The sequence below is a fragment of the Aeromonas popoffii genome, assembly GCF_000820025.1.
GTDB lineage: Bacteria > Pseudomonadota > Gammaproteobacteria > Enterobacterales > Aeromonadaceae > Aeromonas > Aeromonas popoffii.
Genome location: NZ_CDBI01000048.1, coordinates 1 through 57,210, shown reverse-complemented (window position 1 = coordinate 57,210; position 57,210 = coordinate 1). Strand labels below are relative to the sequence as shown.

The following is a 57,210-nucleotide window of genomic DNA, read 5'->3' as shown; positions in this document are numbered from 1 at the left end:
AGCTATGACAACGTCAAGCATGTGGATGTGGTGGTCGAAGCCGTGGTCGAGAACCCCAAGGTGAAGGCCGCCGTGCTGGGCGAAGTGGAAGGGATCATTGGCGAAGACGCCGTGCTCGCCAGCAACACCTCCACCATTCCCATCTCCCTGCTGGCCAAGGGGCTGAAGCGCCCGCAGAACTTCTGCGGCATGCACTTCTTCAACCCGGTGCACCGCATGCCTCTGGTGGAGATCATCCGCGGCGAGCAGACTTCAGATGAAACCATCAACCGCGTGGTGGCGTATGCCGCCGCCATGGGCAAGTCCCCGGTCGTGGTCAACGACTGCCCGGGCTTCTTCGTCAACCGGGTGCTGTTCCCCTACTTCTTCGGCTTCAACAAGCTGGTTGCCGATGGCGCCGACTTCGCCGCCGTCGACAAGGTGATGGAGAAGGAGTTCGGCTGGCCCATGGGCCCCGCCTACCTGCTGGACGTGGTCGGCATCGACACCGGTCACCATGCCGGTGACGTCATGGCGCAAGGCTTCCCGGCGCGCATGAGCAAGGCTGGCCGCACCGCCATCGACGTGATGTATGACGCCAGCCGCTTCGGCCAGAAGAATGGCAAGGGCTTCTACGCCTACGAGCAGGACAAGAAGGGCAAGCCGAAGAAGGTGGCCGATGTGGCCGCTTACGAGCTGCTGGCACCGATTGCCAAGCCGAAGCAGGACTTTGACAAGGAAGCCATCATAGCCCGCATGATGATCCCGATGATCAACGAGGTGGTGCTCTGTCTGGAAGAGGGCATTGTCGCCACGCCAGCCGAAGCCGACATCGCGCTGGTCTACGGTCTGGGCTTCCCTCCCTTCCGTGGTGGCGTGTTCCGCTATCTGGACACCATTGGTCTGGATCGCTACGTGGCCATGGCCGACCAGTATGCCGATTTGGGCCCGCTCTACCGCGTCAGCGACAAGCTGCGTGACATGGCCGCCCTGGGCAAAACCTTCTACTGATTGCGGAAAGGAGATCCATTCATGAAAGACGTAGTCATTGTCGACTGTATCCGGACCCCCATGGGCCGATCCAAGGGCGGCGCCTTCCGCAACGTGCGTGCAGAAGATCTGTCCGCGCACCTGATGAGCTCCATCCTGCTGCGCAACCCCAACCTCGACCCAAACGAGATCGAGGATATCTACTGGGGCTGCGTGCAGCAGACTCTGGAGCAGGGCTTCAACATCGCCCGCAACGCGGCCCTGCTGGCTGGCATTCCGAAACAGGTGGGGGCCGTCACCGTCAACCGCCTGTGCGGCTCAAGCATGCAGGCGCTGCATGACGCCTCCCGCGCCATTCAGGTAGGTGATGGGGATATCTTCATCATCGGCGGCGTCGAGCACATGGGCCACGTGCCCATGAGCCACGGCGTCGACTTCCACCCGGGCATGGCCAAGTCGGTGGCGAAAGCCTCCGGCATGATGGGGCTGACCGCCGAGATGCTGGGCAAGCTGCACGGCATCAGCCGTCAGCAGCAGGACGAGTTTGCCGCCCGCTCCCACCGCCGCGCCTATGCCGCGACCGTGGAAGGGCGCTTCGCCAGAGAGATCGTCGGTCTGGAAGGGCATGACGCCAGCGGCGCCCGCTTCTTCTACGACTACGACGAAGTGATCCGCCCGGAGACCACGGTCGACACCCTGAGCCAGCTGCGCCCGGTGTTCGACCCGGTCAACGGCACAGTGACCGCCGGTACCTCCTCGGCCCTGTCCGACGGCGCCGCCGCCATGCTGGTGATGAGTGCGGATCGCGCCAAGGCCCTCGGCCTCACGCCCCGCGCCAAGGTGCGCGCCATGGCCATCGCCGGCTGCGATGCCGCCATCATGGGTTACGGCCCGGTGCCGGCCACCCAGAAAGCACTCAAACGTGCCGGTCTGACCGTTGGTGATATCGATCTGTTCGAGCTGAACGAGGCCTTTGCCGCCCAGTCACTGCCTTGCGTCAAGGACCTGGGGCTGCTGGACGTAGCGGAAGAGAAGGTAAACCTGAACGGCGGCGCCATTGCGCTGGGCCACCCGCTCGGCTGCTCCGGTGCGCGCATCTCCACGACTCTCATCAATCTGATGGAGGAGAAAGATGCCACCCTGGGGGTTGCCACCATGTGTATCGGTCTGGGTCAGGGCATCGCCACCGTATTCGAACGGGTGTGATGTAAACGGCTCGCCCTCACCGCGACAGTGAGGGCGAGCCAGAATGCTCTCTTTTGGGGCCGACCTTGCCGGCCCGTCATTGAGTCTGTTGAGATCGCCACACGGGGTGATCTCCTGTCGTCGGAATCTGCGTGTTGGCCGTCCCGTTTGGGTCGGCCTTTTTTATTTAAATGGCGCTATATGGGCGGATAATGCCCATAACCTCACATTAGATGGGGGGCTTGCTTGCTTTTTGCTCCCCCGACAGGTTCAATCTGCACAAAAAAATGGGTGGATGCACATACATATGTCAACGAGCAAACAACTGCTGATCGTCGACGACGACCAAGAGATCCGCGAGCTGCTCAATGAATACCTGACCAGGGCGGGTTTCCAGGTATTAACAGCGGCGGAAGGAAACGAAATGCGCCAGCAGCTCGCCCTGCACAGCCCGGACCTGATTATTCTCGATATCATGATGCCAGGTGACGACGGCTTTACCCTCTGCCAACAGATACGTCGCGATTCCCAGGTCCCCATCATCATGCTGACCGCTGCCTCCGATGAGGCGGACAGGGTGATCGGCCTCGAACTCGGCGCCGACGACTATATCGCCAAGCCATTCAGCCCGCGCGAACTGCAGGCTCGCATCAAGGCGCTGCTGCGCCGCGCCGAATTCCGCCAGCCGGAAAAAGAGAAAGAACCGAGCCGCCGGCTGCGTTTTGCCGAGTGGACCCTGGACACCCTGAGCCACCAGCTGACCCACGACGATGGCAGCCTGCTGGATCTCTCCGGCAGCGATGCCCTGCTGCTCGGCATGTTCCTGCAACAGCCGGGTGTGGTACTGGATCGCGATACCATCTCCGATGCCACCCGCGGCCGCGAAAGCCTGCCGATGGAGCGCGGCATAGACGTGCAGATCAGCCGTCTGCGTCAGAAGCTGGGTGACAACGGCAAGAGTCCGCGCATCATCAAAACCATCCGCGGCAGTGGCTACATGCTGATCGCAGAAGTGCACGAGATCCCATGAAAGGCAAAAAGGTAGCAACAGCATGCTGATCGGCACAAGGCGCGAGATCCCATGAGCAGCGGTTGGTTCTGGCGGACACTGGTCCCCCGCTCCCTGTTGTCGCGAATGCTGCTGCTGTTGCTGCTCGCCATCCTGCTCTCCCAGACCATTCTGACCGGCATCTGGATGCAACAGATCCAGAAGCGGGAGCTGGAGGGGATGATCAGCACCACCCGCAACCTGGCGCTGTCGGCCGCCTCTACCGTCAACTTCTTCAAGTCGCTGCCGCTGCAGTACCGCCACATCGCACTGGATCAGCTGCGCAACATGGGTGGCAGTCGCTTCTTCGTGTCACTCAACGAGGAAGAGATCCACATCAGCGCCATCCCCGACAGTGAGCGCAAAACGCTGGTGCTGAAAGAGGTGCAGGGGGTGCTGACCCGCAAGCTCTCCGATGCCATGGCCATCAAGGTGGACTTCTCCCGCCCGGAAGAGCTGCACGTCTTCAACAACGACACCCTGCTGGCGGATCTGCCCTCCTCCTGGGCCCGCTATACGCTGTCGCTGGAGCCGCTCAACCCGCCCGTGCTGGTGACCCAGATCGAGATAGAGCCCGGTGAGTGGCTCTATCTGGCGGCTCTGCTGCCCGCCCCCTACATGACCCTCGACGATACCGTCATGCCGAGCAATCAGGTGCGTTTCATCGCCCTGATGACGGTGTTCCTCTGTTTCTTCACCTTCATGCTGGTGCGCTGGCAGACCCGCCCGCTGCGCCGCCTCGCCAAGGCCGCCGTTAATCTCGGCAAGGATATCGACCAGCCCTCCCTCAAGGAGGAGGGCGCCTCCGAAATCGTGGCGGCCACTCGCGCCTTCAACATCATGCAACACCGCATCCGCCGCTATATCGATGATCGGGAGCGGCTGTTCAGCTCCATCTCCCACGATCTCAAGACCCCCATCACCCGGCTGCGGCTGCGGGTCGAACTGCTCGATGACGAGGTGCAGATCAGCAAGTTCAACAAGGATCTCGACGAGCTGGAGCTGATGGTAAAAGGGGCGCTGCAGACGGTAAAAGAGACAGATATCCACGAGAACATCGAAGAGATCGATATCAATGCCCTGCTGGAGCAGATGGCCGAGTCGATGAACCTGCACGACGAGCGACTGACTATCGAGGGGCACTGCAAGTGGCCCTATCGCGGCAAGTTGCTGGCCCTCAAGCGCTGTATCGGCAATCTGGTGGACAACGGCATCAAGTACGGCCAAAAGGTGCGCATCATCCTCATGGACGACGAAGAGATGCTGATCCTGTTCATCATGGATGAGGGGCCAGGCCTGCCGGACGATCAGTTCGAGCGCATCTTCGAGCCTTATTACCGGCTCAGCACGGATCTGGCCGGTTCCGGCCTTGGTCTGGGCATAGCCCGCAACATAGCCCACGCCCACGGTGGCGATCTGGTGCTGGAAAATCGCCCGCAGGGTGGCCTGCAGGCCACGCTATCTCTACCAAGGCAGTAACCTTATGAAGTGGTTGTCTTTTTCTGTCATCGCCCTGTTATCACTACCGGTGAGCGCCTCCCAAGTGGAGGTGCTGCACTGGTGGACATCCGGCGGCGAAGCCAACGCGGTGGAAGTGCTCAAATCGGAGTGGACCGAGCAAGGCAACCAGTGGAACGACTTCGCAGTGCAGGGCGGCGGCGGCAAGAGCGCCATGACGGTATTGAAAAGCCGGGCGCTGGCAGCCAATCCGCCGGAGGCGGCACACCTCAAGGGCTATGAGCTGAGGGAGTGGGCCGGGCTCGGCTTCCTGCGCGACCTCAGCCCCATGGCTGAACACCTCGGCTGGTACACCAAAATGCCCGCCATGGTGCGGGAAACCCTCAGCCAGAATGGCGCCCTGATGGCGGTGCCCACCGGTATCCACCGGGTCAACTGGCTGTGGCTCAACCGCAAGTTGTTCGACGAGCAGGGGCTGACGCCGCCCACCGACTGGAACCAGTTCGTGGCCGTGGCCGAACGGCTCAAGGCGCACAACATCACACCGCTCGCCATCGGTAACGAGCCCTGGCAACTGGCGGTATTGTTCGAAACGGTGGCGCTGGGCGAGGGCGGCAAAGAGTTCTATCGCAAGGCGTTTCTCGAACAAGACAGCGCGACCCTGACCGGTCCCGACATGGTGCGAGTGCTGACTCGCTTCCAGCAACTGCGCGCCTACGTGCCGCAAAAATACGCCGGTTTGAAATGGCATCAGGCCACCAATCTGCTGGAGAGCGGCGGCGCTGCCATGCAGGTGATGGGCGACTGGGTGAAGGGAGAGCTGAGCGCAGGCAACTACCGGCCGGGTGAGGTTATCGCCTGCCTGCCGAGCCCGGGCAGTGCCGGGCTGTTTAGCTATAACCTGGACTCCATCGCCATGTTCAAACAGCGGGATCCCGCCCAGCTACAGGCGCAGGGCGATCTGGCTCAGCTGCTGATGACGCCGAAATTTCAGGAGGCGTTCAACCGGGTGAAAGGCTCGATCCCGGCGCTGACCAACCCTGATATGAGCAAGTTCGACCGCTGCGCCGTTCACTCTTATCAGGATTTCCTGCTCGCGGAAAAACAGGGCAACCTGCTGCCCAGCATGGCGGAAGGAATGGCAACGCCGACCAATATGCGCCAGGCAATCCTCGATGTGCTGAGCAACTTCTTCAACGACCCCAACGCCAATCCGGAGCAGACGGCGCTGCGTCTGGAGCGGGCCATGCGCTCGACCCGCTAGTCCCTTTCCCTACGGCCAGAAACGACAAAGGCGGATGATGCATCCGCCTTTGTCGTTGTGGGAGAAATCCGGGAGCTAAGTGTTGTCGTTCTCGTCCTCATCTTCGTCGTAGTAATCGCTGAGCTCGATCCAGAGCCCCAGTCCGATCATCACCATGGAACCGAACCAGGTACCAGTGTTACCGATCGGGCTGCCCATCACTATCATGGCGAAAGCCAAGAACCCCATGCCTGCGTAGGCTTGCAATCTGCCGTAGGAGACCTGCATATTCACACCTCCTTGTCGAATATGGTTCAATTTTTATATTACTCACAAGACGGGGACTAGATAGGGCCAGATAACACTTTGGTTACATATGCTGCTTCCTGACCCGGTTATTTGATTATTTTTTCGCCGTGAGTATCATTGGCAGCTGAATTGGTTGAAGGTTAATTATTGATGAGTGCTTTATTCTGCGACGCAACTCACGAGTTGGACGCAATCGGGCTTCGTTGCCCCGAGCCCGTGACGATAGCGCGCAAGAAAGTGCGGCTGAAGGTTGATTATTAATGACTACTTTATTCTGCGATGCGACTCATGAGTTGGACGCAATCGGGCTTCGTTGCCCCGAGCCTGTGATGATGGTGCGTAAAAAAGTGCGGCTGATGGCCCAAGGGGAAACCCTGCTGGTCAGCGCCGACGATCCCTCAACCACCCGCGACATCCCCAGTTTCTGCCGCTTCATGGATCACACCCTGATCGCCAGCGAGACAGAGCAGACCCCCTACCGCTATCTGATCCGCAAGGGTCAATAAGCCCAGTTTCGGAGCAAACATGACAGCCATTACCCGAGTCGGCACCACCCAGCGTTGGTCAGACGTGGTCATTCACAACGGCACCCTCTATGTGGTGGAAGTCCCCGTGAGCGAAGAGGCCGACATTCACCAGCAGACCCGCGAAGTGCTGACCAGCCTGCAGCGCCTGCTGGAAACCAATGGCTCCGGGGTCGACAAGATCCTGATGGCCAACATCTATCTCAAGGACATTGCGGACATCACCGCCTTCAACGAGCAGTGGGATACCTGGATCCCGGCGGGTACCGCACCGGTCCGCGCCTGCGTACAGGCCCGCCTCGCCCACGAAGGCTACAAGGTCGAAGTGCAGCTGACTGCGGCCGTCTAAACCGCGCGATGCTATACCGTGGCCGATGGCTGAGGGAGTTGCGAGATCCGGGTCTGTTCCTTCTCCCGCAAGGGGAGAAGGGAGCAAAGAACAGGGCGCCACTGCTCGCAACGGCATCAATAAAAAGGCCCCGCCATCACTGGCGGGGCCTTTTCGTTACCAAAACCTGGACGACTTAAGCAGTCGGGGTCAGGGTAATGGTCACGCGACGGTTCTGGGCCTTGCCAGCAGCAGTGCTGTTGGTGGCAACCGGCTGATCCGGGCCCACACCTGTGGTGGTGAGACGGCTGCCGCTCACACCCTGACCAATCAGCTGCGCAGCAACGGCGTCGGCGCGCTGGGCGGAGAGCCTCATGTTCAGATCACGGGAGCCTGTGCTGTCGGTGTGACCAACCACGTTCAGGCGGGTCTTGTTGAACTCGGCAACCACCATGGCCACGCCGGACAGAGTATTGGCACCAGCCGCTTTCAGCTGGGCGCTGGAGCTGTCGAAGGTGACGTTGTTCGGCATGTTGAGGATCAACTCGTCGCCATTGCGGGTCACGCTGACGCCAGTGCCCTGCAGCTTCTCGCGCAGCTTGGCTTCCTGCACATCCATGTAGTAACCGATACCGCCACCCAGGGCGGCACCGGCGGCCACACCAGTCAGAATCCCCTTCTTGCGATCACCCTTGCTGGAGGAGAGCGCCCCCACGGCGGCGCCCGTCGCAGCGCCAGCCAGCGCCCCCCAGGCACCCTTGGAGGTCTGGGATTCACCGGTATAGGGATTGGTAGTACAACCGGTCAGGGCAAGGGTCAAGGCGACAGCGGGAACCAGAGTCTTGAAATGCATGAAAAAAACCTCAAAAACAACGCGATAAATTAAAGGGCGGCATTCTACCCCAGAGGTGTGCCAAGGTGTGACGTCAGGAGCAAGAGAGTCACCCAAGGCAGAAAAAAGCAGTATCGACCATTGAACTGGATCTCCCCTGAACCAGCGGGAAAAACCCGATAAAGACACCGGAGTTGTGATGAAAGGCAGGCCGTAGTGTGGCTCCATTGACTACTATTGAACCCACTATCAATAAGGCATCAGAGGGTTCCATGTCTTCACTGCTTCGAAATCTTTCGATCCGGCATCTGCTGCTGGGAGCGAGTCTCATCATCTTGCTGACCATGGTGCTGAGCAACATCTGGCGCAGTACCCTGACCAGCCAGCTCGGCCTGTTACCGGGGGAAGTCATCAAGATCACCAATGTGCAGATAGCGCTGCAGGAGCTGCGCTACCACACCACCCAGGTACAACAATTCCTCACCGATGCGGCCGTGTCCGGGGAGCAGGACTCCATCAGTGAAGCAGAACAGCATGCACAAGCAGCTCGTCAGCAGCTCGACACCCTGCCCCAGCTGCAAAGCATTCTGTCACCCCAGCTGGCGCGCCAGCTGGAAGTGGGCAAGCGGATGGTCGATGCCTACCTCAAAGAGGGACGCGAAGCGGGCAACCACCTGATGAAGGAACCGGATCAGGGGTTCGATGCCTTGACCGGCAACATCGCCAGCACGGTCGAACAGGCGCTCGAGCAGCAGCGGCAACAACTACAGCAGCAGGAGCTGGCTATCGAAAACCAGAACCATGCCCTGCAGAGTCAGGACATGACACTGCTGGCCGTCAGCCTGGCCGTTATCCTGCTGATGCTGCTGCTGATCCACCTCAAAACCGTCAAGCCACTGCAGCAGTTGATGACACAGCTGGTCGAGCTGGCCAATCGCAGCCACAACCTCACCTTCCGGTTGCACATTCAGGGGCAGGACGAATTTGCCTATCTGGCCAGGGTGTTCAACCGCTTCCTCGATAATATCGACGGCCTGATTGGCTCGGTGCAGCAGGTTTCCCACAAGACCCATGAAAAGATGGCACTGCTGATGGATCACTCCGGCAGCACCTTCAACAGCATGCAGCAAGCCCAGCAAAACACCGACATGCTGGCGACGGCCATCAACGAAATGACCGCAACCGTCCACAACATCGAGCACAACACCGAGCAGGCCAGTCAGGATACCCTGCTCACCCAACAGCAAGCCCACGATGGCCAGCAACAGGTGAGCCAGACCATCGCCCTCATCCGTCAGGTCGCCGACCATATCGAGCAATCCGCCGGTGAAGTAACCCTGCTGGATCAGGAGAGCACCCAGATAGGCAACATACTGCAGGTCATTCGCACCATCTCGGAACAGACCAACCTGCTGGCACTCAACGCCGCCATCGAGGCTGCCCGTGCCGGCGAGCAGGGGCGCGGCTTTGCGGTGGTGGCTGATGAGGTACGCCAGCTGGCTATCCGTACCCAGGCGGCTACCGTCGATATCCAGCAGCGGATCGAAGCGCTGCAGAACAATACCCGCCACGCGGTCAACACCATGCATACCACCCGCAATGTGAGCGAACAGGCGGTCAATCAGGCGGCCGGCACCGGTGAGACGCTGAACGCCATCGTCGAGGCAATCACCCGGGTTGCCGATATGAACGGCCAGATCGCCACCGCAGCAGAGCAACAGGCCAAGGTGACCGAAGAGACCAACCGCAACGTCATGCTGGTCGCCAACATCGCCCGCGAATGTCTGGACCTCTCGCACGAGAGCCGCACCCATACCCGGGATCTCAACCAAGCGAACGAGGAGATTCGTCTTGTCAGCGATCAGTTCGAGGTCAGCTCGAGCCCCCTCAATGGTCGCGAGCACGACCCGCAGCACTGGAACGACTCCTTCATGGTCAACGTACCGAGCGTGGATCGCCAACATCAGGGGCTGTTCGAGGCAATGAACCGCTTCTACCACGCCATCCGTGACAACAGCTCACCCCAGCAGTGCAAACAGCGGCTGGACGAACTGCTCAAGCTGGCAACCCAGCACGTTGCCGAGGAGCAGAAAAGCATGGAGCAGGCCTGCTATCCCGAGCTGCAACGCCACAAGCAGTAGCCAGTAGCATGTCAGGCTGTTGGCCACGCGGGGAGCCCGGATCCGCCGCCAAGGTGGCGACGAACAGGAGTGCAACATGGAGCTGATCATCTTCCTCAAGAACGGGCTGCTCGATCGCATCTTCAGGGTGGGCAAGCAGGACAGCGCCTGCATGATCAAGGCGGGGGTGGCGTAAGCGCCCCCTCACCACGCTAGCGGCGTCAGCCAATGCCAGTCAGCAATGGACTGGCATTTTTGTTGGCGGGATTAATGGGGGGAGTGCTGGCACTCGACATGGCAAGGACAGCTGACCAGATGATCGTTCACCATCCCCACTGCCTGCATAAAGGCGTAACAGATGGTGCTGCCGACGAAGTTGAAGCCGAGCTTCTTGAGCGCCTTGGACATGGCATCCGACTCCTTTGATGTAGCCGGAATATCGCCGTTGCCCTGACGCTGGTTGACCATGGGAGCACCACCGACAAAGCCCCACAGGTAATCGGCAAAGTCCACGCCTTCGGCCTCCAGCGCCAGATAGGCGCGGGCATTTCTGATGATCGACTGCACCTTGAGCCGATTGCGGATAATGCCGGTGTCCTGCATCAATCTCTCCACATCCTGCTCGTCGAACCGGGCGATCAGCACAGGATCAAAGTCGGCATAGGCGCGGTAGTAGCTCGCGGTGCGCTTGAGGATGGTGATCCACGACAGCCCCGCCTGCTGGCCATCGAGGCAAAGCTTGGCAAACAGCTCGCGGGCGTCATACACCGGCCTGCCCCACTGTTTGTCATGATATTCAATGTATTCCGGGTCTTTGGTCACCCAGGCGCAGCGCAGTTCCATTTCCTCTCCCTCGTGATTTCAGCGGTTTCCCTGACCCTGCCCACTCAGCAGGCGGCACTGCTCACATCATATACCGGACGTCCCGCCCGGCCAGCCCGGGCGCAGCGCAATCCCTGAATCCCCTGTAATTTCGCCTATTATCCGACCATGCCAGACGGTATACTCCCTCGGTTCACATTCAGCAAATCTTGCTCTGATTTTCATTTCGCGCGAAAAAAATTATGCAAAAATTCGATGTCAAAACCTTTCAGGGCCTGATCCTGCAGCTGCAGGACTACTGGTCCCGCCAGGGCTGTACCATTATTCAGCCGCTGGACATGGAAGTGGGTGCCGGTACTTCCCACCCCATGACCTGTCTGCGCGCTCTGGGCCCGGAGCCCATCGCCTGCGCTTACGTGCAACCGTCCCGCCGTCCGACCGACGGCCGCTACGGTGAAAACCCGAACCGCCTGCAGCACTACTACCAGTTCCAGGTGATCATCAAGCCTTCCCCCGACAACATTCAGGAACTCTATCTGGGCTCCCTGAAAGAGCTGGGTATGGACCCTGAAATCCACGACATCCGCTTCGTGGAAGACAACTGGGAAAACCCGACCCTGGGTGCCTGGGGTCTGGGTTGGGAAGTGTGGCTCAACGGCATGGAAGTGACCCAGTTCACCTACTTCCAGCAAGTGGGCGGCCTCGAGTGCAAGCCGGTCACCGGCGAGATCACCTACGGTCTCGAGCGTCTTGCCATGTACATTCAGGGCGTAGACAGCGTCTACGATCTGGTCTGGTCTGATGGCCCGCTGGGCAAGACCACCTACGGCGACGTGTTCCACCAGAACGAAGTGGAGCAATCCACCTACAACTTCGAACACGCAGATGTAGATTTCCTGTTCCACTGCTTCGAGCAGTACGAGAAGGAAGCCCAGCACCTGCTGGCACTGGAAAAACCGCTGCCGCTGCCTGCCTACGAGCGCATCCTCAAGGCCGCTCACTCCTTCAACCTGCTGGATGCCCGCAAGGCCATCTCGGTCACCGAGCGTCAGCGCTACATATTGCGCATTCGCACCCTGACCAAGGCCGTGGCCGAGGCATACTACGCCTCCCGCGAAGCGCTGGGCTTCCCTATGTGTCAGCGCAGTGAGAACAAGCAAGGTTAAGGAACGGACATGGCACAACATACATTTCTGGTAGAAATCGGTACGGCTGAGCTGCCACCCAAAGCCCTGCGCTCCCTGGCCGAAGCCTTTGAAGGCAACCTCAAAAGCGAACTGACCAAGGCCGATCTGGCCTTCGCCGGTGTCGAGTGGTTTGCCTCACCGCGCCGTCTGGCACTCAAGGTGAGCAAGCTGGCTGGCGAACAGCCGAGCAAGAGCGTCGAGAAGCGCGGCCCGGCCGTCTCTCAGGCGTTCGATGCCGAAGGCAAACCAACCAAGGCTGCCGAAGGCTGGGCCCGTGGCAACGGCATCACAGTTGCTCAGGCCGAGCGTCTGGTCACCGACAAGGGTGAGTGGCTGGTTCACACCGCCAAGGTCGAAGGCCGTCCGGCTAAAGAGTTGCTGGGTGAGCTGGTTGCTGCTGCACTGGCCAAGCTACCCATCCCGAAAATGATGCGCTGGGGCGACAAGACCATCCAGTTCGTGCGTCCGGTGTTCACCGTGACCCTGCTGCTGGATGGGGATCTGGTTCCCGCTCATATTCTGGGTATCGACTCTGCCCGCACCCTTCGCGGTCACCGCTTTATGGGCGAGCCCGAGTTCACCATCGACAACGCCAGCCAGTACCCGCAGATCCTGCTGGAAAAAGGCAAAGTGGTTGCCGACTTTATGGTGCGCAAGGCCAAGATCAAGGCTGACGCCGAAGCGGCCGCTGCCGCCTTCGGTGGCGTTGCCGATCTGGATGACGCCCTGCTGGAAGAGGTCACCGCACTGGTCGAGTGGCCGGTGGTGCTGACCGCCAACTTTGAAGAGAAGTTCCTGGCCGTTCCGGCTGAAGCGCTGGTTCACACCATGAAGGGTGACCAGAAGTACTTCCCGGTCTACGACAAGAACGGCAAGCTGCTGCCGAAGTTCATCTTCGTCACCAACATCGAGTCCAAAGACCCGAGCCAGATCATCAGCGGCAACGAAAAGGTGGTGCGCCCCCGTCTCTCTGACGCCGAGTTCTTCTTCAAGACCGACCTCAAGCAAACTCTGGCCTCCCGCCTGCCGCGCCTTGAAACCGTGCTGTTCCAGCAACAGCTCGGCACAGTCAAGGCCAAGGTCGAGCGCATCGAGACCGTCGCTGGCTTTATCGCCGAGCGTATCGGCGCCAACGTGGCTCAGGCCAAGCGTGCCGGTCTGCTCTCCAAGTGTGATCTGATGACCAACATGGTCGGCGAGTTCGCCAGCACCCAGGGTGTCATGGGGATGCACTACGCCCGTCACGATGGCGAAGACGAAGTGGTGGCCGTGGCCCTCAACGAGCAGTACATGCCGCGCTTCGCCGGTGATGCCCTGCCGTCCGCCCTGGAAGCCTGTGCCGTCGCGCTGGCCGACAAGCTCGACACCCTGGCCGGTATCTTCGGCATCGGCATGCTGCCCAAAGGTGACAAAGATCCGTTCGCCCTGCGCCGCGCCGCCATCGGTGCCCTGCGCATCATGACCGAGAAGCAGCTGGATCTGGATCTGGTTGAACTGGTTGAAGAAGCGGTACGCGTCTACGGCGACAAGCTGACCAACCAAACCGTCGTCACCGACGTGGTCGACTTTATGCTGGGGCGCTTCCGCGCCGCCTATCAGGACGAAGGCATAGGTGCCGACGTGGTGCTGGCCGTACTGGCCCGCCGCCCGACCCGTCCGCTCGACTTCGATCGCCGCGTCAAAGCCGTCAGCCACTTCCGCAGCCTGGATGCCGCACTGGCACTGGCTGCTGCCAACAAGCGCGTCAGCAACATTCTGGCCAAGGTTGAAGGCGAACTGCCGACTACCGTCAAACCGGAACTGCTGGTCGATGCCGCCGAGAAGGCGCTGGCCACCCAGGTTGCTGCCTTGCAAGGCGAACTGGCCCCGCTGTTCGCTGCCGGTGACTATCAGGCGGCCCTCACCCGTCTGGCCGCCCTGCGCGAGCCGGTCGACACCTTCTTCAACGAAGTCATGGTGATGGCCGACGACGAAGCCCTCAAGGCCAACCGTCTGGCACTGCTGAACAACCTGCGCAACCTGTTCCTGCAAGTCGCGGATATCTCCCTGCTGCAGTGATTTTGGTTGGGTTGAGTGATAGTAAAAACGGCGCCGTAAGGCGCCGCTTTATGAAACCAACCTTTATTTTTTGTTTTCAAAATTTACATGCGCCCATATTGGATGCATCAATTTATTTAACCTTGCATAAAAAACAAAATAGCTAAATATTATGAACGCGATTAATAAAAATGAGAAAATCATGGGATTCATGATGCCACCACAGGTCCATGAATAAATTGAAAAGGCAGTAAAAACACAGATAATAACTAAAGGCTTTATAGGGGGAAAAACAGAGATATATAGATTTTTATTACTGATATAAATCGTCTTTTTTGCAGCACGGTTATTAATCGCCACTAGTGTATCGTTGCATTCACATAAATGCACTCTCTGTTTATTACAGATTTCTAAATCATGATTTGTGATATGATATCTTTTTTCAAGATTTTCACTTCTTACCCAAAACTCAACATGAAGAATTGAACCTCTTTCATGCCATTTACGGAAAGAGACTATATCGCCTACAATGTAGTTATATTTTAGCTTCGCAATTTTCTTTTTTCCTAGCCACTTAGACGGTCTGGCAAGTAAATAGAATAAATAAATTATAGAAATCAATATAAAAATAACAAAAAAATAGAATACCATGTATATCCCCTTTCTTATTTTTCTATAAAGCAACGTAATTCCATTCCCGATCGCGCTTGAATGTAACATGGCATGTAAATACAAGCAACATTATGAAAACACTATATTGCCGAGTATGTAACGGTGTTCTGGGACACCCACCTCTTTGCAACTCGAAAAGCTGGGACACCCATCTATTTACTGCTCGACGTTGAACACCCTGATTGCCGCCCTGTTCAAGCCGGTCTATGCCTTCTTCAATAAGGTAATAGTGATGACGACGAAGCCCTCAAGACTCACGTCTGGCCCAGTTTAACAACCTGAGCCACCGGTTCCTGCAAGTAGCGTATATCTGCCTGCTGCTGTTCCCAGGGTGTTTATTAAGCGTTCAAAATAATGGCTTCTCGCGCTATCTGACATAAAGATAAATAAATGAACACCCCCCCTCTATTTGAGGTCGAACCTTTAAGGGTACACCTTTCAACCAATTTGTTCGGGCAGTTCAAAACATAACTTCCGTTTTACATCACCCTCTCCCCCCTGCTTGGATAGAGAAAGCTAATTTTTCCATTAAAAAATAATCCATTAAATATCAACAACTTAAGAACATAATCACCTTTAATCACCTTTAATCACCTCAATAAATCCTTTAAATTGAATTTTTAACAACCCTAACCACTTTATTAAAATTTAAATAAATGTGGAGTTTTTCTCTCACATCCGTATTTTGATTTTGACACCCACAACATGGAGACGTGTTAAATGAAATTGAAATTCGTCACACTAGCAGCCTTATCAGTATCAGCGATTATCTTCTCTACTAGTGCATTGGCCGCTTATAAATTCGATGTAAAATGTCTTGATGAAGTCACCTTAACAGATGTTCATGCTGGTTATATTTTATCGGCCAGTGGTGGCCCCGACATAGGGAATGCGGTCGTCATTTCATGGGAAAAAAATTATGAAAATGGCAAGACGAGCTTCCATGTCTTGAAAAATCTGAATGACTACCCCGGAAAGGGCATGTTTGATATGGCACTGATGGCGCTTGATCGTGGCCTTCCAATCAGTGCATGGGGTAATGACGCTCAATGTTCCACTGGGATTCACCAGTTGAAAATTACTCGCAGTCGCTACCCTTAACCATCCCCTTATATGAGATCAACGATCAAAGCAAAGCTGGCAAAGCTGGGACACCCACCTGTACCCAGCTTTGACAACTCACTCCCCCTCAACTTTCCTTAAACCGGGAGCCCTGAGGAGAGAGCCGCCATGACCATCGCCCGTTCACGCCAGATCAGCCTCGCAGATACGCCTTACTACCACGTGGTCAGCCGCTGCGTTCGGCGTGCTTTTCTCTGTGGCCAGGATGATCATTCCGGCCAAAGCTACGAGCACAGACGCCAATGGGTGGCCGACAAACTGGGCCAGCTGTCGCAGGTCTTTGCCATCGGTGTCTGCGCCTATGCAGTGATGAACAATCACTATCATCTGGTGCTCAAGGTGCAGGCCCATATTGCCCATGAGTGGAGTGAACGAGAGGTGGCTGAACGCTGGTTCCGTCTGTTTCAGTGGCCCTTGCTGGTGCGTCGTTGGTATCAGGGAGATGAACTGATAGAACCCGAGCTGGACGTTGTGCATCAGCTGATAGCTCAGTGGCGGGAACGCCTCTATTCCATCAGCTGGCTGGTGCGCTTGCTGAACGAGTCGCTGGCCCGCCAGGCCAATCAGGAAGATGGCTGCAAGGGCCACTTCTGGGAAGGACGCTTCAAAAGCCAGGCCTTGCTCACCGAGTCGGCGCTGCTGGCCTGCATGACCTATGTTGACCTCAATCCCATCCGGGCTGGCATCGCCACCACACCGGAGGAGAGCGATTTCACCAGCATCCAGCGACGGATTGAACAGACAGCTGATTTATCCGCACCAGCCTCCTTGCTGTTGCCTTTTGCAAGAGAAGGCAAGCCCGAAGAACTCCCCTGCAGTTTTGCCGATTATCTGGCACTGGTGGATTGGACAGGACGCGTAATTCGTCTGGATAAGCGTGGCCATATCCCGCACCATCTCGCACCTGTGCTGCAGCGCCTGGGCATAGAAGAGGGGCAATGGTTGGGGCAAGTCACCCTGTTTCGGCGTCACGGTATCCGGGCGATTGGCGACAAGATTTGCTGCCAGCGCTACGCCGCGCATTGTGGCCAGACGCGATGTTATCAGCCCAATCCTTGATACCTGAAAGCCTCGTGAGTTCACCACCAATCAGCAATCCTCGTTGACGCTGTACAGGCACTGAGTGCCAACTGGCAGCCACTGACGCTCGCTCAAGCTCACAGCTTGTACTCCCATTGCTGTTTCATGCCTTCCAACCCCTAAACCAGCCTGCGTACGAATGGAGCCTCCCAAGCTATTCGTCATTTCCCATCAGGTGGGTGTCCAAATTTAATCCCTGTACAGGCACTGAGTGCCAACTGGCAGCCACTGACGTTCGCTCAAGCTCACAGCTTGTACTCCCATTGCTGTTTCATGCCTTCCAACCCCTAAACCAACCTGCGTACGAATGGAGCCTCCCAAGCTATTCGTCATTTGCCATCAGGTGGGTGTCCAAATTTAATCTATCAGGTGGGTGTCCACATTTAATCCCCACATTTAATCCCCTTGCACAACTTGGGCTGGATGGGGGTGATATGTGAAAACCACTCCACAGCAAAACGGCGCCCCAAGGCGCCGTTTTGCTACATACCACCGGTGACGGCGGGCGGGCTGTTTTTTATATAACTCAGCCGGTATAGACAGGCAGCAGACCCGCCATGTTGAGCAGATGGAAGAGCGCGGTCAGCACCCCGAACAGCAAGACGCCCACTATCATCGGCAGGCCGCCCGGCGTACGGAAGCCATCGCCCTTACCACTTTGAGCACGCTTGCCAGCGCGTACCTTCCAGGCCAGCAGCGCGGGTATGATGCAGGTCCAGAGGGTCGCCACGGCACCGGCGTAACCGATGGCCATCAGGAAGCCGAACGGGAACAGCAGGGAGAGCAGCAGCGGTGGCAGGAAGGTGACGGCCCACGACTTGGCGCGGCCCTGATGGCTGTTGTCAAACTTGAACAAATCCGCCAGATAGTCGAACACCCCCAGACCGACCCCGATAAAGGAGGAGAGGATGGCGGCCATGGAGAAGAGGTTGAGGGCATTGGCAACGGCCTCTGACTCTATCACCGAGGCCAGCGCCTTGAGCAGCACGTCAACGTTGCCGCCCTGCGCCACCACAGGCCCGAACTCGCTGCGCGGCAGGTTGCCAAACACGCTCACCAGCCAGATGAGGTAGAACAGCAGCGCGATGGCAGTACCACCGAGGATGGCGTAACGAGCGCGGCGCTCCTCACCGTAGTAGGCGCGCATGGACGACACCGAGTGGTGATAACCGAACGAGGTGAGCGCCACCGGCAGCATGGCCAGCGCATAGGGTGCATAGCTGGCATGCTGGCTCAGGGTATCGAACAGCAAGGTCGGCTTGATGTTGAGCGACAACCCCGAGATGCCGAACACGAAGCTCAGCCCCATGGCGATGACCAGCACGACCGAAATTCGATCCACCGCTCGGGTCGAGTGCCACACCAGTCCGGAGAAACCCAGAGTGAACAGGATGGAGCCCCAGTGACTGCCGATGCCGGTCATGCCATCTATGATGAGGCCAGCCGAGGTGATGTAGGCGTAGAGCAGTATGCCGCCGACGAAGTAGACGGTAAGGTTGTTGAGGGCGTTGACCTTCTCTCCCAGCAGCTCCCGGGTCACGGTATCGAACGACACGCGCAGCGGGTAGCCCTGATAAGACTCCAGCAGCATCCAGCCGGAGACCGTCATCACCACCATGGTCAGGGTGATGGCCAGGATGGACCAGATGGTCCAGGCACCCGCCCCGGCACTCGGCAAGCCCAGCATGCCGGCCCCCACACAGACGCCGGCAATGATACATGCCCCGCCCACCAACGATGGCTTATGCCCCATATTCCACTTCTCCTACCCTGTTCTCACTGCAAAAAAATGGCGCAGCCACGGCTGCGCCCTGACGTTCGCCCTGCCCATGACAGGCGACGATTTGTTGTTCTCGCGAAGGGAATGAACCCGATACCCGGCGGCATATCAGGGTGCTGACGCCCCCTGTCCACCGTTTCGCCGTGGCGACTTTACCCTCCAGCCCGCCCGGTATCAAATCCGCTTGCCGGTTTGGGTCACCCACACGACCCGAAACGGGGCGATCCGGGCGGCTTGCCCCCACCTTGCCAGACCCGTGAGGGCACGAACTCGCGGGTGAGGGTGGCCGGATCAATGGGTGAGTGATGGCGACAGCCTGCACCGGCTCGCCAGACTGCTTGAACTCAAGCCCTGAGCCGCACCGGGCCCACAAACACCCCCTCGGTGACGGGGGGTCGTGCTGCCTGTGCGATGGCCGGGACAGCGGCATGGTCCACCAGCGGCGGGGTCAGTCGCGGGCACGGCGCAGATGGTAGTCAACGTGATAGTCGTTGGCGTTGCGAAACATGATGGAGTAGTTGAGAAACTCCCCGTTCTCGCCATAAGAGAGGGAGGTCAGCCGCAGGATGGGCGCCCCCTGCTCGATATGCAGCAACTCGGCCATCTGCCGGTCGGCCAGCACGGCGCTAAAGCTCTCGTAGTTGCCAGCGATGGGAAGCTGACACTCATTCTCGATATAGGCAAACTTGGAGCCCTCCAGATGAGCCACCGACAGGGTGCGAAACAGTCGCACCGGCATGTAGCTCTCCTCCAGCAGCAGGGCCCGGCCATCCACAGACCGCACCCGGCTTGAGTAGTAGACGGGCTCGTTAACCTTGACCCTGAGCTGGCTGGCAATCGCAGGCGGAGCCGGCATGGTACGAAACTCCAGCACCTGACTGGTGAGTACCCGGCCCTGATCGCGCATCAGCTCGGTAAAGCCGCTCAGCCCCTTGGTTTCATGCTGGACATCCTTCTTGGTCACATAGGTGCCGCTGCCGTGGCGCCGCGCCACCAGCCCCCATTCGATCAGCATGTCCACCGCCTTGCGCACCGTCATCCGTGACACGCCAAACTGGCTCGCCAGCATCTTCTCGCTCGGCAATACGTCTCCCACCCGGCAATCCGCGCCATTGACCCGTATACGCAGCCGATCCGCCACCGATTTATAGATCACTGCTAGACCTCTCTCAACCTGCACCTGCGACCCCACCGTTGAGGCTCATCAGGCCCAAGCAATTGAAAATAAATAAGTTTAAATTCAAATAAAACAACAAGAACGTCACAAAAACAAGAGGTACAACAATATCTCAAAATTTAGATCTCTTTGTCTAAATAAGAGCATGCGCCGGATCACATAACCACCATCTATTTCATGAGGGCTTGACGCATTGTTGTTAGGTTCAATTCAGCAACACCAACGACACCCTATCAAAAACGCTTTTAATAAAGGGACAATATATGCTCAGTCAAATTCAACGCTTTGGCGGAGCAATGTTTACTCCTGTACTACTGTTTCCATTTGCAGGTATGGTAGTGGGCATTGCAATCATGCTGAAAAACCCCATGTTCGTGGGAGAGTCGCTGGCCAACCCGCAAGGGTTGTTCTTTCAAATAGTCCATATTATTGAAGAGGGTGGCTGGACCGTATTCAGAAACATGCCACTTATATTTGCCATTGGCTTGCCCATAGGACTGGCAAATAAGGCGCAGGCACGAGCCTGTCTCTCCGTCTTGGTCAGCTTCATGACCTGGAACTATTTCATCAACGCCATGGGGATCACCTGGGGCAATTATTTCGGAGTCGACTTCAGTCAGGATGTGGGGGGTGAAAGTGGCCTCGCCATGGTGGCCGGGATCAAGACGCTGGATACCAGCATCATAGGTGCCATCTTCATCTCAGGCATAGTGACGGCGTTGCACAACCGCCTGTTTGACCGCCAGCTGCCGGTCTTCCTCGGCATCTTTCAGGGCAGCTCGTTTGTCACCATCGTCGCCTTCTTCGTGATGATCCCCTGCGCCTGGCTGACCCTGCAGGGGTGGCCCAAGGTACAGATGGGCATCGCCTCCCTGCAGGAGTTCATGCTGATCTCGGGCCCGCTCGGTGTCTGGGTCTACACCTTCCTCGAGCGAATTTTGATCCCGACCGGCCTGCATCACTTTATCTATGGCCCCTTTATCTTCGGCCCTGCGGCAGTGGAAGGTGGCATCCAGCTCTACTGGGCCCAGCATCTGCAGGAGTTCAGCCAGAGCACTCGCCCGCTGATTGAGCAGTTCCCTCAGGGTGGCTTTGCCCTGCATGGCAACTCGAAGATTTTCGGTGCCATGGGGATTGCCTTGGCCATCTACGCAACGGCAGCCAAAGAGAACAAGGCCAAGGTGGCAGGCCTGCTGATCCCGGCCACTCTGACCGCCATGCTGGTCGGCATCACAGAGCCGCTGGAGTTCACCTTCCTCTTCATCTCGCCGCTGCTGTTTGCCATCCACGCCCTGCTGGCCGCCACCATGGCCACCGTCATGTACCTGTTCGGTGTCGTCGGCAACATGGGCGGCGGCCTGCTCGACCAGTTCCTGCCGCAGAACTGGATCCCCATGTTCCACAACCATGCCAGCATGATGTTTACCCAGATAGCCATAGGCCTGGCGTTCACCGGGCTCTGGTTCCTGATATTCAAAAGCCTGATCCTGAAATTTAATTTGAAAACCCCGGGGCGGGAAGACAGCGAAATAAAGCTGTATTCCAAAGCGGACTATCAGGCAGCCAAACAACAACGAGGCAGTGATATTGCGACTCAAATTATCGAGGCACTCGGCGGCAGCAACAATATAAGGAGCCTGAATAATTGTGCCACCCGCTTAAGAATATCGCTGATACATGCCAGCCAGGCGGCGGCAGATGACATTTTCAAACAACTGGGCGCCCATGGTGTGGTTCGCCATGGCGACAGCATCCAAATCATTATCGGTCTGCATGTGCCTCAGGTACGTGAAAATATGGAATCGATAATGAACAACCCCACTCAATCCTCTTCTTTCGTAACGGAGTCATGATCATGAAAAAATTCTCTGTAGTCATCGCCGGCGGCGGCAGCACCTTTACTCCTGGTATCGTTCTGATGTTGCTGGAGAACCAGCATCGTTTCCCGCTCAAGGAGATCAAGTTCTACGACAACGACGGTGCCCGCCAGGAAGTCATCGCCGAGGCATGCCGGATCCTGCTCAAGGAGAAGGCACCCGAGATTGCCTTCAGCTACGGCACTGACCCCAAGGCAGCCTTCAGCGAGGTGGATTTTGTCATGGCCCACATCCGGGTCGGTAAATACCCGATGCGCGAGCTGGACGAGAAGATCCCCCTGCGTCACGGCGTGGTCGGTCAGGAGACCTGCGGCCCGGGCGGCATCGCTTACGGCATGCGCTCCATCGGCGGCGTGCTGGAGCTGGTCGATTACATGGAGCAGTACTCCCCCAACGCCTGGATGCTGAACTACTCCAACCCGGCAGCCATAGTGGCGGAGGCGACCCGCCGCCTGCGTCCCAACGCCAAGATCCTGAACATCTGCGACATGCCGATCGGGATCGAGGGGCGCATGGCCCAGATCGCCGGCCTCAAGTCACGCAAGGAGATGCGGGTACGCTATTACGGCCTCAACCACTTCGGCTGGTGGACCCGTATCGAGGATCTGGCAGGCAACGACCTGATGCCGCAGATCAAGGAGCATGTCGCCCGCCACGGCTATGTGCCCGATCACGCCAGTCATGCCGAGGCAAGCTGGAACGATACCTTCGCCAAGGCCAGGGATGTGTGGGCGCTCGATCCGGATACCCTGCCCAACACCTACCTGAAGTACTACCTCTACCCGGACTATGTGGTCGCCCATGCCAACCCGGAGCATACCCGCGCCAATGAGGTGATGGAGCATCGCGAGAAACAGGTGTTCAGCGCCTGCCGTGCCATCGTCAAGGCGGGTCACTCAGCAGCGGGCGAGCTGGAGATAGACGAACACGCCTCTTATATAGTGGATCTGGCCACCGCCATCGCCTTCAACACCCAGGAGCGAATGCTGCTGATAGTCCCGAACCGGGGCGCCATCAGCAACTTCGACCCCGAAGCCATGGTCGAGATCCCCTGCCTGGTGGGCAGCAGCGGGCCGGAGCCCTTGCGGGTCGGCACTATCCCCCTGTTCCAGCAGGGCTTGATGGGCCAGCAGGTGGCGGTCGAGAAGCTGGTGGTGGAAGCCTGGGTCGAACGCTCCTACCAGAAGCTGTGGCAGGCGATCACCCTGTCCAAAACGGTGCCGAGCGCCTCGGTGGCGAAGGCCATCCTGGATGACCTGGTGGCCGCCAACAAGGATTACTGGCCGCCGCTGCAATAAATCGCCCATAAACAAAAACCCCCTCGGTGAACGAGGGGGTTTTTCGTGGTGCCAACGACTGCTGTTCGGTCAGCGCAGGGATTTGACCGAGCGACGAACGATCAGTTCGGGCTCTACCGTCATGGACTCGACTTCCAGCGCCTTGTTGCGGATCCGGCTCACCAGGTGCTTCACCGCCAGCAGGCCAAGCTCGGCCTTGGGATGACGAATGGTGGTGAGCGGCGGGCTGGAGAAGCGCGCCATTTCCACGTCGTCATAGCCGATGATGGAGATGTCGTCCGGCACCTTGACCCCGGCTTCCCAGGCGGCGCAGATGGCACCGATGGCCATGGGGTCGTCGAAGGCAAACACAGCCGTCGGGCGAGGCGTGAGGGCCAGGATGCGCTGCATGGCATCGAAGCCGCTCTGGCTCTCGTAATCCCCTTCGAAGATCTGCGCGTCTTTCAGGGTCAGGCCATGTTCGCCCAAGGCGTCGCGTACCCCATCCAGTCGCTGCTGGGTGGTCGGCTTGGCGATCTGGCCCGTGATGCAGACGATGTCCGTGTGCCCCTGCTCCAGCAGATGGCGCACGGCCAGACGCGCACCTATACGGGCGTTGTCGTTGATCACGTTGGCGAAATCGCACTCGGTTCCCCAATCCAGCACCACCTGCGGCACATTCTTGTGAATGCGCAGCATGTCACGCAGCGGGGTGTCGATATCGGTTCCCAGCACCAGCAGGCCGTCGACCCGCTTCTCCATCAGCATTCTCAGGTAATGCTGCTGGCGGGGCGGCTGGTTTTCGGTGTTGCACAGGATCAGGCTGTAACCCTGTTCGAAACAGTACGCTTCCACCCCCTGCACCACTTCAGCAAAGAAGGGGTTGGCACTGGTGGTGACCAGCATGCCTATGGTTTTGGTTGAGTTTATCTTGAGGCTGCGCGCTACCGAGTTGGGCGCGTAGTTGAGTTCTGCCACCGCCTCAAGCACTTTTTGGGTTGCATCTTCGCTGACCCGACGGGTGTGATTGAGTACATGTGAGACGGTGGAGATGGATACGCCTGCCCGTGAGGCGACATCCTTGATAGTGGCCATCTCTGTCTCCTGAATATCAAAAGCGGAACATTAGCAGATTTCCCAAATAAAGGCTTGGTTTTAACAGGCACTGCCGATGAATTGTCAATGCAGGCTAATCTAGGTGCTCCTTTCTATTTGCGCAAACGGATTTTGGTCAAAACGGGAGCAGTGTCAGAGTAAAATATCATCAGTTTTTTCATCTACCATCTGTCACCAGCACACCTTGTTATGAAGATGTTAACTCCACAAATCGGTATTAACGTCTAAAAAATAATTTCAAATCAGCTATTTGCTTCAAAAAAGCACTATCTCACCCGCTCTGGTTAGTATCTTTAACAGCTTGTTATTGCCCAGCGAGGAATGATAGAACCATAACTATTACCGGACTGGCGGGATCTCGGTCCGGAATGGCACACGGGCAATGAAACAATCCACTGATTAAGGGACGAATCGATGAATAAGTTGAGCAAAATGGCAGTCAGGGCAGCGGTTTCTGTGGCTCTGTTCGGATCGGTATCACTGGCCCAGGCGGCTGACACCATCAAGATCGGCATTGCCGGCCCGGTCACCGGCGCGGTCGCCCAGTATGGTGACATGCAGTTCACCGGCGGCAAGATGGCGGTCGAGCAAATCAACAAGGCTGGCGGCATCAATGGCAAGCAGATCGAAGCCATCATCTATGACGACGCCTGCGATCCCAAGCAGGCCGTGGCGGTCGCCAACAAGGTGATCAACGACGGTGTCAAGTTCGTGGTCGGCCACCTCTGCTCAGACAACACCCTGCCCGCCTCCGACATCTATGAAGATGAAGGCGTGCTGATGATCACCCCCGCCTCCACCAACCCCAAGATCACCGAGCGCGGCTATCAGCTGGTGCTGCGCACCATAGGTCTGGACAGCGACCAGGGCCCGACCGCCGCCAAGTACATCATCGATCAGGTCAAGCCCAAGCGCGTGGCCATTATCCACGACAAGAAACAGTACGGTGAAGGCATCGCCACCAGCGTGAAGACATCTCTGGACAAGGCTGGCGTGAAAGTGGTGGCGTTTGAAGGCGTCACGGCCGGTGACAAGGACTTCTCCGCCCTGATCGCCAAGCTGCAGAAAGAGAACGTCGATTTCGTCTACTACGGCGGCTACCACCCTGAGCTGGGTCTGATCCTGCGTCAGGCAGGGGAGAAGGGCCTGAAGGCCAAGTTCATGGGTCCGGAAGGGGTGGGCAACAAAGACATCTCCGCCATCGGTGGCCCGGCTTCCGAAGGTCTGCTGGTGACCCTGCCGAACAAGTACGATCTGGTGCCGACCAACGCCCCGCTGGTGGCGGCGTTCAAGGCCAAGGGTCAGGACTCTTCCGGTCCCTTCGTGTGGACTACCTATGCTGCGGTGCAGACCCTGGCGGCCGGTATTGCCAAGGCGGGTGAGGATGACCCGGCTGCGGTCGCTGCCGCCATCAAGGCCACACCGATCGATACCGTCATGGGCACCCTGAGCTGGGCGCCGAGTGGTGACCTGAAAGGCTTTGAATTCGGTGTGTTCCAGTGGCACGCCGACGGTACCTCCACCCAAGTCAAATAATCTGCCGGTCGGGGTGACATGAGTCACCCCTCTTTTCTTTGCGGGCAAGCACAGGGATCGCAGTATGTCCGAACACCTCCTTTACCTGGTTCAGCAGCTGCTGAACGGGTTAACCATAGGTAGCACCTATGCGTTGATCGCCATTGGCTACACCATGGTCTATGGCATCATCGGCATGATCAACTTCGCTCACGGCGAGGTTTACATGATTGGTTCCTATGTCGCGTTTATGGTGATGGCCGGGCTAATGATGATGGGCATCGACAGCACCTTCCTGCTGCTGGGAGGCGCCTTCCTGGTCAGCATCATCATCACGGGAACCTATGGCTGGACCATAGAGCGGGTCGCCTATCGCCCACTGCGGGGCGGCAACCGCCTCATCCCCCTCATCTCCGCCATCGGCATGTCGATCTTCTTGCAGAACATGATGCGAATGGCGCAGGGCTCGCGTGATATCGCCATGCCCACCCTGATCTCCGGGGGCTGGACCCTGGGCGCCGAGGACGGCTTCCAGGCCAGCCTCTCCTACATGCAGCTCATCATCTTCGTGGTGACCTTCATCACCATGCTGGTACTAACCCAGTTCATCGGCCGCTCCCGCATGGGCCGAGCCTGCCGCGCCTGTTCGGAAGATATCAAGATGGCCAACCTGCTGGGGATAGATACCCACGTGGTCATCTCCATCACCTTCGTACTGGGGGCCACCCTGGCCGCCGTCGCGGGCGTGCTGCTCGGCATGTATTACGGCGTCATCAACCCCTACCTCGGCTTTATGGCTGGCCTGAAGGCCTTCACTGCAGCGGTATTGGGCGGCATAGGCAGCATTCCCGGCGCCGTTCTTGGCGGCCTGCTGCTGGGGGTGGTGGAAGCACTCACCGCCGGTTATCTCAGCACCGAGTACAAGGATGTGATGGCCTTCGTCCTGCTGATCGGCGTCTTGCTGTTCATGCCCACCGGCATTCTGGGTCGCCCGGAGGTCGAAAAAGTATGATAAAACATCAATTTATTCATGCACCTGCCTCCTGTCTGATGCGGCTCTTCATGTCCATCAGCGACATTCTCGGCCGACCGGAAGGGGAGAAAGACTGATGAAAAGCCAATTTATCCACGCCTGTATCGCCAGTCTGGTCCTGCTGGTGCTCTCCTTCTGGTTGCTCGGCTTCAAGCTCGAGACCGACGGCACCCGTTTGCTGGTCATCAGCCGCCTCGACGTGTCACTGGCCTGGCTGGTGGGCGGTGCCGCCCTGGTATTCTGGTTCCAGATGTTGCGCGGCCAGATCAGCCGGCTGTTCAACGGCTCCATCAGCGGCTTCTCCATCGGCTTCAACAAGCTGGTGCTGCCAAGCCCGGAAGAGGCACCAAAGCTCTATAACCTCACCGCCGTGCTGGTGCTGCTGTTTGCGGTGAGCTGGCCCTTCATGGCCTCGCGAGGCGCCATCGATCTCGCCACCCTCACCCTGATCTACATCATGCTGGGACTGGGGCTGAACGTGGTGGTGGGCCTGGCCGGTCTGCTCGATCTGGGCTATGTCGGCTTCTACGCGGTCGGCGCCTACAGCTATGCCCTGCTCAACACCTATTTCGGGCTGAGCTTCTGGGAGTGTCTGCCCATCGCGGGCCTGATGGCGGCTACCTTCGGCTTCCTGCTCGGCTTTCCTGTGTTGCGGCTGCGGGGAGATTACCTGGCCATCGTCACCCTGGGCTTTGGCGAGATCATTCGCATTCTGCTCAACAACATGACCAGCCTCACCGGCGGCCCGAACGGCATCTCCGGCATTCCCAAACCGACGCTCGGCGGCCTGGAGTTCAACCGCACCGTCAAGGACGGTGGCTTTGGCACCTTCCACGACTTCTTCGGCATCGCCTACAACGCCAACCACAAGGTGATCTTCCTCTACCTGATGGCGCTGGTGCTGGTGGTGGCCACCCTGTTCGTCATCAACAGGTTGCTGCGCATGCCGCTGGGCCGCGCTTGGGAAGCACTGAGGGAGGATGAGATCGCCTGCAAGTCGCTGGGGCTCAACCCCACCATCATCAAGCTGACTGCCTTCACCATTGGCGCCACCTTTGCCGGTTTCGCCGGTAGCTTCTTCGCCTCGCGCCAGGGTTTTATCAGCCCGGAATCCTTCGTCTTTATCGAGTCGGCCATCGTCCTTGCGATTGTGGTGCTGGGCGGCATGGGCTCCCAGATCGGGGTTGTGCTGGCGGCCATAGTGATGACGGTGCTGCCTGAGCTGGCCCGTGAATTCAACGAGTACCGCATGCTGATGTTCGGCCTGCTGATGGTGTTCATGATGATCTGGCGACCACAGGGACTGCTGCCGATGACCAGACCTCACCTGGAGCTACAGAAATGAGCACTCATCAGAAGTTATTGGACGTCTCTGATCTGTCGATGCGCTTCGGTGGGCTGCTCGCAGTCAACGGCGTCAAGCTGGACATAGACAAAGGGGAGGTGATCTCCATCATTGGCCCCAATGGCGCGGGCAAGACGACCGTCTTCAACTGCCTGACCGGCTTCTATCGCCCGAGCGGCGGCGTTATTCGCTACAAGGGTGAGGAGATCCAGGGGCTACCCGGTCACCTCATCGCCCGCAAGGGGATAGTACGCACCTTCCAGCATGTGCGGCTGTTCAAGGAGATGACGGCGGTGGAGAACCTGCTGGTGGCCCAGCATCGCCACCTCAACACCAGTTTCATCGCCGGCCTGTTCAAAACCCCGGCCTTTCGCCGTGCCGAGCAGGAGGGGCTGGAACACGCCGCCTTCTGGCTGGAGAAGGTGGGCCTCAAGGATCTCTCCAATCGCACCGCCGGCAACCTGGCCTATGGGCAGCAACGCCGGCTCGAAATCGCCCGCTGCATGGCAACCCGGCCCGATCTGCTGATGCTGGACGAGCCAGCCGCCGGCCTCAACCCGCACGAGACCGATGAACTGAACGAGCTGATCATCAACCTGCGGGACGAATTTGGCGTCTCTGTGCTGCTTATCGAACACGACATGAAGCTGGTGATGGGCATCTCCAACCGCATTTTCGTGGTCAATCAGGGCACCCCGCTGGCCCACGGCAAGCCGGATGAGATCCGCAACAATCCAGCCGTGATAAAGGCCTATCTGGGCGAATCGTAGGACCCAAGGAGTCACGATGTTAGAACTTCGCAACGTATCGACCCACTACGGCAAGATCCAGGCACTACATGACGTCAGCGTCGAGGTGAAAGAGGGGGAAATCGTCACCCTGATCGGCGCCAACGGCGCCGGCAAGACCACCTTGCTGATGACCCTGTGCGGCGAGCCCAAGCCCAGCAGCGGCAGCATCTGGTTCGAGGGGGAGCAAATAAGCTCCCTCACCACGGCCCGCATCATGCGCAAGGACATCGCCGTGGTGCCGGAGGGGCGTCGCATCTTCGCCCGCCTGACGGTACAGGAGAACCTGCTGATGGGCGCTTTCTTCGTCGACAAGGCCGAACAGCATGGGCTGCTGGATCAGGTGTTCACCCTGTTCCCGCGGCTGCACGAACGGCTGGAGCAGCGGGCAGGCACCATGTCAGGCGGCGAACAGCAGATGCTGGCCATCGGCCGCGCCCTGATGAGCAAGCCGCGCCTGCTGCTGCTGGATGAACCCTCACTGGGGCTGGCCCCCATCGTCATCCAGCAGATCTTCGACACCATAGAGCAGCTGCGCCAGAAGGGAATGACCATCTTCCTGGTGGAGCAGAACGCCAACCAGGCACTCAAACTGGCCGATCGGGGCTATGTGCTGGAGAACGGCCATGTGGTACTGCATGACACAGGTGCAGCCCTGCTCGCCAACCCGGCCGTGCGGCAGGCTTATCTCGGCGGCTGACAGGCGTGTCGACATTCACCATAATGACAAGGGAGCCGCTGGCTCCCTTATCTTTTGTGGGGTTAGTTTGCGCCCCGGCTTGCGGTACACTGACCGGTAATCAACCTATTCGCAGGACCTCTCAATGGACCAGTTTGCCCATATCAGTGCCCATGATGCCCACCAGAAGCTCAGCGCTGGTGAAGCCCGCCTCGTGGATATTCGCGATCCGCAATCCTTCGAGGCTGCCCACGCGGTCGGCGCCTTCCACCTCACCAATGGCACCCTGGTGCGCTTCATGGATGAGGTGGATTTCGATACCCCCGTGATAGTGATCTGCTATCACGGCAACAGCAGCCAGGGGGCAGCCCAGTATCTGCTGCAACAGGGCTATGACCAGGTCTACAGCCTGGATGGCGGCTTCGAGGCGTGGCGCAAAGCATTCCCCGTTCAGGCAGGCGACGCATGACAGGGGCGGGCAAGTCTTCCTCAACCGGCATGATCCAGCTGCTGGTGCTCGATAACGCCCGCATGGCCCAGGCGCTGGTGGACTACCTTGCGACGCTGGGCATCTCCTGCGAGCTGACCCAGTCCGAGCTCGGCGTCTCGGTCTGGCTGGCGGACGAGCAGCGCCTCGCCCAGGCCCAGCTGGAGGTGAAACGCTTCCTGGCCGAGCCGACCCATCCGCGCTACATGGAGGCCTCCTGGCAATCAGGCAGCGCCGATGCCCGCATCGACTACAGCAAGGGAATGACGGATCCCATCACAGACTTCCTCCATCAGGCGGGGCCGCTGACCCTGGTGGTGATCATTGCCTGTCTGGCCATCTATGCGCTGAATGCCATCGGCCTGCCGATCTTTGACGAGCTGGCATTCCACCTGACCATGGCCCAGTTCACCGACTGGCAGGCGTGGCGTTACTTCACCCCGGCTTTTATCCACTTCTCGGTGCTGCACCTGGTGTTCAACCTGCTGTGGTGGTGGTATCTGGGGGGCCAGATAGAGCAGCGCCTCGGCAGCGGCAAGCTGCTGATCCTGCTGCTGGTGGGGGCTGCCCTGCCCAACATCGCCGAGTTCTTCGTCAGTGGCCCGCGGTTTGGCGGCCTCTCCGGTGTTGTCTATGCCCTGCTCGGCTACTGCTGGCTGCGCGGCAAGCTGCAACCGGCCTGCGGCCTCACTCTGCCACCGGCGCTGATGGGTTTCATGCTGTTCTGGCTGGTGCTCGGTTTCTTCGACTTGCTCGGCACCAGCACGGCCAACATGGCCCACCTGGTGGGTCTGCTGGTCGGTCTGCTGCAAGGCTGGCTGGACAGAAACCACCAGCCAGCCTGACGGTTTGCCCTGCCCCAGTCGCAGAAACGAAAACGCCGCCCCGAAGGGCGGCGTTCTTATTAGCCGACTGGCTTACTGCTTGAGCAGGCTGCCATTGGTCACCTGGACCAGGGTACCGCCACTCATGAAGAAGCTGCCAAATTGTGACTGCATCTCTGTGGTAACGTCACCGCTCGGGTCGAAGTTCTCGTCCGGTGCCAGCAGCGAGCTGTGACCACCGGCCACGAAGCGGGCCGCGTTGCGGCTGGCCGCGCCAGTGGCGGTCAGGGGCTGCAGTGCCAGCACCTTGAACAACGGCTCGGTACCACCCAGCGGCGCGGACGCAATGCTGTTCGGGATCACCTGATCCGACAGGCTCAGCGCACCGTCACCCACGATCTCGGTGGCAAACAGCGGGAAGTCCGCCTTGATGCCGCGACCGAGGTTGATCGGGTCAGCCGAATCCAGCAGCGATTGAGCCGCGAAGCTGTAGCTCTGCAGCGTGCTGGCTGCGGTCGCCTGAGTGGCCGCGTCCAGGCTCGGCAGGAACTCGTTGACGAAGCAGGTCGGCACCGCCGTTTGGCAGTTGGGAGCATAGGCGGCGAAACCGGCTTTCAGCTCGGCACTGCCGCCGGTCAGCACGCCCATCTTGATGGTCGGACCGAAGGCCGGCGAGTTCAGCAACAGCGGCGCTATGCCGCCACCCGGCATGGCCAGGCCACCGGTGTCGAACTTGAACAGGGCATCCGCCTGCGCGTTGCCGATGGACTGGTTGGCTACTGCCAGCAGATTGGCTCCGGCAATGGCCCCCAGCGAGTGGCCGAGGAAATGCACCTTGAGGCCGGCACCACCGAGCTGAGTACCCAACCCCTTGGCGTTGGCCAGGCCAATAGCCAGACGCAGGCCCAGCAGATCCGCCACGCTCTGTTTCAGGTTGTCCCGCGCCACAGTCAGGTAGCTCAGGTTCAGGTACGGCATCGGATTGTCGGAGGTGGTGACGGTATCCGTGCTGCCACTCAGGGCATAGCCACGCTCACCGTGCAGCGGATGATCGATCACCACTACGGCCACCTTTTTACTTGCCCCCATGCCCGCGCCGATCTGGCCCAGCGCCAGCGCATAGGAGTCCTCTTTGATGGAGGTGACCCCGTGTTGATAGATGATCACATCAGTAATGGTATTGAGCGGTGCGGCGGCAAAGATCCGCATCGGCACGGATTGCACCTCTTCCAGCATCGGCAGCGGGTTGAAGCGACCGATATTGCGCTCGGCATCCAGCGGCTTGCCGCCGGAAGTGAGCGTCACCCCGATCAGCTTGCTCGCCTCGGCCAGTAGCTCGCTCTGGCGGGTCGGATCGGCAATCAGCTCACCCAGCAGGGCCGGATCCACGCCCGCCCCCACCAGTCCGGTGATCACTTCGCTGTCAGACGCTTTCAGCGCATTGGCGATGGCGTACAGGCTGGGGATGGCACCGTGCCAGGACTGGGTCTTGGCCTTGTCCCATGAACCGGCTATCGCTGGGGTAGATAGGAAGTAAGGGAGCTTGACGCTACCGGTGTAGACCTGCGTCATGCCGGCGATGCCGGTCAGCGTCGGGCTGGCGGCAACGGCGGCGGCAATGGCACCCTTCTGCTCCTGCGGCAGGAACTGCTCATTGTCCAGCTGGGTCAGGAAGGGCACCCCGCCATTGAGGCCATTAATCGTATAAGCGCCCGGCAGGCTGATGTTGCCTTTGGCATCCTGTTTCCACAGCGACGCGGCGTCCAGAGTCGGGCTCTTCAGCACGGAAGCGGCGGCACTCTTCACCGCCACCAGCACATCGGCGCCGGATTGGGTACCGAACCAGTCGGAGAAGATCACATGGTCCGCGGCGATGCCGGTCGCGGCCTTGAACAGCCCTTCCTGCAGCGCGATCAGACCGTTGATGGTCTGCTCCTGGGCATTGCTGCCGGCGTTGTTCTTGTAGTTGCCGTAGTCACTGCCTGCCTTGAGGGCATCGCCGCGACTGTCTTTCAGCGAATCAGTGGCCACTATCATGTAATAGGAGGAGGGGTTCAACGGCTTGAGCGGAACCAGGTTCAGCTTGCCGGCCGAGGCGGCCACCACGAAGTCCACACCGTAGGTCAGCACCGTCTTCACGCCGCTCGGGCGCAGCGCCGTGCTGTCGAAGGTCAACTCCAGCAGGTAGAGCGGAGCCACTGAAGCGCCAAACTCGGCCGCCGTCGGTGCCTGAACCGTGATGCCAGACGAGGTGACCGGCACGATCTGGATAGCCTGGGTCGTAGACCAACCATCCAGCGTCGACATGGCGGAAACAGGGTTGGAGAGATCTGCGGTCTCGGTGGAGAATTTCAGGGTACCATCGCTGGCCCGGGCCGCCAGGGCACTGGGGCGCACTGCGTTGGAACCGGTCAACAGATAGTCGAGATAGCTTGAAGTGTCGCCTTTGTTATCATCACTGCCACCACAGCCAGCCAACAGGGCACTGACAACTGCGGCATAAATTAGCTTCTTTTTCATATCCTTATCTCTTTTTAGTTGTTATCCATGATGTGCTGACGGGGTAGGGTGAAAACCCGACCGAACCATATTAACAGAAACGCAACATTTTTTAAGCGTCTGGTCGGTCATCTGATCTGCTTTTTTTGTGTACAACATCAAGGAATTGGAATAGAAACGGGACCCGATAGGTTAACAGCTTCACTCCGGATACCAGACCCGACCAGCAACGCCCCCAGCTCCTGATGGCAAAAAGCCACCCCGATCTCGGCAAAGCGGCTTAATTGTCGGTAGAATGTCGCCATTGCTTAAGGAGAACCACATGATCGACCCGAAGAAACTGGAAGAGATCGCCAAACAGGTGCACAACTCGCTGCCGCCCGGCATTCGCAGCATGGGTGAAGAGGTGGAAAAGAAGATCCGTCAGGTATTGCAGTCCCAGCTCAACAAGCTGGATCTGGTCAGTCGCGAGGAGTTTGACGTGCAGACCAAGGTGCTGCTGCGCACCCGCGAGAAGCTGACCGCCCTCGAGGCCAAGCTGACGCAGCTGGAACAGCAGCTCGCTGCCAAAGGCGAGTAACACGCTGACACCGCCGGCTCGCACGGCGCATAAAACAAACCCCAGCCAGGCTGGGGTTTGTTGTTTCTGAAGCTCAAGCGCCATCGCAATCGGCCGTCATATACGACTGACACCGCTTTGATGCCTACCGATTCGCACGCTCAACTCAGATGAACTCGTAGGCATCGCCGAAGATGCGCTCCGGCTCGGCACCGAGGATCTTGAACTCCTCCCGCGCCGCTCCAGCCATCTCGAAACGGCCAGCCACATAGATGTCGTAGTCATGCAGACTGACGAAGTCATCCATGATGGCCTTGTGCACCAGACCCGTCTTGCCGGTCCAGTCGCTTTCCGGCTCCTGCACCACAGGGATGAAGGTCAGCGGTGCATAGTCGCGCTCCCACTGCTGCATCTGCTCCTGTTCATAGAGCCAGTGCGCCTGGCGCACCCCCCAGTAGACGAAGACGGGGCGCTTGCTGCCGGTGTCTATCAGGAACTCCAGAATGGAGCGGGCATAGGAAAAACCGGTGCCCCCCGCCATCAGGATCAACGGACGGGGCGACTCTTCCCGCAGGAAGGCCTTGCCTGCCGCCAGTTCGATCTCTATCTCTCCCTGCTCGCGCATGCGGGCCAGCACCTGACCTGCATAAGCGTTCTCGGGGGTGGCGCCGATCTGCAGCTCCAGTACCCCAGGGCGGGTCGGTGAGTTGGCGATAGAGAAGGGGCGTTTGTCCGAATCGCTCATCACCACCAGCAGATACTGACCCGGCTTGAAGCTGACCGCTTGCTGCGGCGTCAGGGCCACGTGCCAGATGGTGTCGACATATTCGCGCAGTTCCTCTACGCGGCACTTGATACGTTGCATTCTTATCCTTGTGACGGGCTCGCTCGGCCCGCTTTCGCTCATTGATTCACTGTAGATTGACGACCAGTGCAGCTGGTCAGGTTTCCCGAGCATACCCAATTCCGCCCGGAGATCATCAACCTTTTATACCCGAACGGCGGTGGCAGCACGGATCCTCTGGCTGGCCGGGCTGGGTCGACCCGGCCCGCGTGATATAAATCCCAAGCAACCAGGCCTAGCCGAGAATAGCCAGCTCATCCCAGATGGCATCCACCTTCTGCTTCACCGCCTCGTCCTGGACTATGGGTTGCCCCCACTCGCGGTTGCTCTCCCCCGGCCACTTGTTGGTGGCATCCAGCCCCATCTTGGAGCCAAGGCCGGAGACAGGCGAGGCGAAGTCGAGGTAGTCGATCGGGGTGTGTTCGATCAGGGTGGTATCCCGGGCCGGGTCCATCCGGGTGGTGATGGCCCAGATCACATCCTTCCAGTCGCGGGCGTTGATGTCGTCATCGCAGACGATCACGAACTTGGTGTACATGAACTGGCGCAGGAAAGACCAGACCCCCAGCATCACCCGCTTGGCATGGCCCGGGTAACGCTTCTTGATAGTCACCACCGCCATCCGGTAAGAACAGCCTTCCGGCGGCAGGTAGAAATCCACTATTTCGGGGAACTGCTTCTGCAACAGCGGCACGAACACCTCGTTCAATGCCACGCCGAGCACCGCCGGTTCATCGGGCGGACGGCCTGTGTAGGTGCTGTGGTAGATGGCATCACGGCGCATCGTCATGTGAGTGATAGTGAAGACCGGGAACTCGTCCACTTCGTTGTAGTAACCAGTGTGATCCCCGTAAGGCCCCTCGGGCGCCATCTCCCCCGGCTCCAGATACCCCTCCAGCACGATTTCGGCGCTGGCGGGCACCTCCAGCTCACAGCTCAGCGCCTTCACCACTTCGGTGCGGCTGCCCCGCAGCAAGCCCGCGAAGGCATATTCGGAGAGACTGTCCGGCACCGGCGTCACTGCGCCGAGTATGGTCGCAGGATCGGCGCCCAGCGCCACCACCACGGGGAAGCGCTCGCCCGGGTGGGCTTCCTGCCACTCGCGAAAATCGATGGCGCCACCGCGGTGATCCAGCCAGCGCATGATCAGCTTGTTCTTGCCGATCTTCTGCTGGCGGTAGATGCCGAGGTTCTGCCGTTTCTTATAGGGACCGCGGGTAATGGTAAGGCCCCAGGTGACCAGGGGCGCCACATCACCGGGCCAGCAGTGCTGGATCGGGATCTGGTCCAGATCGACCGCCTCCCCTTCCAGCACCACCTGCTGGCAAGGGGCGGAGGAGAGCCGCTTGGTCGGCATATTGAGCACCTGCTTGAAGATGGGCAGCTTCTCCATCAGCTCCTTGAGACCGCGCGGCGGCTCGGGCTCCTTCAGGTAGGAGAGCCAGGTACCCACCTGACGCAGGGCGCCGACGTTGGGCTGGCCCATGCCCATGGCGACCCGATCCGGGGTGCCGAACAGGTTGGTCAGCACCGGCATGCGGTAACCTTTGGGATTTTCGAACAGCAGGGCCGGGCCACCCGCACGCAGGGTGCGATCGCTGATCTCCGTCATCTCCAGATAGGGATCTATCTCGCGGGTGATGCGCTTGAGTTGTCCGTTTTGTTCCAGCTGCGCGATGAAATCACGCAAATCCTTGTATTTCATGCAGGTACCCTGTGTTCAGGCGATGCCGCATTATAACCCCGGCGAAGCGACGGGTGTACCCGTATCGGGCAGCATCACAGGACTGGCATGGCGCTTTTCCTGCTGGGTGAGCCGATCGGCGAGCTGGGCCAGCAGCTTGGGTTCATCCATCTGCAACAGCAGACTGGCCACCTGACCGCTGTACTGACGATTGCCAAGTTCGGCCAGCAGGAACTTCTGCGCCGAGTCGGGCAGGGGTGAGAGCTGGCTGAGTTGTTGCAGGGCGGGCAATGTCAAACGACTGTTGCGGCTGGCGGCGATTAGCAGGTCGCTCGCCGTCTGCCCCTGATGAAAACGGGCCACGCTCATGAGGGCAGCGATACTGTCGTGATCCACCGGCTGGTGCCACAGCTTCTGATAGAGGGCGGTATCGCCAGTGCGCTCGACCAGCTGTCGCAGCAGCTGATTGTCGGGCAGGAAGATGCTCATGGCGGCCAGCTTGCGCGCCTCGCGCTGCAAGACAAAGCGCGGCTGCCGCTCGAGGACTGCCAGCAACGCCTGCTGCTGCAAGGCCAGGTCCCGGTTGCGGCTGTTGTAGATCTGTTTGAATTCGAAGCTGTTCTGCTCCAGCAGCTGGCGGTAGTTGTCCTGCCAGACCTGTTGCTGCCAGCGGCTCAGTACCAGCCGCGCCGCAGCGGCAAAATCATAGGCAGGCTGCTGGACCAGGAAACCGTCCACCTCCTTCTCCACCAGCCAACGGGGTGCCTTCACCGACTGGGCACGCACCCACAGCAGCAGTTCGGGGGAGCTTGCGCTGGGGCTGGCATCCAGGGTGGTAAGTAGCCGGCACAGCAGGTATTCCCGCTGGCCCACGGCCAGCGAGTCCAACAGCGAGTCCATGGCAGCAAACTGCCCCTGCTGCAGACGGCTGCCCAGATAATCGAGATGGCCCTGCAGCCCTTCATCAGCGACCAGCTCGGATCTGGGCACCGAAGGGGGGGCAGCATGCACCGGCATGCCCATCAGCCAACCGAGTCCTATCAGAAGTACCAGCTTCATGACGTCCCTGTCCTTGTGACATCGAGGTTTCATACTACTCAAGCGACCGGAAAATAGATAAACAAAAACCGCGACCTAAGCCGCGGTTTCGTCATTGTCCGACCAGATTACTTCTGTTGACGCCGCATGGAGTCAAAGAATTCGTCGTTGGTCTTGGTGGCAGCCAACTTGTCGATCAGGAACTCGATGCTGTCGATCTCACCCATGGGGTGAATGATCTTGCGCAGGATCCACATCTTCTGCAGCTCGTCACCGGTCGTCAGCAACTCTTCCTTCCGGGTACCGGAGCGGGTGATGTCGATGGCCGGGTAAACGCGCTTCTCGGCAATTTTGCGCGAGAGGTGCAGTTCCATGTTGCCGGTCCCCTTGAACTCTTCGTAGATAACCTCGTCCATCTTGGAACCGGTATCAACCAGCGCGGTCGCTATGATGGTCAGGCTGCCGCCTTCCTCAACATTACGCGCGGCGCCGAAGAAGCGCTTGGGTCTGTGCAGGGCGTTGGCGTCCACACCACCGGTCAGTACCTTGCCGGATGAGGGTATGACGGTGTTGTAAGCACGGGCCAGACGGGTGATGGAGTCCAGCAGTATGACCACATCCTTCTTGTGCTCGACCAGGCGCTTGGCCTTCTCGATCACCATCTCGGCGACCTGGACGTGACGGGATGCCGGCTCGTCGAAGGTGGAAGCGATCACTTCACCCTTCACCATGCGCTGCATCTCGGTCACTTCTTCCGGGCGTTCGTCGATCAGCAGGACGATCAGTTCACAGTCCGGGTGGTTGTAGGCGATGCTCTGGGCGATGTTCTGCAGCAGCATGGTCTTACCGGCCTTGGGCGGCGCCACGATCAGGCCGCGCTGGCCTTTACCGATGGGGGAAGCCAGGTCCAGCACGCGGGCAGTGATATCTTCTGTCGAACCATTGCCCCGTTCCATGCGCAGACGCTCGTTGGCATGCAGGGGAGTCAGGTTTTCGAACAGGATCTTGTTGCGGGCGTTTTCCGGACGGTCGTAGTTGACCTCGTTGACCTTGAGCAGCGCGAAATAACGTTCGCCCTCTTTCGGTGGCCGGATCTTGCCGGAGATGGTATCGCCGGTACGCAAGTTGAAGCGGCGGATCTGGCTCGGGGAGACATAGATATCGTCCGGGCCTGCCAGATAGGAGCCGTCTGCACTGCGCAGGAAGCCAAAACCATCGGTCAGGATTTCCAGCACACCGTCGCCAAAGATATCCTCACCACCCTTGGCATGTGCCTTGAGGATCGCGAAAATAATATCTTTCTTGTGCGCCCGAGCCAGATTTTCTAACCCCATGGATTCGCCAAGCTTGACCAGCTCGGACACAGGAGTGTTCTTTAATTCAGTCAGATTCATAGTGGTGAAAGTCTGTAAGCAAGGATTGAAATGAGGAGACAGTCTGCTGGATTGATGCTGATCGGATTTGATTTGCCGGGCTGTTGTTAAGCAAAGAGTCAGGCAAAAAGGTTAGCAAACGAACGATAAACTAGCACCAATCGGGACGAGCGTCTAGGTGATAAAATACAAGGAGCGCATTATTGCAATGCGCTCCTTTTTGATTATTACAGGTTACCGTCCAGAAACTCTTTCAGCTGAGTCTTGGACAGGGCACCGACCTTGGTCGCAGCCACTTCGCCATTCTTGAACAGCAAGAGGGTCGGAATACCGCGAATCCCATACTTGGGCGGAGTGTCGGCGTTATGGTCGATGTTCAATTTCGCCACTGTCACACGACCGGCATACTCTTGGGCGACTTCGTTCAGGATCGGGGCAATCATCTTGCACGGACCGCACCATTCGGCCCAGAAGTCGACCAGAACGGCGCCATCGGCTTTGATTACATCTGCCTCGAAGCTGGCATCGCTCAGCTGAACAATCTTGTCACTCATCTCCAACTCCAGTCAGTAATTAAGGCTTTATTGACGTATCAACAAAGGCAATAGTTGCCCTATTTGAAATGATCCTGTTTATTATTGCAAGCCTAACCTGATAACCTACCGCCATGAGCAAAACACACTTAACGACCGAAAAATTCGCCCAAATGGGCCTCGAACCCGAAGTTCTGGCTGGTCTGGAATCAAAGGGATTTCACTATTGCACGCCCATCCAGGCTCTGTCTCTGCCGTTGCTGGTAGAAGGCCATGACCTTGCCGGTCAGGCCCAGACAGGAACCGGCAAGACCATTGCCTTCCTGGCCGCGACATTCAACTATTTGCTGACCCACCCGCTGACCAATCCCCGTCTGGTTAACCAACCCAGAGCCATCATCATGGCGCCCACCCGGGAACTGGCAGTACAGATCTACAACGATGCCGACAGCATAGCCGCCTCTACCGGCCTGAAACTCGGCCTCGCCTACGGCGGCGAAGGTTACGACAAGCAGCTGGCCGTGCTGGAGCAGGGCGTCGACATCCTGATTGGCACCACAGGCCGCATCATCGACTACTTCAAGTCCAAGGTCATCGACCTGAGCAATATTCAGGTCGTGGTACTGGATGAAGCCGATCGCATGTTCGATCTGGGCTTCATCAAGGACATCCGCTTCCTGTTCCGCCGCATGCCGGCACCGACCGAGCGGTTAAGCATGCTGTTCTCCGCCACCCTCTCCCTGCGGGTGCAGGAGCTGGCCTACGAGCACATGAACCACCCGGAACACGTGCAGGTGGAGCCTGAACAGATGACGGGCGTGCGCATCAAGGAGGAGCTGTTCTACCCCTCCAACGAAGACAAGATGCTGCTGTTGCTCTCTCTGATGGAAGAAGAGTGGCCGGAAAAGGCCATCGTGTTCGCCAACACCAAGCATGTCTGTGAAGACGTACATGCGTGGCTGGAGAATGACGGCCACCGTGTCGGTCTGCTGACCGGTGACGTGCCGCAGAAGAAGCGGATGAAGATCCTGGAAGAGTTCACCAAGGGGTCGCTGGACATCCTGGTCGCCACCGACGTGGCTGCCCGTGGTCTGCACATCCCGGACGTGACCCACGTCTTCAACTACGACCTGCCCGACGACGCCGAGGACTATGTGCACCGTATCGGGCGTACCGGTCGTGCCGGCAAGAGCGGTCACTCCATCAGCCTGGCCTGTGAAGACTATGCCTTCAACCTGCCTGCTATCGAGGAGTACATCCACCACCCGATCCCGGTCAGCAAGTATGACCGCGAGGCGCTGCTGGATGACGTGACCGCACCGAAACGGGTCGTTCGTAACCGCCAGCCGGTGAACCGCAACATGCGGGATCGCCAGGGTGGTGCCAACAGCAACAACCGTCGTCGTCCGCCGCGCAAGAGCTGAAGGACAGGCCCAGTTGTACAACTCGCCGCTCTATGCCGCCATCGACCTTGGCTCCAACAGCTTTCATATGCTGGTGGTGCGCGAGGTCGCCGGTGCGCTGCGCACCGTCACCAAGGTCAAGCGCAAGGTTCGCCTCGCCGCCGGGCTCGATCCGGAATTTCGTCTCAGCCGTGCCGCCATGGAGCGGGGCTGGGACTGCCTGCGCCTTTTCTCCGAGCAGTTGCAGGACATTCCGGCCGACAACATCCGGGTGGTGGGCACAGCTACCTTGCGCCTTGCCACCAACGTCGATGAGTTCCTCAGCGAAGCGGAACGGGTGCTCAACCACAGCATAGAGATCATCTCTGGCGAGGAAGAGGCCAAGACCATTTACGAGGGGGTCTCCTGGACCTCTGCCGGGGAAGGCAACCGGCTGGTGATCGACATCGGCGGCGCCAGCACAGAGCTGGTGATCGGCGAACATAGCGAAGCGAAACTGCTCAACAGCCTGCACATGGGCTGCGTCACCTGGCTCAACAACCACTTCGGTGATGGCGAGCTGAGTGAAGCCCGCTTCGGACAGGCCATCGCGGCCGCCAAGGCGGTGTTGGAGAAGGTGGCGGAAGACTACCGTACGCTGGGCTGGCGCACCTGCGTCGGCGCCTCCGGCACGGTACAGGCGCTGCAAGAGATCATGCTGGCGCAAGGGAAGAGCGAGCGGGTCACCCTGCCGAAACTGCAGGAGCTGATGGGTCAGGCCATCGCCTGTGGCAGGCTGGATCAGCTGCAACTGGAAGGGCTGGCGGCCGAGCGGCTGACCGTGTTCCCCTCCGGTCTCGCCATCCTGATCGCCATCTTCGAAACCCTGAACATCGAGAGCATGACCCTCGCGGGCGGCGCGTTGCGAGAAGGCTTGATCTACGGTCTGCTTGGCAACAATCACGACTGTGATGCCCGGGATCGCACCGCAGACAGCCTGATCAGCCGCTATCAGCTGGATACAGAGCACGCCGAGCGGGTGCGCGATACCGCCGTCGACGCATTCAACCAGCTGCAACCGGCCTGGCGACTCTCCAAACGCTACGGGCGCCCGATCTTGCGTTATGCAGCCCTGCTGCACGAGATCGGCCTCTGTATCGAGTACAAGAAGGCGCCGCAGCACGCCGCCTACATCATCGACAACATCGACATGCCGGGCTTTACCCCTGCGCAAAAAAAGCTGTTGTCGGCCCTGCTGTTCAACCAGCGGGACGAATTCAAGCTGGAAACCCTGGAGAAACAGGGTGCCGTCACCGGTCGTCAGGCGATCCGCCTGGCCCGTATCCTGCGCATCGCGCTGATCCTCTGCATGCGTCGCACTCAGGGCACAGTACCCAGCTTCACCCTGCAGGCCGATGAAGAGGCGCTGATTCTGACCCTGCCCAAGGGATGGATGGATGAACACTACCTGCGCGCCAGCGAATTGCGACTCGAAGTGGAACGCCAGCAAAAGATGGGCTGGCCCACTCGCTTGCTGGAAGCCTGATCCAGAAACTTGCTTGTTTGGGAGCCGATCATGCCGGATTACCAACCTATCAGCTGCGATCTCTACGACTGGCTTGAAATTGCCGCCAGCTGGCAATTGCCGGTGAGCCTCACCAGCCGTGATGGTTACCAGTGGCATGACAAGATCCGCACCATAGAAGCCAGCGAAGGGGTTGAGTATCTGCTGTTGCACAGTGGCGAGCGGCTCAGCCTGGCAGAGTTGGCGACCTTGCGCCTGAACTGGCAAGGGGAAGAGAAGCTGATCCGCTTCGCTCCAACTCGCTGAATACAGTACAAAAAAGGAGGGCCAACATGGTGTTGGCCCTCCTTTTTACATCCGCGGCTCACACAGACCGTTAACCCGCCGCCAGCGCCGCCATGACATAGACATCGAAGCGGTTGCTCTTGGTCTCGATGGCCATGCTGGGCTTGTGCTCATTGAGCCAACCCGCGTAGTCGGGGCGCTTTACCACCACCCGCTTCTCCGCCATCTTGAGGGCCGCCGGCAACAGGGCATCCGCATCGAGATCCGGCCCCACCAGCGACTGGAACACCCGCATCTCTTTTTTCACCAACGCCGACTTCTGCTTGTGGGGGAACATGGGATCGAGGTAGATGACATCAGGCCGTTCTGGCAGCGCCAGCAGGTTATCCACCGCGGGGCCTTGCAGCAGCTGCATCCGCTCGCTGACCCAGGGGCCTATCTCGGGATCCTGCGCCGCCCGTATCAATCCATCCTGCAACAGGGCCGCCACCACAGGGCTGCGCTCAATCAAGGTCACCTTGCAGCCGAGGGAAGCCAGCACGAAGGCATCGCGGCCGAGCCCGGCAGTGGCATCCACCACGGTAGGCATTGCACCGGCCTTGAGCCCGACCGCCTTGGCAATGGACTGACCGCGCCCGCCGCCGAACTTGCGTCTGTGGGCTACGGCTCCTTCCACAAAGTCCACATAGACGGCACCCAGCTTGGGTTCGTCCAGCTTGCGCAGCTCCAGCCGCTCGGGCGTAAACACCAGCGCGAACTGGGGGTAGTCGGTCTGGTCAAGCTGGCTGGCCAGCACGTGTGCCTGCGCGGCCTTGGTGGGGTCTTCGAGGAGGATTTGCATGATCTTGGCTGCGTTCTAAGTTCAATGGGCGGAGTGTATCACAGCCCCTTTATGCGGCTGTAGGGTGTGTCGTATCGGGGCCAAGTGGCATGGCGAGAAGACACGACAGGCTGACCCTGGCGCTAGAACAGGTATCGGCTAGCTGCTCTGCAGGAACATGCTCTTGTCGTTGAGTTGCAGGTATTCGATCAGGTCGTCATATGCCAGTGGACGGCTGAGCAGGAACCCCTGGGTGAAGGCACACCCCTTCTGGCATAGGAAGTTGAGCTGCTCGCGAGTCTCCACCCCCTCGATCACCACCTGCATGCCGAGGTTGTGCACTATGTTGATGATGCCATCGAGCAGCAGCCTGTCCTGCTCGTTGAACGGGATATGGCGCACGAAGGCCCTGTCAATCTTGACCAGATCCACCGGGAAGTTGCGCAGGTAGTTGAGAGCCGAATAGCCGGTGCCGAAGTCGTCGATGGCCAGCTTGCAGCCCGCCTCGCGCAGGGCATCGATCCGCACCCTGTGCTGATCACTGGTTTCCATCAGCAGGGATTCGGTGATCTCGATGACAATATCGCAGGGGTCGAGCCCGAAGTGGTGGATCACCTTGAGCCACTCGCTCGCCTCCGGATCTATGGTCTGGAACTCCTGGGTGGAGCGGTTAATGGACATCTGCAGATCCGGGAAGCCGGATTGCTGCAACCGCGCCAGATCCCGACACGACTGCCAGAGCACCAGCGCTCCCAGCCCCTGAATGAGCCCGGCCTCTTCCGCCAGCGGAATGAAATCCGCCGGCGAAACCTGGCCCCACTGGGGGTGATACCAGCGCACCAGCGCCTCCAGCTTGGCCACCCGGCCGCGGCGGTTGTCCCAGATGGGCTGATAGGCCATGGTCAGCTGCTCCAGCTTGATGGCCTCCGCCAGATCCTGCTGCATCTGGTGACGCTGGCGCACCTCCTCCCGCATGGAGACGCAGTAGGTGCCGAGCTGGCGCCCCTGCCGCTTGGCGGCAAACAGCGCCTGTTCGGCGTTGCGCAGCAGCTCGTCGCTCTCGACGCCATCCCCGGGGCAGAGGGTGATGCCGATGGTGGCGGTCACATAAAGGTGCTGATTGGCCAGCATGAAGGGACGGACGAAGCCCCCTACCACCTGCTTGGCGAATACCTCGGCCTGCCGACGGTTGACTATACCGGGCACCAGGAAGGCGAACTCGTCGCCGCCGATGCGGGCCACCAAATCATCGGTACGTACCCGGCTCACCAGCCGATCCGACACCTCCCGCAGCAGGGCGTCACCGGCGTGGTGATCCATGCTGTTGTTGACCGCCTTGAAGTTGTTGAGGTCGAGCACCATGAGTGCGAAACGCTCGCCGCGCTCGCAGAAGCGGCTGAGGCAGCGGCCAAACAGCCAGCGATTGGGCAGGCCGGTGAGGTTGTCGTAGTTGGCCTGGGCGGCGATTTTCTGCTCCGCCAGCTTGGTCTGGGAGAGATCGCTGAAGATGCCTATGTACTGGCTGATCTTGCCCCCTTCCCGCAAGGTGCTGATCATCAGCTGCTGGGGGTAGAGCTTGCCGTTCTTGCGCTTGTTCCACACCTCGCCACGCCAGACTCCTACCCGCTCCAGCGCGTGATACATGTCGGCGTAAAAGGCCTGATCGTGCAGCCCGGACTTGAGCATGCTGGGGCACTGACCGCACACCTCACTCTCGCTGTACCCCGTGATCTGCTCGAACGCCGGATTGACCGAGATGATGCGACTGTCGGCATCACACACCAAAATGGCTTCGGAGAGATTGTCATAGACCCGGTGGGAGAGTTTGAGCTGCTCGGCATGACGCTTGAGAGGATCGATATTTTCCAGCACCACCATCAGGTAGTCGGGCTGCAGCTGCTCGTCCCGCACCAGGGTGACAGTGGCCCGCCCCCACAACACCTGACCATCCCGGTGCAGGTAACGCTTCTCCTGAGTGAAGGCAGTACGCTCGCCGCGCTTGAGCTCCCCATAACAGGGGGCGCTGCGCAGCCAGTCTTCCGGATGGTTGAGTTCGGCAGCAGTGCGGTGCTGCAGCTCCTTCTGGCTGTAACCCAGCATCTTCTCGATGGCCGGGTTGGTCCAGAGGATCCTGCCATCCAGATCCAGCTTGCCGATCCCCACGGGGGCATGGGACATCATGGTGTGCAGAAAGTGGTGATACTCAGGCTGATTCAGCACCGGTAACTGCTGACACATCAGCGCCAGCTCGCGGCCCGCCAGCGGCGCCAGCAGCCGCAGCAAGCCCATCACCTTGTCCATGTTGGCGAGCGGTTGCTTGAACAGCACGCTGCAAAGGCCGATAGTCTCGCCCTGGGCATTCTTGAGGGCCACGGCGGCATAGGCCTGAATATGCCAGGCCTGCAACACGGCGGCATGAGGGAACAGCTGCTGGACGCGATCGCTGAACCAGGCCTCCCCCTGTTGCAGGGCGACCTCCCCCGGGGTGGCGCTGATCGGAAAACTGAAATGGGTGGTGTCGAGAGACGCAGGGTGGACGGCGTGTACCTTGAAAAACAGCCCAGCTTGATCCCTGCCTGAAATCAGGACGAAATCGGCCCTGACCGCTGCGGCGATTTCACTCACAAAGGTATCGAAATATCCCTGGCCACTCGAATGAGACAGACTTGAGATGATTTGATAGACAGACTCGAGTGCTCGCCTCATGGCAAGGTTCTTTCTCTCCTTGGAAGGTAGAACCCGACTCTACTGAAGAGGCGGGGACAGTGCAAACATGCACTCCGCAAGATATTAAAAAGCCTTGAGAAAAGGGACCAAAAGGTCCCTTTTTATCTCAAAAATCATGCAAGGATCCCACTATGCCGCAAAAGTGTACCGGCTTGAAGCTCACGGCGGCGCAGGGCCTCAGGCGGCAATCCCGCTGTGGCGTAGCAACGCATCGACCTTGGGCTCGCGACCACGGAAGGCACGGAACAGCTCCATCGGCTCCTTCGCCCCCCCCTTCTCCAGAATATGCTTCAGGAAGGATTGGCCGGTGGCCGGATTGAAGATCCCCTCTTCCTCGAAGCGGGAGAAGGCATCGGCAGAGAGCACCTCGGCCCACTTGTAGCTGTAGTAGCCCGCCGCATAGCCACCGGCAAAGATGTGGGAGAAGCTGTGCTGGAAACGGTTGAACGCGGGCGGCGTCATCACAGCCACCTGGCTGCGCACCTCGGCCAGCAGGGTCAGGACCTGATCCGGGTTGGCCGGGTCAAACTCCTGGTGCAGGCGGAAGTCGAACAGGGCGAACTCCAGCTGACGCAGCATCTGCATGGCAGCCTGGAAGTTGCGGGCAGTCAGCATCTTCTCCAGCAGATCGGCAGGCAATGGCTCGCCGGTCTCATGATGGCCGGAGATAAAGGCCAGCGCCTCGGACTCCCAGCACCAGTTCTCGAGGAACTGGCTTGGCAGCTCCACCGCATCCCAGGCCACACCGTTGATACCGGCAACGCCGGCCACGTCGATTTGGGTCAGCATGTGGTGAATGCCGTGACCGAACTCGTGGAACAGGGTGACCACTTCGTTGTGGGTGAACAGGGCCGGTTTGCCATCCACGGGGCCATTGAAGTTGCAGGTCAGGTAAGCCACCGGCTTTTGCAAGGATCCATCCTGACGGTAACGACGACCCAGGCACACATCCATCCAGGCACCGCCCTGCTTGTGTTCGCGGGCATAGAGGTCGAGATAGAAGCTACCGCGCAGCTCGTCTTCGGCATCGAAGATGTCATAGAAGCGCACATCCGGGTGCCAGGTGTCGATGCCGAGGCGCTCGCGCACCTTGATGCCGAACACCCGTTTCACTACTTCAAACAGCCCCTTCACCACCTTGCTGGCAGGGAAGTAGGGGCGCAACTGCTCGTCGGAAATGGAGAACTTGTGCTGCTTGAGCTTCTCGGCGTAGTAGGCGAGATCCCAGGCGGCCAGTTCACTCTGACCATGTTGCTCGGCAGCGAAGACGCGGATCTCCTCCAGCTCGGCCTTGCCTTGCGGCAGGGATTTGGCGGCCAGATCCGTGAGGAAGTTCACCACCTGTTCGGTCTTGTCTGCCATCTTGGTGGCCAGCGACAGCTCGGCGTAATTGGCAAAGCCAAGCAGCTGGGCCAGCTCGCGGCGCAGGGAGAGCAGCTCGCTCATGATGGCGGAGTTGTCCCACTTGCCGGCGTTCGGGCCCTGATCCGAGGCGCGGGTGGTGAAGGCCTCATACAGTTCGGCGCGCAGCTCGCGGTTGTCGGCATACATCATCACCGGCAGGTAGGAGGGAATATCCAGAGTAAACAGCCAGCCCTGCTGACCCTTTTGCTCCGCCAGCTGGCGGGCGGCGGCCTGCGCGCTCTGTGGCAGGCCGGTCAGTTCGGCCTCGTCGGCCACCAGCTTTTGCCAGCCCTGGGTCGCATCCAGCACGTTGTTGCTGAAGCGGGAGGCCAGCTCGGAGAGACGGGCCTGGATTTCGCCGTAGCGCTGCTGCGCCTCGGCGGGTAGACCGATACCGGACAGGCGGAAGTCGCGCAGGGTATTTTGGATCTCCTTGCGCTGGGCGCCGCTCAGCAGCGGGAAGTCGTCGCTCTCGGCCAGCTCGCGATAGGCCTGATAGAGCCCCTCATGCTGACCGACATAGGTCTGGAATTCGGAGAGCAGCGGCAGGCTGGCGTCATGGGCCGCGCGCAGCGCTTCGCTGTTGAGCACAGAGTTAAGATGGCTGACCGGTGACCAGACTCGCGCCAGGCGGTCATTCACCTCTTCCAGCGGCGCGATCAGGCTGTCCCAGGTATGGGGGTCACGCTGGGCCAGCACATCGCCGATCTTCTGTTTGCAATCGGCGATCGCCTGCGTCACGGCAGCGTGCACCTGATCGGGCTGGATCTGGCTGAAAGGGGGCAGCGAGTCCATTGTCAGCAAAGGGTTATTCATCCTGCGGTACCTCTAAATTCTCTACAGCCCCTGCCGTCCAGAAGCCTGCTTGGACCATCTAAGATGTAGGCAGAAACCTCATTAATCAAGCCTTTGCCGCCGAGAGGTGGGCCAGCTCCCCACTTTTAGCGAGAATGTGCTCATTAAATCGGCAACAAGGCAGACAGAGACGACAATGCCGACCCGGAGGTCGGCATTGTGGGCGAAAGAGCAAGGCAGGCATCAGCGTCTGGCGTCCTCCTTCAGCCACTGCGCCACGCGCTTGGCGAAGTAGGTGAGGATGCCGTCGGCACCGGCTCGCTTGAAGCAGAGCAGGGACTCCATGATGCTCTCCTTCTCCTTCAGCCAGCCATTCTGTATCGCCGCCATGTGCATGGCGTACTCGCCACTCACCTGATAGGCAAAGGTCGGCACGCCGAACTGATCCTTCACCTGACGGATCACGTCCAGATAGGGCATGCCCGGCTTGACCATCACGCTGTCGGCCCCTTCCTGAATATCCAGCGCCACCTCGTGCAAGGCTTCGTTGCTGTTGGCCGGATCCATCTGGTAGGTGGCCTTGTTACTCTTGCCGAGGTTGCCGGCAGAGCCGACCGCGTCGCGGAACGGGCCGTAGTAGCAGGAGGCGTACTTGGCGGAGTAAGCCATGATCTGGGTGTTGATGAAGCCGTTCTCTTCCAGCGCAGCACGAATCGCCCCGATACGGCCATCCATCATGTCGGACGGCGCGACGATATCGACCCCGGCGGCGGCGTGGGAAAGCGCCTGCTTCACCAGGATTTCCGTGGTGATGTCATTCAGTACATAGCCTTCGTCATCTATGATGCCGTCCTGACCATGGGTAGTGAACGGATCGAGCGCCACGTCGGTGATGACACCCAGCTCGGGGAAGCGAGCCTTGAGGGCGCGGGTCGCCCGCTGGGCCAGCCCGTCCGGGTTGTAGGCCTCTTCCGCCAGCAGGCTCTTGCTCTGAAGCGGCGTCACCGGGAACAGAGCGATGGCGGGCACGCCGAGGGCGACCAGCTCTTCGGCTTCCGCCAGCAGCAGATCGATGGAGAGACGCTCCACCCCCGGCATGGAGGTGACGGCCTCACGGCGGTTTTCCCCCTCCAGCACGAACACGGGATAGATGAGATCGTTGACGGTCAGGACGTTCTCGCGCACCAGACGACGGCTGAAATCATGTTTGCGCACCCGGCGCAGGCGGCGACCCGGAAAGGCGCCCGGAAGAGTTGTAGCCATGAATCACTCCAAAAGAGGAAGTTGGAAGAACGCGGCGGAGGTGGCCCGGGTATGGGCCAGCAAGGCCTCGGGCGCTTCACCACGACAGGCCGCCACCACCTGGGCGATGTGCGGCAAAAAAGCGGGTTCGTTGCGTTTCGGTCTGGGTGTCAGATCCCGCGGCACCAGATAGGGGGCATCGGTTTCAATCATCAACCGACCGGCCGGAATGCGGGCCACCTGTTCGCGCAGCAGCTGGCCACGGCGCTCGTCACAGAGCCAGCCCGTCACCCCTATATGCAGCCCGAGCGCCAGACACTCGTCCAGCTCCTCGTCGGATCCGGTGAAGCAGTGCAGTACTGCGCCTGACAGGCTGGGCAGCCAGGGACGCAAGATCTCGACAAAGCGGGCATGGGCATCACGGCAATGCAGAAACACCGGCATTGCCAGTTCGGCAGCCAACGCCAGTTGGGCATCGAATACCGCATCCTGCACCGGGCGGGGGGAGAAGTCGCGGTTGTAGTCGAGACCACACTCGCCGATGGCCACCACCTGCGGCAATGCCGCCAGCTCGCGCAGGGCGGGCAGGGTTGCCTCATCGACACTCTTGGCATCGTGGGGATGGACCCCGGCGGTGGAGAAGCAGTAACCCGGCCACAGAGCAGCCAAGTCAGCGCTTTCGCGGCTACCGGCCAGATCGGTGCCGGTCAGGATCAATGCCTCGACCCCGGCGGCGCGGGCACGCGCCACCAGTTCAGGCTGTTCACCGGCAAACTGGCTGCTGGTCAGGTTTAAACCGATATCGATCATGGGATGAGACGTTCCGAACAAAAGGAAGACATATCAGGTAGTTGAAAATCCTCTCCTCGATGGGGCATCACCATACGCCTCGAACGAGGGCATGAAAAGAGGAAGGGAGCCTCAGCTCCCCCCTTCCGCTTGTTCCTGTTGCTCTTCATCCTCTTTCTTCACATAGAAGCGGGCGAAGAACAGGCCTATCTCCCACAGCGCCCACATCGGGATCGCGAGCAGGGTCTGGGAGAAGACATCAGGCGGCGTCAGCAACATGCCGACCGCGAACACCCCGACGATGACGTAAGGGCGTTTCTCCCGCAGGCTCTTGGGGGTGGTTACCCCGGTCCAGCACAGCAGTATGGTGGCCACCGGGATCTCGAACGCTACCCCGAACGCAAAGAAGAGGGTGAGCACGAAGTCCAGATAGCTGGCGATGTCAGTCGCCACTGTCACCCCGGCGGGCGCAGTACTGGTGAAAAAGCCGAACACCAGCGGGAACACCACGTAGTAGGCAAACGCCATACCGCTGTAGAACAACACCGCCGTGGAGACGACCAGCGGCATGATGAGACGCCGCTCATGCTTGTACAGACCGGGGGCGATGAAGGCCCAGGCCTGGTAGAGCAGATAGGGGATCGCCACGAAGAAGGAGACCACCAGCGTCAGCTTGATCGGCGTCAGGAAGGGGGTCGCCACATCCGTCGCTATCATGCTGGTGCCTGCCGGCAACTGACTGAGCAGCGGCTGGGCCACGAAGTCGTAGATATTGTTGGAAAAATAGATCAGCGCGATGAACACCAGCAGGATGGCCGAGATGGACCGTAGCAAGCGGGTTCTCAGCTCTACCAGATGGGAGATCAGGGGTTGTTCGGCCTGACTCATGGCTTCACCTCCCCTTGATCGACACGCGGGTCTGCACCCTGGGCAGGGATCATGGCGGTTTCCTCGTCATGAGCCGCCGTCACGGCTGGCTGATCGGGAGTCTCCTCCTTCACCTCGGCAGCAGCCGGGGCGGGGTGGATGGTGTTTTGCTGTTCGTAAGGGCGGGTCACCGATTGCGCGGCCGCTTTGAGCTGCTCGATAGACTCCTGCAGCTCGGGGCTCAGGTTGTTCATCTGCAACTGTTCGGCCTTCTTCAGGTCGTTGTGCAGCTCCTGCAACTTGAACTCCTGCTCCAGCTCGGACTTGACCGAGTTGGCAGTGCTGCGGATCAGCCTGATCCAGTGGCTGGCGGTACGGATCGCCACGGGCAGCCGCTCGGGACCGAGCACCACCAGGGCGACGACACCGATGACAACCAGCTCCCAGAAACCGATATCGAACATGGCTTAGGCCTGTTCTTTATCTTTCTGCTTGGCGGTCTCGGCACTATTGGCCGCTTCGTTCAACTGCTTGGGGGGAAACTCGGCATCTTTCTGATCCGGTTTGGCATCAGCAGCCGGCTCATCGGACAGCGCCTTCTTGAAACCTTTGACGGCCGCACCCAGATCGCCACCGATCCCGCGCAGCTTCTTGGTACCGAACAGCAGCACGACGATGACTGCGACGATCAACAATTGCCAAATACTGATACCACCCATGATATTTCTCCAAGTCCAAATTTGACGCTAAGGTGCGCACGTGTGTTATTAACGATCACGATGCTGATGCCAGCCCGTAATTTCTTCAAAACTGACGCCAAACTGCACGCGTGTGTTATTGACGGGAGCGGGCCTTGAACCACCCCAGCAGCCAGCATAACCCTGTGCCGGCCAGGCTGAGTTGTCCCCACTCAATATATTGTTTTTGGGTCAGCAAGAATACACCCGCCAATAGCAGGCTGGCGCCAACCCCCAAGAGGTAGCGAGCCTGTCCCTGCCGACGGCTGTGACGGCGGAAATCGGCAAACATCTGGTCGAAGTGGCGCTGCTGGTGACGGGTCTGGCGCAGGGTCTCATAGACCAGCTCTGGCAATTCAGGCAGTTTCTCCGCCCAGAATGGCGCTTTCTCTTTGATAGCATTCCACACGGCTTTCGGCCCAACCTGCTCGTGCATCCAGTTTTCCAGATAAGGCTTGGCGGTCTGCCACAAGTCCAGCTGGGGATAGAGCTGACGCCCCAAGCCTTCCACATAGAGCAATGTCTTTTGCAACAGCACCAGCTGCGGCTGCACCGCCATGTTGAAGCGACGGGCGGTGTTGAACAGGTTGAGCAGCACGTGACCAAACGAGATCTCGGACAGCGGCTTCTCGAAGATGGGCTCCAGCACGGTGCGGATGGCGAATTCGAACTCATCCACCTTGGTGTCTGGCGGTACCCAGCCGGACTCCACGTGCAACTCGGCCACTCGGCGATAGTCGCGGTTGAAGAAGGCGAGGAAGTTCTCTGCAAGATAGCGTTTGTCTTCCCGGGTCAGGGTACCGACTATACCGCAGTCGATGCCGATCCAGAGCGGATTGTCGGGATGTTCATAGGAGACGAAGATATTGCCGGGATGCATGTCGGCGTGGAAGAAGCTGTCACGAAACACCTGGGTGAAGAAGACCTCAACGCCGCGTTCGGCCAGCAGCTTCATGTTGGTGCCGTTGGCCTCCAGTGCAGGAATGTCGGAAACCGGTATGCCGTAGATACGCTCCATCACCAGCACATGCTCACGGCAATGTTCGGTGAACACCTCGGGCACGTAGAGGGCATCGGAGCCGGTGAAGTTACGGCGCAACTGGATGGCGTTGGCGGCTTCGCGCATCAGGTTCAGCTCGTCGAGGATGGTCTTGCGATACTCTTCCACCACCTCGATGGGGCGCAGGCGCGCGCTCTGGGGCACAAAACGGGCCACCAGACGGGCCAGGGTCTGCATCAGGCGCAGATCGGCCTCTATGACCGGCTCGATGTCGGGGCGGATCACCTTGATGACAATCTCGCGGCCATTCTCCTTCAATCGACCCGTGTGCACCTGGGCGATGGAGGCAGATGCCAGCGGCGTCTCGTCGAAGTCGTCGAACAGCGTCTCGACGGAGCAACCCAGGCTCTCCTCGATCTTGAGACGCGCCGCCTGACCACAGAAGGGGGGCACCCTGTCCTGCAACATGGCCAGCTCTTCGGCGATATCCGGCGGCAGCAGATCGCGCCGGGTCGACAGCATCTGACCGAACTTGATGAAAATAGGGCCGAGCGCCTCGAAGGCGAGACGAATGCGGGCACCGCGGCTGAGATCCGGTTGCTTGTTCTTGAGCCAGAACAAGGAACGACGGGCCAGACGACCCGGCCAGGGTTGATAGCGGGCGGGCACCAGTTCGTCGATGCCCTGCTCCAGCAGGATGGTGATGATGCGATAGAGGCGCTTGAACTCCTTCGGGGTCATCAGGCCACCTGCTGTTCGAAGCGGGCCAGTCGCAGCTCGACCGCTTTCATCTGTTGCGCCAGCAGTTCGACATCGTCGTTGAAGCTCGCCACCTCCAGCGGACCCGGTGCGAGGCGGACCTCTTCGGTCAGATATTCCGCCAACTGGCTGCGGGTGCGGCACAGCTCGCGGCCGACCAGGCGGCGTGCCTGACGGGCACCACTGAACAGGGTGTGAGCCAGCACGTCGCCGGTATAACGCGACAGCTCCTCTTCCCAGTCGATATCCAGCTCACCCAACAAGACGCTGAATGCCTGTACCAGCTGGGGATCACCGCTCAGATCCAGCTTCTCCTCGCGGATATAGCGGGTCAGAGCGGACGGGTCTTTTAGCAGGCCCAGCGCCGTCAGCGACAGGCTGAGCACGGCATCGGCCTCACCTTCGTGGCGGGCAAGCACATCCAGCCGACGATCGGAGAAGACAAACCAGAGCGGCTTGAGCTCACGCAGCTCCAGCTTGAGCACCTTGCCCGCCAGCTTGCGCAACCGCTCGGGACTCTGCTGGTCGAGCGTCAGCAACTGGTTGAGGCTGGTTTCGATCACGGCGGTGACCATGGCATCCATCGGCATAGGCGACCTTAAAACTTGTAACCGCGGTGCAGGGCGACCACACCCTGGGTCAGGTTGTAGAACTCAACCTGCTCAAAACCGACATTTTCCATCATCCCTTTCAGGGTTTCCTGATCCGGATGCATGCGGATGGATTCCGCCAGATACTTGTAGCTTTCACCGTCGTTCGCAACGATTTCGCCCATTTTCGGCAGTAATTTGAAGGAGTAGAGATCGTACAGCTTGGCGATCACCTCGCTGGCAGGCTTGGAAAACTCCAGCACCAGCAGACGGCCGCCCGGTTTCAGCACCCGGAACATGGAGGCCAACGCCTTGTCCTTGTCGGTAACGTTGCGAAGGCCAAAGCCAATGGTAATGACATCGAAGTGGTTATCCGGGAAGGGCAACGCCTCAGCGTTGGCCTGTACGTAGGAGACGTTGTTCGCCACCCCCAGGTTGCGCAGCTTGTCGCGGCCCACTTTGAGCATGGAGTCATTGATATCCGCCAATACTACCTGACCAGTCTCCCCGACGATGCGGGAGAACTTGGCGGTCAGATCACCGGTACCACCGGCCAGATCCAGCACCTTCTGGCCCTTGCGCACACCTGAGCAGTCGATGGTGAAGCGCTTCCACAGGCGGTGGATGCCGAACGACATCAGATCGTTCATCAGATCATACTTGGCAGCCACCGAATGGAAGACGCCAGCCACCAACGTTTCCTTGTCGGTCGCGGCCACGGTTTTAAAGCCAAAATGCGTTGTCGTAGTCTCTTCTGACATCCCTTAAACACCCATAGAGCAAAGAATGGTCGCCAGTTTACCAGAGCCAATGGCGTGCGGACACCTTAAACCCGGCTGGCGACCAACTGCATGCCCAGCAACACCATGGCCAGACAGAGGAAAAGGTTGAGGCCTATATTGAGTACCGCCTTCAGATAAGCACCCTGCTGGGCCAGCACCACAGTATCCAGTGCGAAGGAGGAGAAAGTGGTGAGCGCCCCGAGGATCCCCACCATCAGCAGCGGTTTCATCGGGTGTTCCATCACGTGACCCTGACTAATGAGCGCAAAGGCGATACCCATGATGAAAGAGCCCACCACGTTGACCACCAGGGTACCGTAGGGAAAATGGCGGCCCAGCAACAGCGCCATCAGCTCGGCGATACCAAAACGCAGGCAAGCACCGATGGCGCCGCCAGCGGCGACAAATAACCAGGTTTGCATAGGGCAGACTCCATAGTATCAGGCCAACATTATGCAAAATGTCGGCAAGCGGGGACAGCGGGGCAATTAATCGATATCGACCGCCTCAACGGCGAAAGTCGACCGGTTCGACCCGATCCAGGTGGAGCGAGGTCTGGGCTGGCTGGGTCTCGGCAATCACACGACCATGGCGAATGGAGTAGCGCACCGGCACCTGACGGCGCACCGCATCAAAGCCGTTCTCGGCGGGCAGGATCAGCAGGTTGGCCGGTTTGCCCACCTCGATGCCGTAGCGATCCTGCACATTCAGGGTGCGTGCGCTGTGGCAGCTGATCAGCTTGAGGCTGTCGTTGATCTGCTCGTAGCCCATGATCTGACACACATGCAGCCCCATGTGCAGCACCTGCAACATGTTGGCGGTGCCCATGGGATACCAGGGATCGAACACATCGTCGTGACCGAAGCAGACGTTGATGTTCGCCTCCAGCATCTCCTTCACCCGGGTGATACCGCGGCGCTTGGGATAGGTATCGAAGCGCCCCTGCAGGTGGATATTCACCAGCGGATTGGCCACGAAGTTGATGTCCGCCATCTTGAGCAGCCGGAACAGGCGGGAAGCATAAGCTCCGTTGTAGGAGTGCATGGCGGTGGTGTGGCTGGCGGTGACTCTATGGCCGATGCCGCGCTCGTAGGCCAGGGTCGCCAGCGTCTCGATAAAGCGGGACTGCTCGTCATCTATCTCGTCGCAGTGTACATCGACCAGAACCTGATACTTCTCGGCAAGATCGAAGATGTAGTGCAGACTTTCGACCCCATATTCCCGGGTAAACTCGAAATGGGGAATGGCGCCGATCACATCGGCACCCAGCTTGAGTGCCTCTTCCAGCAACGCCTTGCCGTTGGGGTAGGAGAAGATCCCCTCCTGCGGGAAGGCGACGATCTGCAGCTCGACCCACTCCTTCATCTCCTCTCGCACTTCCAGCATCGCCTTCAAGGCAACCAGATTGGGATCCGAGACATCGACGTGAGTGCGAACAAACTGGATGCCGTTGGCAATCTGCCACTTCAGCGTCTGGATGGCACGCTGTTTCACATCCTCATGGGTCAGCAGCGCCTTGCGTTCGGCCCAGCGCTCGATCCCCTCGAACAGGGTACCGGACAGGTTCCAGCTCGGCTCCCCGGCAGTCTGGGTCGTATCGAGGTGAATATGAGGCTCGATAAAGGGGGCTATGGCCAGACCCTCCTCCCCATCCAGCTCCCGGGTAGACAGGAGGGGCTGGCTCATGGGGGCTATGGTCCGGATCAGGCCATCCTGGCACAAGACCTGCCACAACCCCTCCCTACCGGCCAGACGCACATTCTTTATCAGCATGTTTTTCTTCCTTTTTCTGACACTGATTACCTTTTCCAATCCACAACTTAGCTTGGATCAATTTAATAGAAAAGCGTTCATATTGAATACATATGAGACCGCCACTGTTGATAAACAGCAACAATAAAAGGGCGTTAATTGGGATGAAAGCAGGATTGACCGAGATCGGCAGCGCTAGTCTGACCTCGATCGGCAAATATTGGGAATACAAACACAACGAACGACTGGTCGCAGCGATCGAGATAGAAGCCTCGGGGCAGGCTCGCTTCTATCTCGATGCCAGACAGATTTCGGTAAACTGAGAAAGGCGAATACAAAAAAGCCTCCCGATTGGGAGGCTTTAATATTTACTGGTGCTGATACCCAGAG

General features: G+C 59.2%; 52 protein-coding genes (1 of these 52 only partly in view). 26 read left to right on the top strand and 26 right to left on the bottom strand.

Annotated elements, in window-relative coordinates:
• The 5 genes from fadB to BN1129_RS09770 all read left to right on the top strand — a co-directional run.
• Positions 1-990, top strand: the 3' portion of a protein-coding gene (gene fadB / locus BN1129_RS09790; protein WP_042036109.1) for a fatty acid oxidation complex subunit alpha FadB. 1,158 nt of this gene lie to the left of the window's left edge; only the last 990 of its 2,148 coding nucleotides appear in the window; the start codon falls outside the window, past its left edge; its stop codon occupies positions 988-990.
• 21 nt (positions 991-1,011) lie between these two features.
• Entirely contained in the window at positions 1,012-2,175 is a 1,164-nt protein-coding gene (fadA, locus tag BN1129_RS09785) for an acetyl-CoA C-acyltransferase FadA (RefSeq protein WP_042036108.1), read from the top strand.
• A 286-nt stretch (positions 2,176-2,461) separates the two neighbouring features.
• Positions 2,462-3,184 (top strand): response regulator, encoded by a 723-nt coding sequence (locus BN1129_RS09780; protein ID WP_005320571.1) that lies wholly within the window; start codon positions 2,462-2,464, stop codon positions 3,182-3,184.
• 51 nt (positions 3,185-3,235) lie between these two features.
• Positions 3,236-4,681 (top strand): ATP-binding protein, encoded by a 1,446-nt coding sequence (locus BN1129_RS09775; RefSeq protein ID WP_042036106.1) that lies wholly within the window; start codon positions 3,236-3,238, stop codon positions 4,679-4,681.
• 4 nt (positions 4,682-4,685) lie between these two features.
• The gene (locus BN1129_RS09770; protein WP_042036105.1) at positions 4,686-5,924 is read left to right on the top strand and encodes an ABC transporter substrate-binding protein; all 1,239 of its coding nucleotides are present in this window, start codon (positions 4,686-4,688) and stop codon (positions 5,922-5,924) included.
• Between the two features lie 75 nt (positions 5,925-5,999).
• Here BN1129_RS09770 and BN1129_RS09765 read toward each other — a convergent pair whose 3' ends face one another.
• Positions 6,000-6,191: a hypothetical protein gene (locus BN1129_RS09765; protein WP_042036104.1), complete on the bottom strand. Its 192-nt coding sequence runs from the start codon at positions 6,189-6,191 to the stop codon at positions 6,000-6,002.
• A 281-nt stretch (positions 6,192-6,472) separates the two neighbouring features.
• On the opposite strand from BN1129_RS09765, the gene tusA reads away from it, so the two are divergent.
• Entirely contained in the window at positions 6,473-6,718 is a 246-nt protein-coding gene (gene tusA, locus BN1129_RS09760) for a sulfurtransferase TusA (protein WP_042036101.1), read from the top strand.
• 19 nt (positions 6,719-6,737) lie between these two features.
• Complete coding sequence (locus tag BN1129_RS09755; protein ID WP_042036100.1) at positions 6,738-7,085, top strand: RidA family protein; 348 nt, start codon at positions 6,738-6,740, stop codon at positions 7,083-7,085.
• A gap of 175 nt (positions 7,086-7,260) precedes the next feature.
• Here BN1129_RS09755 and BN1129_RS09750 read toward each other — a convergent pair whose 3' ends face one another.
• The gene (locus BN1129_RS09750) at positions 7,261-7,917 is read right to left on the bottom strand and encodes an OmpA family lipoprotein (protein ID WP_042036099.1); all 657 of its coding nucleotides are present in this window, start codon (positions 7,915-7,917) and stop codon (positions 7,261-7,263) included.
• 251 nt (positions 7,918-8,168) lie between these two features.
• Here BN1129_RS09750 and BN1129_RS21820 point away from each other — a divergent pair, with 251 nt between their 5' ends.
• The gene (locus BN1129_RS21820; RefSeq protein WP_244463036.1) at positions 8,169-10,037 is read left to right on the top strand and encodes a methyl-accepting chemotaxis protein; all 1,869 of its coding nucleotides are present in this window, start codon (positions 8,169-8,171) and stop codon (positions 10,035-10,037) included.
• 246 nt (positions 10,038-10,283) lie between these two features.
• Here the strand turns inward: BN1129_RS21820 and BN1129_RS09740 are convergent, their stop codons facing one another.
• Positions 10,284-10,859 carry a DNA-3-methyladenine glycosylase I gene (locus BN1129_RS09740; RefSeq protein WP_042036097.1) on the bottom strand — a complete coding sequence of 192 codons (576 nt, stop codon included), beginning with the start codon at positions 10,857-10,859 and terminating at the stop codon, positions 10,284-10,286.
• A gap of 221 nt (positions 10,860-11,080) precedes the next feature.
• On the opposite strand from BN1129_RS09740, the gene glyQ reads away from it, so the two are divergent.
• Complete coding sequence (gene glyQ / locus BN1129_RS09735) at positions 11,081-12,004, top strand: glycine--tRNA ligase subunit alpha (RefSeq protein ID WP_033135886.1); 924 nt, start codon at positions 11,081-11,083, stop codon at positions 12,002-12,004.
• Positions 12,005-12,013: 9 nt separating this feature from the next.
• Entirely contained in the window at positions 12,014-14,083 is a 2,070-nt protein-coding gene (gene glyS, locus BN1129_RS09730; RefSeq protein ID WP_042036095.1) for a glycine--tRNA ligase subunit beta, read from the top strand.
• A 63-nt stretch (positions 14,084-14,146) separates the two neighbouring features.
• On the opposite strand, the gene BN1129_RS23280 is transcribed toward glyS, so the two are convergent.
• Positions 14,147-14,713: a hypothetical protein gene (locus BN1129_RS23280; RefSeq protein ID WP_157013325.1), complete on the bottom strand. Its 567-nt coding sequence runs from the start codon at positions 14,711-14,713 to the stop codon at positions 14,147-14,149.
• A 741-nt stretch (positions 14,714-15,454) separates the two neighbouring features.
• Between BN1129_RS23280 and BN1129_RS09725 the strand changes: the two genes are divergently transcribed.
• Both BN1129_RS09725 and BN1129_RS09720 read left to right on the top strand, forming a co-directional pair.
• Entirely contained in the window at positions 15,455-15,835 is a 381-nt protein-coding gene (locus BN1129_RS09725; RefSeq protein ID WP_042036094.1) for a hypothetical protein, read from the top strand.
• A gap of 129 nt (positions 15,836-15,964) precedes the next feature.
• Positions 15,965-16,915, top strand: coding sequence for a transposase (locus tag BN1129_RS09720; protein ID WP_042036093.1), 951 nt, complete (start codon positions 15,965-15,967; stop codon positions 16,913-16,915).
• A 547-nt stretch (positions 16,916-17,462) separates the two neighbouring features.
• Here BN1129_RS09720 and BN1129_RS09715 read toward each other — a convergent pair.
• Positions 17,463-18,689: an aromatic amino acid transporter gene (locus BN1129_RS09715; protein ID WP_042036092.1), complete on the bottom strand. Its 1,227-nt coding sequence runs from the start codon at positions 18,687-18,689 to the stop codon at positions 17,463-17,465.
• 475 nt (positions 18,690-19,164) lie between these two features.
• A complete protein-coding gene (locus BN1129_RS09710) occupies positions 19,165-19,872 on the bottom strand; it encodes a GntR family transcriptional regulator (protein ID WP_042036090.1) in 708 nt (235 codons plus the stop codon).
• A 284-nt stretch (positions 19,873-20,156) separates the two neighbouring features.
• Here BN1129_RS09710 and BN1129_RS09705 point away from each other — a divergent pair, with 284 nt between their 5' ends.
• Both BN1129_RS09705 and BN1129_RS09700 read left to right on the top strand, forming a co-directional pair.
• Positions 20,157-21,746: an alpha-glucoside-specific PTS transporter subunit IIBC gene (locus BN1129_RS09705; RefSeq protein ID WP_042036088.1), complete on the top strand. Its 1,590-nt coding sequence runs from the start codon at positions 20,157-20,159 to the stop codon at positions 21,744-21,746.
• A complete protein-coding gene (locus BN1129_RS09700; RefSeq protein WP_209418496.1) occupies positions 21,743-23,068 on the top strand; it encodes a 6-phospho-alpha-glucosidase in 1,326 nt (441 codons plus the stop codon). Before BN1129_RS09705 ends, BN1129_RS09700 begins: the two co-directional genes overlap by 4 nt.
• A gap of 69 nt (positions 23,069-23,137) precedes the next feature.
• Here BN1129_RS09700 and BN1129_RS09695 read toward each other — a convergent pair whose 3' ends face one another.
• Positions 23,138-24,142, bottom strand: coding sequence for a substrate-binding domain-containing protein (locus BN1129_RS09695; RefSeq protein ID WP_042036086.1), 1,005 nt, complete (start codon positions 24,140-24,142; stop codon positions 23,138-23,140).
• Between the two features lie 435 nt (positions 24,143-24,577).
• Here BN1129_RS09695 and BN1129_RS09690 point away from each other — a divergent pair, with 435 nt between their 5' ends.
• The 7 genes from BN1129_RS09690 to glpG all read left to right on the top strand — a co-directional run bounded on the left by BN1129_RS09690 (position 24,578) and on the right by glpG (position 30,855).
• Positions 24,578-25,699 carry a branched-chain amino acid ABC transporter substrate-binding protein gene (locus BN1129_RS09690; protein ID WP_042036085.1) on the top strand — a complete coding sequence of 374 codons (1,122 nt, stop codon included), beginning with the start codon at positions 24,578-24,580 and terminating at the stop codon, positions 25,697-25,699.
• 64 nt (positions 25,700-25,763) lie between these two features.
• Positions 25,764-26,690 carry a high-affinity branched-chain amino acid ABC transporter permease LivH gene (gene livH / locus BN1129_RS09685; protein WP_042036084.1) on the top strand — a complete coding sequence of 309 codons (927 nt, stop codon included), beginning with the start codon at positions 25,764-25,766 and terminating at the stop codon, positions 26,688-26,690.
• A gap of 97 nt (positions 26,691-26,787) precedes the next feature.
• Entirely contained in the window at positions 26,788-28,056 is a 1,269-nt protein-coding gene (locus BN1129_RS09680) for a high-affinity branched-chain amino acid ABC transporter permease LivM (protein ID WP_042036083.1), read from the top strand.
• Positions 28,053-28,826, top strand: a complete 774-nt coding sequence (livG, locus tag BN1129_RS09675) for a high-affinity branched-chain amino acid ABC transporter ATP-binding protein LivG (RefSeq protein ID WP_042036082.1) — start codon at positions 28,053-28,055, stop codon at positions 28,824-28,826. The genes BN1129_RS09680 and livG overlap by 4 nt, the downstream gene beginning before the upstream one ends.
• Positions 28,827-28,842: 16 nt before the next feature.
• On the top strand, positions 28,843-29,544 hold the full coding sequence (locus BN1129_RS09670; RefSeq protein ID WP_042036080.1) for an ABC transporter ATP-binding protein: 702 nt from the start codon (positions 28,843-28,845) through the stop codon (positions 29,542-29,544).
• Between the two features lie 124 nt (positions 29,545-29,668).
• On the top strand, positions 29,669-29,992 hold the full coding sequence (gene glpE / locus BN1129_RS09665) for a thiosulfate sulfurtransferase GlpE (protein WP_042036079.1): 324 nt from the start codon (positions 29,669-29,671) through the stop codon (positions 29,990-29,992).
• A 29-nt stretch (positions 29,993-30,021) separates the two neighbouring features.
• Positions 30,022-30,855 carry a rhomboid family intramembrane serine protease GlpG gene (gene glpG, locus BN1129_RS09660; RefSeq protein WP_042036117.1) on the top strand — a complete coding sequence of 278 codons (834 nt, stop codon included), beginning with the start codon at positions 30,022-30,024 and terminating at the stop codon, positions 30,853-30,855.
• Positions 30,856-30,927: 72 nt separating this feature from the next.
• Here the strand turns inward: glpG and BN1129_RS09655 are convergent, their stop codons facing one another.
• Positions 30,928-33,354: a VolA/Pla-1 family phospholipase gene (locus BN1129_RS09655; protein ID WP_042036078.1), complete on the bottom strand. Its 2,427-nt coding sequence runs from the start codon at positions 33,352-33,354 to the stop codon at positions 30,928-30,930.
• A 301-nt stretch (positions 33,355-33,655) separates the two neighbouring features.
• Here BN1129_RS09655 and ubiK point away from each other — a divergent pair, with 301 nt between their 5' ends.
• Positions 33,656-33,913 carry a ubiquinone biosynthesis accessory factor UbiK gene (gene ubiK / locus BN1129_RS09650; protein ID WP_042036077.1) on the top strand — a complete coding sequence of 86 codons (258 nt, stop codon included), beginning with the start codon at positions 33,656-33,658 and terminating at the stop codon, positions 33,911-33,913.
• Positions 33,914-34,058: 145 nt separating this feature from the next.
• On the opposite strand, the gene fre is transcribed toward ubiK, so the two are convergent.
• The 5 genes from fre to trxA all read right to left on the bottom strand — a co-directional run bounded on the left by fre (position 34,059) and on the right by trxA (position 39,385).
• The gene (gene fre / locus BN1129_RS09645; protein ID WP_042036076.1) at positions 34,059-34,757 is read right to left on the bottom strand and encodes an NAD(P)H-flavin reductase; all 699 of its coding nucleotides are present in this window, start codon (positions 34,755-34,757) and stop codon (positions 34,059-34,061) included.
• Positions 34,758-34,971: 214 nt separating this feature from the next.
• Positions 34,972-36,441 carry a 4-hydroxy-3-polyprenylbenzoate decarboxylase gene (ubiD, locus tag BN1129_RS09640; protein ID WP_042036075.1) on the bottom strand — a complete coding sequence of 490 codons (1,470 nt, stop codon included), beginning with the start codon at positions 36,439-36,441 and terminating at the stop codon, positions 34,972-34,974.
• Between the two features lie 30 nt (positions 36,442-36,471).
• Positions 36,472-37,479, bottom strand: a complete 1,008-nt coding sequence (locus tag BN1129_RS09635; protein ID WP_042036074.1) for a hypothetical protein — start codon at positions 37,477-37,479, stop codon at positions 36,472-36,474.
• Between the two features lie 107 nt (positions 37,480-37,586).
• A complete protein-coding gene (gene rho, locus BN1129_RS09630) occupies positions 37,587-38,852 on the bottom strand; it encodes a transcription termination factor Rho (protein ID WP_042036072.1) in 1,266 nt (421 codons plus the stop codon).
• Between the two features lie 206 nt (positions 38,853-39,058).
• Positions 39,059-39,385, bottom strand: a complete 327-nt coding sequence (gene trxA / locus BN1129_RS09625) for a thioredoxin TrxA (protein WP_005307306.1) — start codon at positions 39,383-39,385, stop codon at positions 39,059-39,061.
• A 113-nt stretch (positions 39,386-39,498) separates the two neighbouring features.
• Here trxA and rhlB point away from each other — a divergent pair, with 113 nt between their 5' ends.
• Genes rhlB through BN1129_RS09610 form a run of 3 tightly spaced genes read left to right on the top strand, consistent with a single transcriptional unit; the run spans position 39,499 to position 42,577 of the window.
• On the top strand, positions 39,499-40,788 hold the full coding sequence (rhlB, locus tag BN1129_RS09620) for an ATP-dependent RNA helicase RhlB (protein ID WP_042036071.1): 1,290 nt from the start codon (positions 39,499-39,501) through the stop codon (positions 40,786-40,788).
• Positions 40,789-40,801: 13 nt separating this feature from the next.
• Positions 40,802-42,292, top strand: a complete 1,491-nt coding sequence (gppA, locus tag BN1129_RS09615; RefSeq protein ID WP_042036069.1) for a guanosine-5'-triphosphate,3'-diphosphate diphosphatase — start codon at positions 40,802-40,804, stop codon at positions 42,290-42,292.
• Between the two features lie 30 nt (positions 42,293-42,322).
• Positions 42,323-42,577, top strand: coding sequence for a Rho-binding antiterminator (locus BN1129_RS09610; RefSeq protein ID WP_042036068.1), 255 nt, complete (start codon positions 42,323-42,325; stop codon positions 42,575-42,577).
• Positions 42,578-42,647: 70 nt separating this feature from the next.
• Here BN1129_RS09610 and BN1129_RS09605 read toward each other — a convergent pair whose 3' ends face one another.
• The 13 genes from BN1129_RS09605 to BN1129_RS09545 all read right to left on the bottom strand — a co-directional run bounded on the left by BN1129_RS09605 (position 42,648) and on the right by BN1129_RS09545 (position 56,841).
• On the bottom strand, positions 42,648-43,397 hold the full coding sequence (locus tag BN1129_RS09605; protein WP_042036067.1) for a class I SAM-dependent methyltransferase: 750 nt from the start codon (positions 43,395-43,397) through the stop codon (positions 42,648-42,650).
• Between the two features lie 138 nt (positions 43,398-43,535).
• Positions 43,536-46,082, bottom strand: coding sequence for a putative bifunctional diguanylate cyclase/phosphodiesterase (locus tag BN1129_RS09600; RefSeq protein WP_042036065.1), 2,547 nt, complete (start codon positions 46,080-46,082; stop codon positions 43,536-43,538).
• Positions 46,083-46,280: 198 nt separating this feature from the next.
• Positions 46,281-48,323, bottom strand: coding sequence for an oligopeptidase A (gene prlC / locus BN1129_RS09595; RefSeq protein WP_042036063.1), 2,043 nt, complete (start codon positions 48,321-48,323; stop codon positions 46,281-46,283).
• A 222-nt stretch (positions 48,324-48,545) separates the two neighbouring features.
• Entirely contained in the window at positions 48,546-49,565 is a 1,020-nt protein-coding gene (hemB, locus tag BN1129_RS09590) for a porphobilinogen synthase (RefSeq protein WP_042036062.1), read from the bottom strand.
• A 3-nt stretch (positions 49,566-49,568) separates the two neighbouring features.
• Positions 49,569-50,354 (bottom strand): TatD family hydrolase, encoded by a 786-nt coding sequence (locus BN1129_RS09585; RefSeq protein WP_042036061.1) that lies wholly within the window; start codon positions 50,352-50,354, stop codon positions 49,569-49,571.
• Between the two features lie 111 nt (positions 50,355-50,465).
• The gene (gene tatC, locus BN1129_RS09580; protein ID WP_042036059.1) at positions 50,466-51,221 is read right to left on the bottom strand and encodes a twin-arginine translocase subunit TatC; all 756 of its coding nucleotides are present in this window, start codon (positions 51,219-51,221) and stop codon (positions 50,466-50,468) included.
• A complete protein-coding gene (tatB, locus tag BN1129_RS09575) occupies positions 51,218-51,664 on the bottom strand; it encodes a Sec-independent protein translocase protein TatB (RefSeq protein WP_042036057.1) in 447 nt (148 codons plus the stop codon). Before tatB ends, tatC begins: the two co-directional genes overlap by 4 nt.
• 3 nt (positions 51,665-51,667) lie before the next feature.
• A complete protein-coding gene (gene tatA / locus BN1129_RS09570) occupies positions 51,668-51,919 on the bottom strand; it encodes a Sec-independent protein translocase subunit TatA (RefSeq protein ID WP_042036056.1) in 252 nt (83 codons plus the stop codon).
• A 115-nt stretch (positions 51,920-52,034) separates the two neighbouring features.
• Positions 52,035-53,678 (bottom strand): ubiquinone biosynthesis regulatory protein kinase UbiB, encoded by a 1,644-nt coding sequence (gene ubiB / locus BN1129_RS09565; protein ID WP_042036054.1) that lies wholly within the window; start codon positions 53,676-53,678, stop codon positions 52,035-52,037.
• A complete protein-coding gene (locus BN1129_RS09560) occupies positions 53,678-54,286 on the bottom strand; it encodes a ubiquinone biosynthesis accessory factor UbiJ (RefSeq protein ID WP_042036053.1) in 609 nt (202 codons plus the stop codon). The genes ubiB and BN1129_RS09560 overlap by 1 nt, the downstream gene beginning before the upstream one ends.
• Positions 54,287-54,294: 8 nt before the next feature.
• Positions 54,295-55,047, bottom strand: a complete 753-nt coding sequence (ubiE, locus tag BN1129_RS09555; RefSeq protein ID WP_042036051.1) for a bifunctional demethylmenaquinone methyltransferase/2-methoxy-6-polyprenyl-1,4-benzoquinol methylase UbiE — start codon at positions 55,045-55,047, stop codon at positions 54,295-54,297.
• Positions 55,048-55,112: 65 nt separating this feature from the next.
• Positions 55,113-55,490 (bottom strand): fluoride efflux transporter CrcB, encoded by a 378-nt coding sequence (gene crcB, locus BN1129_RS09550; RefSeq protein WP_042036050.1) that lies wholly within the window; start codon positions 55,488-55,490, stop codon positions 55,113-55,115.
• 85 nt (positions 55,491-55,575) lie between these two features.
• Positions 55,576-56,841 (bottom strand): cytosine deaminase, encoded by a 1,266-nt coding sequence (locus BN1129_RS09545; RefSeq protein WP_042036049.1) that lies wholly within the window; start codon positions 56,839-56,841, stop codon positions 55,576-55,578.
• 143 nt (positions 56,842-56,984) lie between these two features.
• Here BN1129_RS09545 and BN1129_RS09540 point away from each other — a divergent pair, with 143 nt between their 5' ends.
• Positions 56,985-57,143, top strand: coding sequence for a hypothetical protein (locus BN1129_RS09540; protein ID WP_244463035.1), 159 nt, complete (start codon positions 56,985-56,987; stop codon positions 57,141-57,143).
• Positions 57,144-57,210 lie beyond the last annotated feature (67 nt).

Bases quoted from the DNA above. Each gene is read 5' to 3' on its own strand.
- BN1129_RS09750 (WP_042036099.1), bottom strand. From the start codon at position 7,917: ATGCATTTCAAGACTCTGGTTCCCGCTGTCGCCTTGACCCTTGCCCTG.
- tatC (WP_042036059.1), bottom strand. From the start codon at position 51,221: ATGAGTCAGGCCGAACAACCCCTGATCTCCCATCTGGTAGAGCTGAGA.
- BN1129_RS09720 (WP_042036093.1), top strand. From the start codon at position 15,965: ATGACCATCGCCCGTTCACGCCAGATCAGCCTCGCAGATACGCCTTAC.
- glpE (WP_042036079.1), top strand. From the start codon at position 29,669: ATGGACCAGTTTGCCCATATCAGTGCCCATGATGCCCACCAGAAGCTC.
- livH (WP_042036084.1), top strand. From the start codon at position 25,764: ATGTCCGAACACCTCCTTTACCTGGTTCAGCAGCTGCTGAACGGGTTA.
- fre (WP_042036076.1), bottom strand. From the start codon at position 34,757: ATGCAACGTATCAAGTGCCGCGTAGAGGAACTGCGCGAATATGTCGAC.
- tatA (WP_042036056.1), bottom strand. From the start codon at position 51,919: ATGGGTGGTATCAGTATTTGGCAATTGTTGATCGTCGCAGTCATCGTC.
- rhlB (WP_042036071.1), top strand. From the start codon at position 39,499: ATGAGCAAAACACACTTAACGACCGAAAAATTCGCCCAAATGGGCCTC.
- BN1129_RS09775 (WP_042036106.1), top strand. From the start codon at position 3,236: ATGAGCAGCGGTTGGTTCTGGCGGACACTGGTCCCCCGCTCCCTGTTG.
- ubiD (WP_042036075.1), bottom strand. From the start codon at position 36,441: ATGAAATACAAGGATTTGCGTGATTTCATCGCGCAGCTGGAACAAAAC.
- hemB (WP_042036062.1), bottom strand. From the start codon at position 49,565: ATGGCTACAACTCTTCCGGGCGCCTTTCCGGGTCGCCGCCTGCGCCGG.
- BN1129_RS09610 (WP_042036068.1), top strand. From the start codon at position 42,323: ATGCCGGATTACCAACCTATCAGCTGCGATCTCTACGACTGGCTTGAA.
- BN1129_RS09605 (WP_042036067.1), bottom strand. From the start codon at position 43,397: ATGCAAATCCTCCTCGAAGACCCCACCAAGGCCGCGCAGGCACACGTG.
- BN1129_RS23280 (WP_157013325.1), bottom strand. From the start codon at position 14,713: ATGGTATTCTATTTTTTTGTTATTTTTATATTGATTTCTATAATTTAT.
- BN1129_RS09540 (WP_244463035.1), top strand. From the start codon at position 56,985: ATGAAAGCAGGATTGACCGAGATCGGCAGCGCTAGTCTGACCTCGATC.
- BN1129_RS09560 (WP_042036053.1), bottom strand. From the start codon at position 54,286: ATGCCGATGGATGCCATGGTCACCGCCGTGATCGAAACCAGCCTCAAC.
- BN1129_RS09755 (WP_042036100.1), top strand. From the start codon at position 6,738: ATGACAGCCATTACCCGAGTCGGCACCACCCAGCGTTGGTCAGACGTG.
- glyS (WP_042036095.1), top strand. From the start codon at position 12,014: ATGGCACAACATACATTTCTGGTAGAAATCGGTACGGCTGAGCTGCCA.
- BN1129_RS09705 (WP_042036088.1), top strand. From the start codon at position 20,157: ATGCTCAGTCAAATTCAACGCTTTGGCGGAGCAATGTTTACTCCTGTA.
- glyQ (WP_033135886.1), top strand. From the start codon at position 11,081: ATGCAAAAATTCGATGTCAAAACCTTTCAGGGCCTGATCCTGCAGCTG.
- BN1129_RS09545 (WP_042036049.1), bottom strand. From the start codon at position 56,841: ATGCTGATAAAGAATGTGCGTCTGGCCGGTAGGGAGGGGTTGTGGCAG.
- BN1129_RS09765 (WP_042036104.1), bottom strand. From the start codon at position 6,191: ATGCAGGTCTCCTACGGCAGATTGCAAGCCTACGCAGGCATGGGGTTC.
- BN1129_RS09585 (WP_042036061.1), bottom strand. From the start codon at position 50,354: ATGATCGATATCGGTTTAAACCTGACCAGCAGCCAGTTTGCCGGTGAA.
- tatB (WP_042036057.1), bottom strand. From the start codon at position 51,664: ATGTTCGATATCGGTTTCTGGGAGCTGGTTGTCATCGGTGTCGTCGCC.
- fadA (WP_042036108.1), top strand. From the start codon at position 1,012: ATGAAAGACGTAGTCATTGTCGACTGTATCCGGACCCCCATGGGCCGA.
- ubiB (WP_042036054.1), bottom strand. From the start codon at position 53,678: ATGACCCCGAAGGAGTTCAAGCGCCTCTATCGCATCATCACCATCCTG.
- BN1129_RS09700 (WP_209418496.1), top strand. From the start codon at position 21,743: ATGATCATGAAAAAATTCTCTGTAGTCATCGCCGGCGGCGGCAGCACC.
- BN1129_RS09670 (WP_042036080.1), top strand. From the start codon at position 28,843: ATGTTAGAACTTCGCAACGTATCGACCCACTACGGCAAGATCCAGGCA.
- BN1129_RS09690 (WP_042036085.1), top strand. From the start codon at position 24,578: ATGAATAAGTTGAGCAAAATGGCAGTCAGGGCAGCGGTTTCTGTGGCT.
- ubiE (WP_042036051.1), bottom strand. From the start codon at position 55,047: ATGTCAGAAGAGACTACGACAACGCATTTTGGCTTTAAAACCGTGGCC.
- BN1129_RS21820 (WP_244463036.1), top strand. From the start codon at position 8,169: ATGTCTTCACTGCTTCGAAATCTTTCGATCCGGCATCTGCTGCTGGGA.
- BN1129_RS09740 (WP_042036097.1), bottom strand. From the start codon at position 10,859: ATGGAACTGCGCTGCGCCTGGGTGACCAAAGACCCGGAATACATTGAA.
- BN1129_RS09715 (WP_042036092.1), bottom strand. From the start codon at position 18,689: ATGGGGCATAAGCCATCGTTGGTGGGCGGGGCATGTATCATTGCCGGC.
- BN1129_RS09655 (WP_042036078.1), bottom strand. From the start codon at position 33,354: ATGAAAAAGAAGCTAATTTATGCCGCAGTTGTCAGTGCCCTGTTGGCT.
- rho (WP_042036072.1), bottom strand. From the start codon at position 38,852: ATGAATCTGACTGAATTAAAGAACACTCCTGTGTCCGAGCTGGTCAAG.
- BN1129_RS09600 (WP_042036065.1), bottom strand. From the start codon at position 46,082: ATGAGGCGAGCACTCGAGTCTGTCTATCAAATCATCTCAAGTCTGTCT.
- BN1129_RS09695 (WP_042036086.1), bottom strand. From the start codon at position 24,142: ATGGCCACTATCAAGGATGTCGCCTCACGGGCAGGCGTATCCATCTCC.
- BN1129_RS09725 (WP_042036094.1), top strand. From the start codon at position 15,455: ATGAAATTGAAATTCGTCACACTAGCAGCCTTATCAGTATCAGCGATT.
- glpG (WP_042036117.1), top strand. From the start codon at position 30,022: ATGATCCAGCTGCTGGTGCTCGATAACGCCCGCATGGCCCAGGCGCTG.
- tusA (WP_042036101.1), top strand. From the start codon at position 6,473: ATGACTACTTTATTCTGCGATGCGACTCATGAGTTGGACGCAATCGGG.
- BN1129_RS09635 (WP_042036074.1), bottom strand. From the start codon at position 37,479: ATGAAGCTGGTACTTCTGATAGGACTCGGTTGGCTGATGGGCATGCCG.
- BN1129_RS09780 (WP_005320571.1), top strand. From the start codon at position 2,462: ATGTCAACGAGCAAACAACTGCTGATCGTCGACGACGACCAAGAGATC.
- livG (WP_042036082.1), top strand. From the start codon at position 28,053: ATGAGCACTCATCAGAAGTTATTGGACGTCTCTGATCTGTCGATGCGC.
- crcB (WP_042036050.1), bottom strand. From the start codon at position 55,490: ATGCAAACCTGGTTATTTGTCGCCGCTGGCGGCGCCATCGGTGCTTGC.
- trxA (WP_005307306.1), bottom strand. From the start codon at position 39,385: ATGAGTGACAAGATTGTTCAGCTGAGCGATGCCAGCTTCGAGGCAGAT.
- prlC (WP_042036063.1), bottom strand. From the start codon at position 48,323: ATGAATAACCCTTTGCTGACAATGGACTCGCTGCCCCCTTTCAGCCAG.
- BN1129_RS09680 (WP_042036083.1), top strand. From the start codon at position 26,788: ATGAAAAGCCAATTTATCCACGCCTGTATCGCCAGTCTGGTCCTGCTG.
- ubiK (WP_042036077.1), top strand. From the start codon at position 33,656: ATGATCGACCCGAAGAAACTGGAAGAGATCGCCAAACAGGTGCACAAC.
- BN1129_RS09770 (WP_042036105.1), top strand. From the start codon at position 4,686: ATGAAGTGGTTGTCTTTTTCTGTCATCGCCCTGTTATCACTACCGGTG.